The organism is Allobosea massiliensis (assembly GCF_042655245.1).
Lineage (GTDB): Bacteria > Pseudomonadota > Alphaproteobacteria > Rhizobiales > Beijerinckiaceae > Allobosea > Allobosea massiliensis.
The window spans coordinates 1-54,458 of the sequence record NZ_JBHSLU010000015.1; the positions used below are offsets into that span (position 1 = coordinate 1).

Consider the following 54,458-nt stretch of genomic DNA (forward strand, 5'->3'; position numbering starts at 1 on the left):
ATCCTGGTGAAGCGCAGAAGAGGCGCCGCTCAGCGGCGGCGCCGTCTCGATGGGCGGTTTATAGGCGGGGCCCTCACTCACTGTCAACACGGTTTTTGAAGTTTTTTCGACAGCCGCTCTTAGCCTCCCACAACAGGGCCCGCGCGACGTCCTTGGTGACTTCTCTCTACGCGCGCCGCGAGCGGAGACGCCCGACGCCCGCAAACAGCCGCATTCGCACCGCACAGGAGCGCCGCCCGCGCCGCCGGATTGATTCCGGCCGGCGAGACGGGCATGGTTCGCCCCGGCCGCGAGCACAGCCACGGCCGTCCGTTTTTCCGGTATCGTGCCGGCCCCGCGGCGCCGTCCGGCGTCCCCGCTCCGATGTGCTCGGACCTCACGGCCCGGGCCCTTCGCTCCAGGATCGCAGACCGCTCACGATGAACGCCCAGCCCGAGTTCAATCTGCCGGCCGAGCCGCTCGCCCCCGAGGCGGCGGCCCTTCTGGTCGATCTCGGGATCGAACCGCCGATCCGTCCCGACGGCGAGGATCCGCAGCCGCTTGACCGGCGCGGCGTTTCGCTGCGCTGGCTCGCCGCCTGCGCGCTGGTCGGATCCTGCGGCGCCGCTTTGCTGGGCGCCGCGATCCTGGTCGCGATGCGGGGCGACACGGGCGTACCGGAGCAGCCCGAGGCGATGACCGCGCGCGCCGCTTCCACCGCCGGCGACGGCGGCGGCGCCCGCAAAGGCGACAAGCTCGTCGCAGACCAGCCGGTCATGGCGGCGCGCCATTCGATTCGGGCCCCGATGTCGCAGCGCGTCGGCAATCGCGAGGTCATCCGCGTACGCCCCTTCGTGCGACTGGCGTCCAGCCTCTCGCTGACCACGGGCGTCTACGCCACCAACATTCCGCCCTTCAATCCGCTGCGCCTCTTCGCCGAGGGCGGCCAGCCCAATGAGCGCTACGCCGAGCCGATCGTCGACGTGCCCGATGCCGACGTCACCATCGTCAAGCGCGATCTCGCCGATATCGTCATCCCGGCCGGACGCCCGCAGCTCGGTGATGCCGAGGTCATCACCCAGATCGAGGAGGAGCGGGCCAATCTCGCCGCCTCCGGGCGCCAGCGCGCACTGCCGATTCCCCCGCAGCTCATGCTGAGCCGCACGCTCGGCAACGCCGCTGCCCCCGCCAGCACGCTCCTGTCCTATGCGCCGGCGACGGATACGCGGTTCTCCGGCATCGAGGTGCGCGTCGTTCCCGAGAACGTCACCAACGCGCCCAAGACGCCGATCGCCGCCTCGCGCGAGCCTCTGGTCGAGGAAAAGCTGCTGCTCGCCAAGCGCGGCGAGAATTTCGAGCAGGTGATGCGCGGCGCCGGCGCCGCGCCGGACCAGATCCGCTCGATGATGTCGGCCTTCGCCGGCCGGGTCCGCACCGCGCCGCTTCCCGATGGCCAGGTGCTGCAGGCACTCTACGCTCCGGGTCCCAATCCGGGCGACCCGCGCCAGATCGTGCGCGTCTCGCTGCTGACCAACGGCCAGCCGGACGGGACCGTCGCGGTCAATGATCGCGGTGTCTTCGTGCTGGTGACGCTGCCGCGCCAGGAACTCGCAGCGCCTCAGCGGCCCCAGCGCCGCTCGGAGGACAGCGAGGACGAGGATGAGGAGGAGAGCGGCGGCGCCCGTCTCTATGAGAGCATCTACGAGACCGGCATGCGCCACGACCTGCCGCGGCCGCTGATCGATGAGCTCGTCAGAATCTTCTCCTACGATCTCGACTTCCAGCAGCGCGTCCGCGGCGGCGACAATCTCGAGGTGATCTTCACCGAAGAGGACGAAGGCGAGCGCGCGGAGATCCTCTCGGCCTCGCTGACGATCGGCGGCGAGACGCGCCGTGTCTTCCGCTTCCAGGCGCCGGAGGACGGCCTCATCGATTATTTCGACGAGGAGGGGAAGTCGCTGAAGAAGTTCCTGCTGCGCAAGCCGATCGCCGATGGCGAGATGCGCTCGGGCTTCGGCATGCGCTACCACCCGATCATGCGCTATTCGAAGATGCATACCGGCGTCGACTGGGCCAACCGCATCGGCACGCCGATCCTCGCCGCCGGCAACGGCACCGTGATCAAGGCGGAATGGGATTCCGGCTATGGCCGCCGCATCGAGATCCAGCACGCCAACGGCTATGTTACCACCTATTCGCACCAATCGGCCTTCGCCAAGGGCATCGCGCCTGGCGTCAAGGTGCGCCAGGGCCAGGTCATCGGCTATCTCGGCTCGACCGGCCTCTCGACCGGGCCCCATCTCCATTACGAGGTCCTGGTCAATGGCAGCTTCGTCAATCCAATGAAGATCCGCGTGCCGCGCGGCCGCGAGCTGCAGGGCCCGGCGCTGGTCGAATACAAGCGCCAGCGCGACGAGATCCAGGGCCTCATCGAGCGGGCCGGCGGGGCGGTCGCGCAGCTGCGCTGAGCGCATGACGGAGGTTGCCGCCGCGGCGCGATCTGCTTGCGACGCTTGACTTGTCCCGGCTGAACCGACAGGCGCAGGGACAGTTCTCCTCCTGCGCCGGTGTCGCACCATGCTCGCCGCCCTGCTCGTCGTCCTGCCCGTCTTCGGGTTAATCGCCCTCGGCTATCTGGCGCGCTGGACGAAGCTATTGCGCGAGACCACGGGCGAGGGCCTGTCCGACTTCGTCTTCGTGCTGGCCGTGCCCTGCCTGCTCTTCCGCACGCTGGCCAAGGCCGATGTGCCGCAGACCCAGCCCTGGGGTTACTGGATCGCCTACTTCACCGGCCTCGCCATCGTCTGGGCGCTCGCCATGCTGATCGCGAGCCGCGTCTTCGCCCGCAAGGGGCCGGAACTCGTCGTCTCCGGCTTCGCCGCCGCCCAGTCCAACACCGTCTTCGTCGGCGTGCCGATGATCCTGAAGGCCTATGGCGAGGCCGGCGCCGTGCCGCTCGGCCTGCTGCTGGCGATCCACCTGCCGGTCACGATGACGGTCGCGACCTTGCTGGCGGAGGGCCGCACCGCCTCGCCCGCCCTGATGACCCGGCGCCTCTTCACCCATCCGATCATCATCGGCATCATCCTCGGCATGCTGGCCCGCCCCGTGGTCGGCCAGCTACCGACCCCGTTCTGGACGCTGATCGACCTGATCGCGGGCGCCGCCGTGCCCTGCGCCCTGATCAGTCTCGGCATCAGCATGCGCCGCTACGGGCTCGAATCGGGGCTCGGCCTGCCGGTGGCGCTGAGTGCGCTCAAGCTCGGCCTGCATCCGCTGATCGTCTATGTGCTGGCGACGAGGGTCTTCGACATGCCGCCGCACTGGTCGGGTGTGGCGGTTCTGTTCGCCGCCTGCCCCTGCGGGATCAACGCCTATCTCTTCGCCGAACGCTATCGCCAAGGCGTCGCCGACGCCTCCAGCGCGATCACGCTCTCGACCCTGATCTCGCTCTTCACCACGGCGGCCTGGCTGACCTGGCTCGGCGTCGGCTGAAGGACGGCGCTCAGAAGAAGCCGAGCTCGCGCCTGATCTCATGCGCCGTAACGCCCCTGGCTCGCAGATCGGCGAGACTTTCCGATCCGCGGCTTTTGGCGAGCTTGCGCCCCTCCGCATCCGCCAGCAGGTCGTGGAAGAGATAGAGCGGAGTCGGCAGGCGCAGCAGCCGCTGCAGCAGGACATGGATGTCGGTGGCGGCCTCGAGGTCGCGCCCGCGCACCACATGCGTCACGCCCTGCAGCGCATCATCGACCACGACCGAGAGGTGATAGCTCGTCGGCACGTCCTTGCGCGCCAGCACGACATCGCCCCAGCGGCGCGGCTGCGCGACCACGCGGGTCACACCGCCGGAGGCATCGAACACGTCATAGGCGAGCTCCTCCCCCGCGACCGCCAGCGCCCGCTCCAGATCGAGGCGCAACACATGCGGCCTCCCGATCTCGCCAGCCCCCTCGCTCCGGGCGCGCGCGCGACAGCTGCCGGGATAGAGCGGGGCGCCGTCCGGATCCGTCGGCCAAGGCTCACCCGTCTCGGCAGCGTGGACCGCCGCGACCGCCTTCACCTCCTGCCGCGAGCAGAAGCAGGGATAGACCAGCCCGCGCCGATGCAGATCGTCGAGGGCTGCGCGGTAGTCGCCGAAATGCTCGGACTGCCGCCGGACGCCGTCCTCGAAGATGATGCCGAGCCAGGCGAGATCCTCCCGCAGGGCGGTATCCAGCGCCGGCCTGCAGCGCTCGCGATCGATGTCCTCGATCCGCAGCAGCAGCCGTCCGCCCATCGCCTGGGCGAGGCGCTCATTCGTCAGGGCGGACAGCGCATGGCCGAGATGCAGCCGGCCGTTCGGGCTCGGCGCGAAGCGCAGGACCGGTTGTGCGGCGGCGGGAGGCGACGACGGCATTCGTCCTGTCTAGTGTCGCCGGGCGATGCGGCCAAGCGCTGGCCGTTCCGAGCGGGGAGCGGCGAGCGGCGACCTGCTGACAGCGATCGGCAGCAGCGTCCGGCAAATCAGGGGCTATGACCCAGCTCATCACCACGACAGCCGATCTCGAAGAGGGCATGGCGGCGCTTAGCCTGAGCGACCCCCGCTGGCAGCCCATCATCGCCCGCACCGGCATCCCGCCGCTGCGGCGCCGGGAAGGCGGCTTTCCGGGGCTGGCCGCCATCATCGTCTCGCAGCAGCTGTCGGTGGCCAGCGCGCGGGCCGTTTGGGCGCGCGTCGAGACGGTGCTGGCGCCGCTCACTCCCGAACGCATCCTGGTGGCCGACGACGAGGCGATGCGGCTGTCGGGCCTGTCGCGCCCGAAGCAGAAGGCGATGCGTGCGGTCGCGGCGGCGATCGTCGAGGGCCGGCTGCGCTTCGACCATCTGGCGGAGGCGACGGCCGAACAGGTCCACCATCATCTCACGGCGGTTTCCGGCATCGGCCCTTGGACGGCCGACATCTACCTGCTGTTCTGCCTCGGCCATCGCGACGGTTTCGCGCCTGGCGACCTGGCGATCCAGGAGGCGGCCCGGGTCGCCTTCGGCCTGCCGGCGCGGCCGGGAGCCGCCGCGCTCGAGGCGCTGGCCGAGGGCTGGCGGCCCTGGCGCGGCGTCGCCGCACGGCTGCTCTGGGCCTATTACGCCGTGCTGAAGGCCCGCGAAGGCGTGAACGCCTGAGCGATCGTCAGCGCCCCAGCACCGAAAGCGCGCTCTGCGCCGCCCCACGCAGGAAAGCGGTGTCGCTCATCACCGTCACGAGCTTCGCGCCCATCTGGAGGAACGCCTTCGCACGCTCGGCCGACTGCGCGTAGATCGCGACCGGCTTCCCGGCTGCCGAAGCCCGCGCGACGATGTGCCGGATCGCCTCGTCGACCTCGGCGGACAGCGCATTGACCGCCTTGCCGCCCGAGAGCGCGATGGAGAGGTCGGAGGGGCCGACGAAGACCGCGTCGATGCCCTCGAGCGCCAGAATATCGTCGAGGATCGCCATCGCCTCGCGGGTCTCGATCATCGCGAAGGAGAGCGAGAAACGGTTCGCCTCGCGCAGATAGCCGTTCTGATCGAGCCCGGAGGCGCCGAGCCCGCCATAGCTGCCCCAGCTCCGCTCGCCCATCGGCGGATATTTGGAATAGGCCGCGAAGGCGCGGGCGTCCTCCATGGTGTTGATCATCGGCGCGATCACGCCCGAGACGCCCGCATCGAACAACCGCGAGACATTCTGGAACTCGCCGACGGCGATGCGCGCCAGCGCCGGCTTGCCGGCGGCGTTGATCAGCGGGATCGCCCTGATCACCTCAGCCAGCGTGATCGGCCCGTGCTGCATGTCGAGGGTGACGGCATCGAAACCCTCCTTCGCCAGCAGGCCGGCAATGGCGGGATCCTGCAGGCCGCACCAGGCGGAAACGAGGCTGTCTCCCCGGGCGAGACGATCGGCGAGGGAGGACAGGACGGTCTGTGAGGCCATGGCGCATTTCATCCGTTGCAGATCCCGCTCTTGGCTGGGCCGGCGGGTCCGTCAGGTTGGACCGGGCCATGGCCGAAAAGCAAACGGGCGCCCATGCGCCCGTTTCAATCGCGACCTGCGTTTGGAGAGGTCGGCTCGGCCACCGGCCTCAGCGGCCGGCCTGGATCTCGTCCGCGGCGCGCAGCAGCAGCTCGCCCATCACGCGGCGAATCTCGTCCTCGCCGACCGCGACGTTGCCGGCGGCGAAATCGCCCTTCACCTTCCGCAGCACGTCGTCGTCCCCGGCCTCCTCGAAATCGGCCACCACGACGGACTTGGCATAGGCGTCGGCCTCAGTGCCCGACTTGCCGAGCTTTTCCGCCGCCCACAGGCCGAGCAGCTTGTTGCGCCGGGCCGTCGCCTTGAAGCGAAGCTCCTCGTCATGGGCGAACTTGTTCTCGAAGGCATCCTTGCGCTGATCGAAAGTCGACATGCGGTAAAGTCCTTTGCGGGGCATGGCCGGGACGGCTCTGGAAGCACGCCGCAGCCATATAGGGTGCCCCCGCGGAACAGGCCAGTCCGGATTGCGGCGGAAGCGCAGGGCGCACGCGAAAACACGCCGCGGCGGAGCGGTTTGTTGCGTTCGCAGTGCAGAAGCGCCATATAGCGCCGCATGGACGGCCCACTCGCCGTCCGCAAGATGAGCCGGCCGGGAGCGTGTTCCAGACCGATGTCGATTCTCTCGGATTCGACGCGGACGGGGGCCGAACCGGCTGATCAGGGGCCCAGATCCCGCCGCGGGGCCACCCGCGTCCAGAGAAAGGCCGACCTTTGGATTTCCTCAAGCCACGGTATATCCCAATGAATCGCCGCCGTCGCATCTACGAAGGCAAGGCGAAGGTCCTCTATGAGGGACCGGAGCCCGGAACGCTGATCCAGCACTTCAAGGATGACGCCACCGCTTTCAACGCCAAGAAGCACGAAGTCATCGACGGCAAGGGCGTGCTCAACAACCGCATCTGCGAGCACATCTTCTCCAACCTGAACGACATCGGCGTGCCGACGCATTTCATCCGCCGGCTGAACATGCGCGAGCAGCTCATCCGCGAGGTCGAGATCATTCCGCTCGAGGTCGTGGTGCGCAACGTCGCCGCCGGCTCGCTCTCGACCCGTCTCGGGCTCGAGGAGGGCACGCAGCTGCCGCGCTCGATCATCGAGTTCTATTACAAGAACGATGCGCTCAACGACCCGATGGTCTCCGAAGAGCACATCACCGCCTTCGGCTGGGCGACGCCGCAGGAGATCGACGACGTCATGGCGCTCGCCATCCGCGTCAACGACTTCCTCTCCGGCCTCTTCCTCGGCGCCGGCATCCGTCTCGTCGACTTTAAGATGGAATGCGGCCGCCTCTGGGAAGGCGAGATGATGCGCATCGTCGTCGCCGACGAGATCAGCCCCGATTCCTGCCGGCTCTGGGACATCAAGTCCAAGGACAAGCTCGACAAGGACCGGTTCCGCCGCGACATGGGCGGGCTGATCGAGGCCTATTCCGAGGTCGCGCGCCGGCTCGGCATCCTCGGCGAGAACGAGAAGCCCGGCCCCTCCGGCCCGCGGCTCGTCCAGTAAGCGTCGACGCCCCTGATGGCAGTCACCCAGCCGGCACTTCGGCTCATGACACGGGAGCGCCTGCGCTCCCGTTTTCATGTCGCGGGCCTGCTCGCGGCCCTGATGCTCCTGACGGGCTGCGCCGGATCCTTCGGTCGGGGCCTGGCGGAGCTGCCCGCCTCGCAGGGCCGGACGCCCCTCCCCATCGGCGACTGGGTGCTGAACGAGGGCATCGAGGCCCGCACCATGGTGTTCTGCCCGCGCGAGGCCTGCGCGCAGCAGGGCTTCGCCGCCGTGCTTGCCTTCTCCGGCCGCGAGGCCGGGCGAATGGAGCAGGCGCTGAAGGCCGAGCCGGAGCGCCTCGCCCGCCTGTTCTCGAAGCCGCCCCCCGATCCGGCGCGCAAGCCGGCCGCGACCAAGCCCGCCGCCGGCAAGGCGGATGCGCGGCCCGGGAGCACGACGCAGGTGAGTCGTTTCGAGGCCGGAGGCACGAGCGGCCTCGTCGTCGAGATCCGCGCCCGCGGCGACGGCGCCAAAAGCGCGACGACCGCCATCCTGCATGGACGCGAGGGCGGCCGGCTGGTCCTCGCCATCGCCGTCTCGCCCGATTCCGAGAGCGCCCGCCGCGATGCGGTGGCCGCATGGCGCAGCCGCTGATTCACGTGAAACCCGCCCCGGCGGTTGAGCCCGGTGCGATTCACGGTTAAGGCAGCCGCAGACCGCCTCCGGAGATCCCCATGAAAGCCCGCGTCACCGTCACCCTCAAGACCGGCGTGCTCGATCCGCAGGGTAAGGCGATCGAAGGCGCGCTGAAATCCCTCGGAATCGAGGGCGTCGGTTCCGTCCGCCAGGGCAAGGTCTTCGACATCGAGCTGGCGGGCTCCGACAAGACCGCGGCGGAAGCCGCGCTCAAGACCGCCTGCGAGAAGCTGCTCGCCAACACCGTGATCGAAAACTACCGCGTCGAGATCGGGGCCTGATCCGATGAAAGCCGCCGTCATCACCTTCCCCGGCTCCAACCGAGACGGCGACGTCGCCAAGGCGCTGAAGCAGGCCGGGGCCGAGGTGGCTCATATCTGGCACGCCGACACGGAGCTGCCGGCCGGCACCGATCTCGTCGTTCTGCCCGGCGGCTTCTCCTATGGCGATTATCTGCGCACCGGCGCCATTGCCGGTCGCGCCAACGTCATGGACGCGACGAGGGCGCACGCCGCCCGCGGCGGCTATGTGCTGGGCATCTGCAACGGCTTCCAGATCGCCTGCGAGGCGGGGCTCCTGCCCGGCATCCTGATGCGCAACGCCGACCTGAAATTCGTCTGCAGGCGCCAGCACCTCACGGTCGAGCGCGCCGACACGCCCTATACCGCAGCCTATGCGCCGGGTCAGGTCATCGATGTCTGCATCGCCCATGGCGAGGGCAACTACGTCGCCGACGACGAGACGCTGGCGCGGCTCGAGGGCGAGGGGCTCGTCGCCTTCCGCTATGCCGACGCGCAGGGGAAGGTCACGGCGGAGGCCAACCCGAACGGCTCGCTCAACAACATCGCCGGCATCTATTCGCCGGGCTTCAACGTGCTCGGCCTGATGCCGCACCCCGAGAACCTGATCGATTCGCTCACCGGCGGCACCGATGGCCTCGGCCTGTTCGAGAGCCTGATGGGCGGGAAGAAGGCGGCCTAAAGGCGTCACTCTCCTCGGAATCATCCCCGTCATCCCGGGCTTGCCCCGGGATCCATCGCAGGGCTCCGACGCTCGATGATGGATTCCGGACCTCCGCTTCGCTGCATCCGGAATGACGCGTCACGGTCGAGGCTTCGGCGAAGCGATCGGGCTCACTTGCCCGCCACCGCCCGCGCCAGCAGCCGCCCGGCGCTCGCGGCGTCGAGCGGGCCGACATGCTTGTCGAGGATCCGCCCGTCCGGACCGATCACGAAGGTCTCCGGCACGCCATAGACGCCCCATTCGATCGCGGCGCGGCCCGAGGCGTCGACGCCAACGGCGGAATAGGGATTGCCCAGCGCGCCCAGGAAGCGCCGCGCATTCTCCGCCTCGTCCTTGTAGTTGATGCCGACCACCGCGACGCGGCCCGCCTTGACCGGCGGCGCCTCGGCCATCGCCACCAGGAAGGGATGCTCGACCCGGCAGGGTGCGCACCAGCTCGCAAAGACATTGACGATCGTCGCCCGCCCGGCAGCGAGGTCTTTCATGGCGAAGGCCGGGACCGGCCGCCCCTCGCGTTGCAGGCCCTCCAGCGCCGTCAGCGTGATCGGCGGCGCGGGCTTTCCGATCAGCGCGGACGGCACCTTGCTGGCGTCGCCGGCGAACAGCCCGACGAGAAAGACGACCGCGAGCGCGCCGAACAGGATCAGCGGCAGCAGGAAGATCAGGGGCGAGCGCCGCCGCGGCGCGGCCTCGGCCGGGGCTTCGGTCTCGCTCATGACGGCTCCTTCCCGGAGCGGCGGCCGGCGCCGCGACGTTCCAACTCGGCGAGCGCCCGCTTCTGGGAGCGGTGATCGAGCAGGACGGACAGGACGAGCCCGCCCAGAACCACCACGACGGCGGCATAGGAGGCCAGGATGAAGGCGGCATGAGGCCCGAGCGCGCTCGTCATGCGGCCATCCTCACGCGGGAGAGCCGTCGGCGGCGAGCCGGTCGAGCCGCTCGGCCTCGAGGATCGTCAGCGTCCGCACGCGCCGCCGCATGATCTCGGCCCGCATCGCCACCAGATGAAGCGCCAGCGCCATCAGCGTGAAGCCGAGCGCGAGGATCAGCAGCGGCCACAGCATGGAGGCGTGGATCGTCGGCCCGTCTAGCCGCAGCACAGAGGCCGGCTGGTGCAGCGTGTTCCACCAGTCGACCGAGAATTTGATGATCGGCACGTTGACGAAACCGACCAGCGTCAGGATCGCGACCGCTCGTCCCGCCTGGGACGGCTCGTCCAGCGTCCGCCACAGCGCCATGATGCCGAGATAGATCAGGAGAAGCACAAGCATCGAGGTCAGCCGCGCATCCCAGACCCAGTAGGTCCCCCACATCGGCTTGCCCCAGAAGGCGCCCGTGAGCAGGCAGATCAGGGCAAAGGCCGCACCGATCGGGGCCGCCGCCTTCTGCGCGACATCGGCCAGCGGATGCCGCCAGACCAGCGTGCCCAGCGCCGAGAGCGTCATCATCGAATAGAACATCATCGCCAGCCAAGCGGCCGGCACATGCACGAACATGATGCGGATCGTCTCGCCCTGCTGGTAGTCGGGCGGGGCCACGAACCAGGCGAGGTAGAAACCGACGCCGAGCAGCAGCGCCGCCACCCCGGCGAACCAGGGCAGCAGGATGGCGGAGAGGCGCATGAAGCGCGTCGGGTTCGCGAGATCGATCAGGCCGGCCATGTCATCGCATCATGCTCGAAGGCTGCCGCCAGAGCTGCTCCCGCAGCCTTATCAAGGCCTGCCCCCCTCAGCAATCCGCGAGCCACCCATGCGACATCACAGCGTCATGCGCGGCTGCGATCCAGACGATCCGATGCTCACGGCCGGTGCGACGGGTTGCCTTCGGATCCGGCGGAGCGCGCCGCTCAGCGGCGCGGGTGATGACGGCTGCCCGATTGTTCAAATCCTAAGCAATTGGCGATATTGATATATCGGCTTCCGCGGGTTGCCGTCTCCCGGGTCGCTAGCTAGCATGTCGTCACTGTCGAGAGGAGCGGTCATGACGCGGCATCTGCCGGACGAGATCCAGCGTGAGGTCGAGACGACAATCCGCGCCAAGGCCGGCGAATCGCGTGTGGTCGATGTCGATGCGATGGCGCGGGAGATTCTCGGCCGGCATGCCCTGCCGGGCGTCGAGATCGGCACCGTCGCCGCCATCGTGGCCCGCCTCGCCGGCCGCTATGGTTGCGCCGCCGAATTCGGCGGTCGCCGCGAGGAACCCTGCCGGACCGGGACGGCCTGAAGCTAGTTCGACTGTCGCAGCGCCGCCGCAGCCGCCAGCGTTCCGACGACGATCGCCGCCAGCGACAGCGCGCACAGGATCAGGAAGGGCGTGCGGAACGGAATCGTCCCGCCCAATGCTGCATTGGCGGCGGACACGCCGAAGATCAGCACCGGCACCGTCAGCGGCGCCACCAGCACGGGCAGAATCAGACCGCCGCGCCGCAGGCTCGCCGTCAGCGCTGCGGCGCCCGCCCCGATGAAGCTCAGCGCCGGCGTGCCGACCAGCAGCGTCGCCGCCACCGGCAGCATCGCCTCGCCGGGCAGCGCCACAAGCAGGCCGAGCAACGGCGCCGCCAGCGCCAGCAGCAGGCCCGTCGTCAGCCAGTGCGCCAGCCCCTTCGCCACCACCGCGAGTTCCAGCGGCAAGACGCCGCTACGGATGAGATCGAGCGAGCCATCCTCCTCATCCGCCTGAAACAGCCGGTCGAGCCCGATCAGCACCGACAGCAGCGCCCCCAGCCAGAGGATCGCCGGACCGATCCGCGAGAGCAGGTTGAGATCCGGCCCCAGCGCGAAAGGCACCAGCACGACGATCGTCAGGAAAAAGACCAGCGCGAGTTCGCCGCCGCCGCCGGCTCGCGAGGCGAGGGCGAGGTCGCGCCTCAGAATGGCGAGGAAGGCGGCGGTCACAGGCCGATCCTCAGTTCGCGTGCGCCGTCGAGCCCCAGCGGTCCGTGCGTGGCCGCCAGGATGGCGCCGCCGTCCGACAGATGCGCGCGCATCAGCCCCGTCAGCATCGTCTGCGCCGCGACGTCGAGCGCGGCCATCGGCTCGTCCAGCAGCCAGAAGGGCCGGCGCGACACCAGAAGCCGCGCCAGGGCGACCCGTCGACGCTGGCCGGCGGAGAGATAGCCCACCGGCAGGCGCGCGACATGGGGCAGACCGACGGCCGCCAGCGCCTCGCCGGGCGAGAGCGCGGGATCACCCAGCAGCGCCTGGGCGAAGGCGAGGTTCTCCTGAGCCGTCAGCGCCGTCTTCAATCCGTCGCGGTGGCCCACGACATGGCTGAGCTCGACCGGGGCGACATCGGCCGCCCCCGCGATCCGGATCGTGCCGGCCTCCGGCCGCAGCCGCCCGCACAGCATCGCCAGGAGGCTCGACTTGCCGGCCCCGTTGCGGCCGGTGAGCGCGATCGCCTCGCCCGGCCCGAGGCGGAAGGAGAGCTCGGAAAAGATCAGCCTGCCCCCGCGGCGGCAGGCCAGCCGGTCGGCCTCCAGGGTCAGGATCGGGGCGGGCGAGGAGGTCAAGGGAGAGGCATCTTCCGCAGCGTCGGGTTCGCGCGCGAACGCGCTTCGTTCATGTAGCGGGCTTCTTGGAATTGCTCTATAGAGCCCGTGGCTACGCCGCACGCCGATCCGGCGCGGGGCTCGGGCACTCCCGGGGCGGCGCGCGCGACCTGCGCATCAGGCCTTCGAACCGGCGATCCCGCAAGGGGCCTCCGTCGGTTCGCGACCGCAACCCCTTGATCAGGATCAGCCCGCATGGCTTCCCTCGACTCTTTCAAGTGCCGCCAGACGCTCATCGTCGGCGACAAGACCTATGTGTACTACTCCCTGCCGCTCGCCGAGCAGAACGGACTCGCCGGCATCTCGAAGCTGCCCTTCTCGATGAAGGTGCTGCTGGAGAACCTGCTGCGCTTCGAGGACGGCCGCTCGGTCACCAAGACCGACATCGAGGGCTTCGTCGCCTGGCTCGACGACAAGGGCAGCGCCGGCAAGGAGATCGGCTTCCGCCCGGCCCGCGTCCTGATGCAGGACTTTACCGGCGTGCCGGCGGTGGTCGACCTCGCGGCGATGCGTGACGGCGTCAAGGCGCTCGGCGGCGACGCCCAGAAGATCAACCCGCTCGTGCCGGTCGATCTCGTCATCGACCACTCGGTCATCGTCGACGAGTTCGGTTCGCCCAAGGCTTTCGCTCGCAATGTCGAGCTCGAATATGAGCGCAACCAGGAGCGCTACAAGTTCCTGAAATGGGGCCAGCTCGCCTTCGACAATTTCCGCGTCGTCCCGCCCGGCACCGGCATCTGCCACCAGGTCAATCTCGAATACCTCGCCCAGACGGTCTGGACCCGGAAGGAGACGATCGACGGCGCCGAGGTCGAGGTCGCCTATCCGGACACGCTCGTCGGCACCGATTCGCACACCACCATGGTCAACGGCCTCGCCGTGCTCGGCTGGGGTGTCGGCGGCATCGAGGCGGAAGCCGCGATGCTCGGCCAGCCGCAATCGATGCTCCTGCCCGAGGTGATCGGCTTCAAGCTGACCGGCTCGCTCAAGGAAGGCATCACAGCGACCGACCTCGTGCTCACCGTCACGCAGATGCTGCGCAAGAAGGGCGTCGTCGGCAAGTTCGTCGAGTTCTTCGGCCCGGGCCTCTACAATCTGACGCTGGCCGACCGCGCTACCATCGCCAATATGGGCCCGGAATACGGCGCCACCTGCGGCTTCTTCCCGGTCGATACCGAAACGCTCGACTATCTCACGGTGACCGGCCGCAAGGCCGACCGGATCGCGCTGGTCGAGGCCTACAGCAAGGCTCAAGGGCTGTTCGCCACGCCGCAGACGGCCGACCCGGTCTTCACCGACACGCTCGAGCTCGACCTCGGCACGGTGAAGCCCTCCATGGCCGGCCCGAAGCGCCCCGAGGGCCGCGTCGACCTCTCGGCCGTCAAGGCCGGCTTCGCCGCCGCCATGGACAGCGACTATAAGAAGGGCGGCGAACTCTCGCGCCGCGTCCAGGTCGAGGGCGAGGATTTCGATCTCGGCCATGGCGACGTCGTCATCGCCGCGATCACCTCCTGCACCAACACCTCGAACCCCTCGGTGCTGATGGCGGCGGGCCTGCTCGCCCGCAACGCGGTCGCCAAGGGTCTGAAGGTCAAGCCCTGGGTCAAGACCTCGCTGGCGCCCGGTTCGCAGGTCGTCGCCGAATACCTCGCCAAGGCCGGCCTCCAGCCCGATCTCGACAAGCTCGGCTTCAACCTGGTCGGCTTCGGCTGCACCACCTGCATCGGCAATTCCGGCCCGCTGCCGGCGCCGATCTCGAAGACCATCAACGAGAAGGGCCTGATCGCGGGCGCCGTGATCTCCGGAAACCGCAACTTCGAGGGCCGCGTCTCGCCCGACGTGCAGGCGAACTACCTCGCCTCGCCGCCGCTGGTCGTCGCCTATGCGCTGGCCGGATCGGTCCAGATCGACCTGACGACCCAGCCGATCGGCCAGGGCTCCGACGGCAAGGACGTTTATCTGCGTGACATCTGGCCCTCAAACAAGGAGATCCAGGACTTCATCCAGAAGAACGTCACCCGCGCCATCTTCGAGGCGAAATACGCCGACGTCTTCAAGGGTGACGAGCACTGGCAGGCGGTGAACGCCCCCACCTCCGAGACCTATGCCTGGGACGACGAGTCGACCTATGTCCAGAACCCGCCCTATTTCCGCGGGATGGGCAAGCAGCCGGCGCCGATCGGCGACATCAAGGGTGCGCGCATCCTCGGCCTCTTCGGCGACAAGATTACCACCGACCACATCTCCCCGGCCGGTTCGATCAAGGCGGCCTCGCCCGCCGGCGCCTATCTCACCGAGCACGGCGTCGCGGTCGCGGATTTCAACCAGTACGGCACGCGCCGCGGCAATCACGAGGTGATGATGCGCGGCACCTTCGCCAACATCCGCATCCGCAACCATATGCTCGGCCCGAACGGGCGCGAGGGTGGCTACACCATCCACTATCCGAGCAAGGAAGAGCTGCCGATCTATGATGCGGCGATGAAGTACCAGCAGGAGAACGTCCCGCTGGTGATCTTCGCCGGCGTCGAATACGGCAACGGCTCCTCGCGCGACTGGGCGGCGAAGGGCACAAACCTGCTCGGCGTCAAGGCCGTGATCGCGCAGAGCTTCGAGCGCATCCACCGCTCGAACCTGGTCGGCATGGGCGTGGTGCCCTTCACCCTGCAGGAGGGCACGAGCTGGGCCTCGCTCGACCTGAAGGGCGACGAGACGGTCTCCATCAAGGGCCTCGCCACGGTCAAGCCGCGCCAGACGCTCGAAGCCGAGATCACCTATGCCGACGGCTCGGTGAAGAAGGTGCCGATCCTCTGCCGCATCGATACGCTGGACGAGATCGACTACTTCAAGAACGCCGGCATCCTGCACTACGTGCTGCGCGGGCTGGCCGCCTGAGCGACGGAACGGCCGGGCCCAGTCGCGGCCTTCTAGAGAAACACAAAAAAGGGCTGCGGCATCGCGTGATGCCGCAGCCCTTTTGCGTGGAAGGCACGGGATTGACTGTCGTCAGCTCGCCCGGCGCAGGGTGGTGGCAGCCTCCGGACGGTGCATCGGCCGCGCGGAGCTCGTGGTTCGGAACGTGGCGACGAGCGCGTCGAGTTCGGCGATCTTGCGGCCGAGCATGACGGCGGCGGCCGCGCTTTCCTCGGCCAGCGCGGCGTTCTGTTGCGTCATCTCGTCCATCCGCACGACGGTCTGGCTCATCTCGTCGATTCCGTTCGATTGTTCGCCGGAGGCCGCTGCAGCCTCCGTCACCGTACCGGCGACCTGCTGCGTCGCCTCGACGATCTCACCCAGCACCTCGCCCGCGCTGCGTACGAGCTTCACCCCGGCGGCAACCTCCTGCGTGGTATCGTTGATCAGGCCGGAGATGCTCTTGGCCGCGTCCGCAGATTGCTGAGCCAGCGCCCGAACCTCGGACGCCACGACCGCGAAGCCCTTGCCGGCATCCCCGGCCCTCGCCGCCTCCACCGCCGCATTCAGCGCGAGCAGATTGGTCTGGAAGGCGATCCCGTCGATCACGGAGGTGATGTCGGTGATCTTGCCGCTGGCCTGTTCGATGCGGTTCATCGCGCCGATCGCGTCGGTGACGATGGCACCGCCATTGCGGGCGACGCGCGTCGCGTTCTCGGCCAGATGGACAGCCTGCCGCGAAGCATTGGCCGAAGCCTTCACCGATGCCGCCAGTTGTTCGGTGGTGGCGGCAGTCTCCTCCAGAGACGAAGCCTGCTCCTCGGTGCGCAGCGAGAGGTTTTCCGCTCCCGACTTGATCTCCTCGGCGGCTGCGGCGATCTCGCGCGCCGTCTGCTTGATCACCGTCACGGTCAAGGCCAGCTTCTCGACCATCTCGTTGATCGAGCCGCTGACGGATCCAAGCTTGCCGGAGTAGTCCGTCCTGACGGTGCGGGTGAGATCGCCGTCGGCGATGGCCGCCAGCACATCGGCGAAAGTCGTCGTCGCGCCGTCGATCGCGGCGTTGATCTGGTTGATCCCCGTGACGAGCGCCGCCATCTCGCCCTGCTGCGCCCCAGGGTCGACGCGATGGCTGAAATCGCCATGCACGGCGGCATCGACCGCCCGCCTGATCTGGTGCGCGGTCTCGGCGAACGTCGCGGCCTGCCTCTGCGAAGAGAGCACCTCCTCGTCACGCCGCGACTGCTCCTCGGCCGCGCGTCCGGCCAGCACGTCCTGATAGGAGCCGATGGCCCGCGCCATTTCACCGATCTCGTCGCGGCGATCGCGATGCGGGATCAACACGGACCCCGGCTCCGATCCACGCCGACGCATCGTCTCGACGATCTGCGCGATCGGGCGGGCGATGCTGTGCAGGACCGCCGCATAGAGCCCGAGCGCCGTCAGCAGCGCCATGACGAGGCCGGACAGCGCGACGCTCGTGGCGAGACCACGGGCGCTGCCCGCACCCGACTGCGCCGCCATCGCCTCGGCCTCCAGCGCGTCGCCGGCCTCCTTCATCGACCTTTCGAGCGCCTCGAAGCGTTCGTCGAACAGCGCCATGCCCGCGAGAGCGGCCTTGCGGTCCCTGAAGGCGAGTTCGACCAGCGTCACCGCCTGGGCGATATAGCTGTTCAATGGCTCGTCGAGCGCCTGCAGGCGCGCGAGGGTCTCCGGCGAACTGACGATCGTCTTTGTCGCGGCGATGCGCTCCGAAAACTCCTGGGCGTGTGCCCGTGTCTCCGCGATCGTCTCTGTCCCGTCTGCTCCTTGGTCGGACCGGATGAGGGCCGCGTAGACATCGGCGCGCAGCCCGTCATGCAGCATGTCGCCGATGGTGTGGTTGCGGATCGCCGTGGCTGATTGGGCGAGATCGTCGATGGCTGAGCCCATGCGCGACGACGAATGAAGGCCGATTCCCGCGACCGCGCTGGTGATGAGGGCGAGCAGCAGGCACAGCAAGGCAAAGCGCGTTTTCAGCGATACCACGGCCAGTCCCCCGAGCGACTCGAAAGCAACGCAGAATTGCATCGGATCATTAACGTTACGTCACTTCGGCAATTCGGACGAGCTTCTCCCCGCACTTGCGTTCGACGGGCGAGTCCGGCCGCCGGACTCGCCGCAGTTGTCCTCTCACCCCCCGCGGTGTAAGGGGGCGTCACAGTCATCCTTGGCGGGGGGCTTGGGGCAGGCGCAGGACGATCGTCCGCGCCCGGATGTCGTCCGCCTCCATCATCACGACGGGAGCACCCGCATGTCCGCCACCTTCGAGACGGTCGCCGGAATCATTTCGGAGACCTGCGACATTCCGCGCGAGAAGATCACGCCGCAGAGCCACGCGATCGACGATCTCGGCATCGACTCGCTCGCCTTCCTCGACATCGCCTTCGCGATCGACAAGGCCTTCGGCATCAAGCTGCCGCTCGAGCAGTGGACGCAGGAGGTCAACGAGGGCAAGGCGCCGGCCGAGCAGTATTTCGTGCTCGAGAACCTCTGCAAGCGCATCGACGATCTCGTCGCCGCCAAGGCGGCCTGAGTTCCGCCACCTCCGTGATCACGGCCCTCATCCCGGGGCGCGGACGCGTTGTCCGCGGCGCCCCGGCATGGGGGCCGTCCTGCTTTGGCGGGCGCCGGCTTGAGCCCTGCCGGCTCAGCGTTTAGAGCAGAGCCGCGTCGGAGCCGGCTTCGACGCCCCGTGACCGACGATCGGAAGCGCATGCGCCTCGAATATTTCGACATGATCGACCGCGTGGTCGCCTTCGAACCGGGCGAGAAGCGGATCGCGACCCGCTCGACCGTGCCGGCGGCCGACGCCAGCCCCGTCTTCGAGGGTCATTTCCCCGGCCATCCGCTCGTCCCCGGCGTGCTGCTGACCGAAACCATGGCGCAGGCTTCCGGCTATCTGCTGCTCGCGCTCAACGGGCTGACGCAGATGCCCTTCCTGATGACCGTCGACAAGGCGCGCTTCCGCACCTTCGTCGAGCCGGATGCCGTGCTCGACATCGCCGCCGAACTCGTCATCGAGGGCTCGGGCTATGCGGCGACCAAGGCGCGCATCGCCATCGACGGCAAAGCGATCTGCGATGCGGAATTGCGCTTCCGCCTGATGCCCTTCCCCGCCGACATGCGCAGCCTGATGGAGGCACGCCTGGCCGCCATCGGCCTCGCCCCGGAGCAGGCCCGATCATGAAGCACGGCGTCGTCATCACCGGCATCGGCCTCGCCTCCAGCCTCGGCGAAGGCATCGACACCCATGCGGACGCGCTGGCGGCCATGGCCGCGCCCGTCGTCGACACGACGAGCTTCGCACCCTATCCGGTTCACCCGCTGAAACCGCTCGAACTCGACCGGCAGATCCCCAAGAAGTCCGACCAGCGCCAGATGGAGCCGTGGCAGCGCCTCGGCGTCTATGCGGCCGGGCTCGCACTCGACGGGGCGGGGCTGAAGGACGATGCCGAGGCCAAGGCGATGCTGCAGGTCATCGTCGCCGCCGGCGGCGGCGAGCGCGACCATGCCGTCGACAGCGCCATCCTGACCGGGCTGCGCGGCGCCAACGCGCCCGGCACCTTCCTGAACGAGCGGCTGATGGGCGATCTGCGCCCCACCCTGTTCCTGGCCCAGCTGTCCAACCTGCTCGCCGGCAATATCGGCATCGTCCACGGCATCACCGGCGCCTCGCGCACCTTCATGGGCGAGGAGCAGGCCGGCGTCGACGCCATCCGCACCGCCCATGCCCGCATCGCCGCCGGCCAGGCGGAGGTCATGCTGGTCGGTGGCTCCTACAATGCCGAGCGGCAGGACATGCTGCTGCTGTTCGAGCTGGGCGGCTTCCTGCGAAAGGGCGATTTCGCCCCCGTCTTCGAGCGCGAGACTGCGCCCGGCCTGATCACGGGCAGCGCCTCGGCCTTCCTCGTGCTGGAGTCGGCCGAACGCGCAGCCGCCCGCGGCGCCACCATCCTGGCCCGGCTCGACGCCGTCGTCGCGACCCGCTCGAAACGCCAGCCCGGCGCGGTCGAGGCGGCGCTGCGCGGCCTGCTCGCCGATCTCGGCCCCGTCGCCCCCGGCGCGCTCGCCGTCTCGGCCGCCACCGGCGTCGCCGGCGTCACCGCCGAGGAAGCGGCTGCGCTGGCGACCTTGCCGCAGGCGCGCCGCGTCGCGACCGGCGATCTGCTCGGCCATGCGGTTGAGGCCGCCTTCCCCGTCTCGGTCGCGCTCGCCGCCGCCGCCTTGTCGAAGGGCCAGGCCCGCGAGGCCGTCGTCACCGGCGCCGGTCACTGGCGCGGCGAGGGTGCGGCCCACCTGGTGGCCCCGTGAGGAGCGTGCGATGAGCGAAACCACCCCCTCCAAACCGTCTCCCGCCGTCGGCCGCCGCGATTCCCGGGGCAGGCCCGTCGTCGCCGTGACCGGACTCGGCATCGTCACCTCGCTCGGCCAGGGCAAGGCGGCGAACTGGGAGGCGCTCACCGCCGGCCGCTCCGGCATCCACGCCATCGAGCGCTTCCCGACGCAGGGCCTGCGCACCACCATCGGCGGAACCGTCGATTTCCTGTTCGACGGCCCCTTCACCGCCCCGCAGCTCTCCGAGAAGCTCGCGATGCTCGCGGCCGAGGAGGCTGTCGGCCAGAGCGGCATCGGCCAGCCGGGCGATTTTCCGGGCGAGCTCTTCATGGCGGTCCCCCCCGTCGAGATGGAATGGCCGCAGAAGCAGGAGCTCGCCGCCTCACTGGACGGCGAGGTCGACTATCGCGGCCTGCTCAGCGCCGCAGCCTCGCAGCGCTTCAAGGCGATGCACGAGATGTTCCTGTTCGGCACCGTCGCCGATCATGTCGCCGACGCCTTCGGCACCAAGGGCTCGCCGATCTCGCTCTCGACCGCCTGCTCATCTGGCGCCACCGCGATCCAGATGGGCGTCGAGGCGATCCGCCGCGGCGAGACGAAAGCCGCGCTCTGCATCGGCACCGACGGCTCGATCCATGCCGAGGCGCTGATCCGCTTCTCGCTGCTCTCGGCGCTCTCGACCCAGAACGACCCGCCGGAAGCCGCCGCCAAGCCCTTCTCGAAGAACCGCGACGGCTTCGTCATGGGCGAGGGCGCGGGCGCGCTGGTGCTGGAGGATTACGACCATGCCCTGGCGCGCGGGGCGACCATCCTCGGCATCGTCGCCGGCTGCGGCGAGCGCGGCGACGGCTTCCACCGCACCCGCTCCAGCCCGGACGGCAAGCCCGCCATCCTCGCCATGCAGGATGCGCTGGCCGATGCCGGCCTCAGCCCCGACGATGTCGACTACATCAACGCCCACGGCACCTCGACGCCGGAGAACGACAAGATGGAGGCGATGAGCTGCGCCGCCGTCTTCGGCGAGCGCATGGCGCGCCTGCCGATGTCCTCCAACAAGTCGATGATCGGCCATACCCTGACCGCGGCCGGCGCGGTCGAGGCGGTGATCTCGTTCCTCACCATCGCGCATGGTCGCATTCCGCCGACGATCAACTACGTCACGCCCGACCCTGCGATCGCGCTCGATGTCGTCCCCAATGTCGCCCGCGACGCCAAGGTGCGGACGGTCCTGTCCAACTCCTTCGGCTTCGGTGGGCAGAACACCAGCCTCGTCCTGACCGCGGAGCCGACCCGCTCATGACCAAGGTTCTCGTCACCGGCGGCGCCAAGGGCGTCGGCGCGGCCATCGTCCGGGCGCTGGCCGCGGCCGGCCACGATGTCGATTTCACCTATCGCTCCTCGGGCGAGCAGGCCCTGGCGCTGGCCGCCGAGATCGCCGCCGCACATCCCGGCCGCGCCATCCAGGCCCTGCCGCTCGACCTCGCCGACAAGGCGGCGCTCGACGCCTTCTGCGAGGACCGCGAAAGCGAGAGCTATTTCGGCCTCGTCCACAATGCCGGCCAGCCCTATGACTCGCTGGCCGCGATGATGGCGCAGGACAAGGCGGAAGCGGCCATGCAGGTCAATTTCTGGGCCTTCACCCGCCTCGCCAAGAGCCTGATGCGGTCCATGATCCGCGCCCGGGCCGGCCGGATCGTCGCCATCGGTTCGGTCGCGGCGCTGCGCGGCAACCCCGGCAATGCGGCTTACGCCGCCTCCAAGGGCGCGCTGATCTCCTATGCGAAGACGCTCGCGGTCGAGACCGGCAAGCGCGGCGTCACCGTCAACGTCATCGCGCCCGGCTTCGTCGATACCGACATGATGGCGCCCTACGCCGCCTATCGCGACAAGATGCAGGGGCAGATTCCCGCCGGCCGCTTTGCCAGGCCAGAGGAGGTCGGCGGCCTCGCCGCCTTCCTGATGAGCGAGCCCGCCGCCTACATCACCGGCACCGTCATCCCGATCGACGGCGGCGTGACCGCGCAGCTCGGCGTCCACCGCTGAGATGACCCGCATCCGTCGTTGCGGGGAGCGTGTCTACGGCGCAATCTAGTCGCCTCCGGCCGCGAAGTGATGGCTGCGCTCTGCTCGGAATGGCGACATGAGGAGTCGTGCTATGGACATAACAATCGAGCTGGAACCTCAGATCGCTGCCATCGTAAAAGAACTGGCTGCTCAAACGGATCGTTCGCCGGAATGGATTATTGCAACCGCGATCGAAAATTACGTCGATGCGGTTCACCACAAGAGCCCAGAGCAGCCCGCCTTGCCGCATGGCACAGCGACGAACAGTCACTGAGCCGCTGATCAGACCCCTTGTCGCGCCGTCGCAACAACAGATTGCCTTGAACTGTGATGGACCGGCGGCACCCCGCGCCGCGCTGCAGCGACTGAAAAAGAGACTCCGTCTTCCCATGCGTTCACTTCAACTTCACGGCGACCGCGACCTCCGTCTCGAGGAGATCGACCCGCCGCCGCCTCCCGCCGCCGGCGAGGTCCAGATTCGCATCCGTGCCGTCGCGCTGAACTATCTCGACGTCTGGGGCTTCCGCGGCATGGCCTTCGCCAAGCGCAAGATGCCGCAGGCGGCGGGCGTCGAGGCCTCGGGCGAGATCGTCTGCGTCGGCGAGGGCGTCACCGGCCTCGCCGTCGGCGACACCGTCACCGCCTATGGCGCCGAGACCTGCGGCCACTGCAAGGCCTGCCGCGAGGGCCGCGACAATCTCTGCGAGAACGTCGCCGGCATCATGGGCTTCCATATCGACGGCTTCGCTCGCGAATTCCTGAACAAGGCGGCAAGGCTCGTGGTCAAAGCACCCGCCGGCGTCTCCTTCGAGGACGCGGCCTGCGCGCCGATCGGCTTCGGCACGGTCCAGCACATGCTGTTCGACAACGCCAGGCTCGAGCCCGGAGAGTCGGTCCTGGTCCATGCCGGCGGCTCCGGCATCGGCACGGCCGCGATCCTGATGGCCAAGGCGATCGGCTGCACGGTCTTCACCACGGTCGGCGACGACGAGAAGGGTCGCAAGGCCGCCGAACTCGGCGCCGACCACGTCATCAACTACAAGACCGAGCGCTTCGAGGGCGAGGTCCGCCGCCTCACCAAGCGAAAGGGCGTCGATGTCGTCTTCGAGCATGTCGGCGCCGACACCTGGAACGGCTCGCTGCTCTGCCTCAAGCGCGGTGGCCGTCTCGTCACCTGCGGCGCGACATCCGGCCCCTCGGCCACGATCAACCTGATGCAGCTGTTCCAGCAGCAGTACCGCATCACCGGCTCCTTCGGCTGCCGCATCGAGAACATCCGCCAGTCCCTCGACAAGATGGCGGCCGGCATGAAACCGGTCATCGATTCCGTCTTTCCGCTGGAGGATTTCGAGAAGGGGCTCGCGCGTCTCGAGGGCCGGCAGGTCTTCGGAAAGGTCGTCGTGACCTTCTGAGGACGCTGCGGAACGCGCTGCCGCAAGCGGATGGCCGCCGCTGAAAACTTGACGAAAGCGCCGTCCTGCCGCAAGTCGCGCCGTCAGCCCGGCCGCGACGGCCAGAGGGGCGCGAGAGGACCGGGCCGATCTTGAGACGCTTGAAAACAATCGCCGCACGCGCAGGCGCGGCGGTGATGATCGGCCTGATCCGGGCCCTCTTCGGCTTCCTGCGCCTGCTCGGACCGGAGCGGTCGAGCGATCTCGGCGGCTGGCTGCTGCGCACGGCGAGCCCGCTGATTCCGGTCAACCGCGTCGCGCTCGCCAATATCCGCGCGGCCTTTCCGGGGATGGACGAGGCCGAGGTGCGCCGCATCGCGCGAGGCGCCTGGGAGAATCTGGGCCGCACCGCCGCCGAATACGCCCATCTCGCCACCTTGTTCGACTACGACTACCTCAACCCCGACGCGCCCTCCCGCGTCGAGGTCGAGGGCATCGAGCATTTCATCGCGCTGAAGGACGATGCCAGGCCCGGCCTGATCTTCTCGGCGCATCTCGCCAATTGGGAACTGCCGGCGATCTGCGCGCAGGCCTACGATCTCGAAACGACGGCCGTGTTCCGGGCGCCCAACGACCCGGCGATCGCCGCCGTCGTCCACGAGATCCGCTCCGGCGCGATGGGCGGGCTCGCCGCGGCGAAGCAGGGCGCCGCCTTCGCCATGCAGGGCGTGCTCGAGCGCGACGGCCATCTCGGCATGCTGATCGACCAGCACTTCACCCGCGGCGTCGTGGTGCCCTTCATGGGCCGCCCGGCCCTGACCAACCCGATCCTCGGCAAATTCGCCCGCCGCTTCGAATGCCCGGTGCATGGCGTGCGCGTCATCCGCCTGCCGAACCAGCGCTTCCGGCTGCAGCTGACGCCGCCGCTCGACCTGCCCCGCGACGCGGCCGGCGAGATCGACGTCCAGGGCGCCATGGCGATGATGACCGCCGTGGTCGAGGGCTGGGTCCGCGAACATCCCGAGCAATGGCTCTGGATGCATCGCCGCTGGCGCCCGAACATGATCTCGGCCGCCGCCGCCGAGGCACCAGCCGTTGCACCCTCCCCTGTTTTCAAGGCAACGTGATTTTGAAGTGAGACGAATGGGGCGCTTTGGTAACGCCTGAGATGCAAGATCTCGCCGAGTTCAGGCCATGAAACGTTCCGCGCCCCTCCTCTCCGCCGCTGCCGCCCTGCTCCTGCTGGGCGCAGACGCGGCGCGCGCTCAGGTGCCGGACCTCCAGCCCCGGGCGGTGGTGGAGCTCTTCACCAGCCAGGGCTGCTCTTCCTGCCCGCCGGCCGACGCCCTCTTCGTCGACCTCGCCAAGCAGCGGGACATCATCACCCTGACGCTGCCGGTGACCTACTGGGATTATCTCGGCTGGAAGGACACGCTCGGCAAGGACAGCTTCGCCAAGCGCCAGAAGTATTATGCCAAGGCGCGCGGGGACGGACAGGTCTACACGCCCCAGGCCGTGATCAACGGTGCAGCGCATGTCGTCGGATCGGATCGAGGCGAGATCGAACGCGCCTCGAAAGCCCCCCCGGGCGGCGGCTTCGTCGCGAAGCTGGCCGTGAAGGAAGCCGATGGGCAGCTCGTGGTGACATTGGTCCCGGTTGGTGATGTGCAGGAGCGCACCGCTGGCGTCTGGGTCGCGACCACGACAAAGATGGTCACGGTGCCGATCGCCCGCGGCGAGAACCAGGGCAAGACGGTGGCCTATGCCAATGTCGTACGCGGCATGACCCGCATCGGCGATTGGGACGGCCGGCCTGCGACTGTCACGGCTCCGCTCGGCGTCACGCAAGGCCCCGAAGTCGACAGCTACGTTGTCCTGATCCAGGCCGAGCGGCAGGGAAAATCCGGCGTCATGCCGTCCACGGTGCTTGCGGCGGCGCGCGGCGTCGACCGTTGATCACGGATCCACCGCTGCAGCGCGGGGTGGTTGCAAGGCGCGTCACGCTGCGGCAGAAGCTCCGGCGTCTCGATCGAACGTCCAGAGGGCGGCCGTGGAACCTACCCCCTCGCTAAAGCCGGCATGACAACGTCCGCTCTACGTTGCTCTCGGCTGCCTCTGTGTCGCCATCGGCGTCGTTGCGCTGGTCGTGCCGCTGGTTCCCGGGATCGTCTTTCTCGTCCTCGCCACGGCCTGCTTCTCGCGGTCCTCGCCGCGGATGGAGACGTGGCTGACGACGCATCCGCGTTTCGGCAAGCTGATTCGCAACTGGCAGACCTCGGGCGCCGTCTCGCGCCCCGTAAAATGGATCGTCACGTTCAGCATGCTGGCAAGCTTCTCGCTGATCTTCCTCGAGACCGCTTCCCGCCAGCTTCAGGCCGTCGTAGCGGCGGGGATGATCGGCGTTCTCATCTATGTCTGGCGACGGCCGGAACCGGCGGACGTCTCCGCCTGACGCCCGCTCCCGCGCTCGGGGTACTCAGAGCAGGATGACGCTGTTCGGCAGCTCGTCGATGTCGTCGGGCGAGCGCGGCGTATGGTTCGCCAGGACGGCGCCGATCGCCCGCACCGCGGTGACGACCCCTTCGCGAAGCCGGTCGTCACGTCCCGCGATGACGACCGCCTCGACGATCTCGTCCCACACTGCCTGCTCGACCCGGCCGTCGATGCCGCTGTCGGCGATGATCTCGGCATAGCGCTCCTGGATCGCGATGTAGAGCAGCACGCCCGTGCGCTGCCGCGTGCGGCTCAGCCCCCGCGCCGTGAACTCGCGCAGCGCCACCTCGTGCGCCCGCCTGCGCTTGATGAAGCCGGGCACGAAGCGCCCGCCGCGGCCATACCAGAGCAGCGTCGCGAGCAGCAGCACGGCACAGATCAGCTGGATCAGGAAGATGCGCGGCGCGCTCGTCTCCGTCATCGCGAGCAGCGGCCAGGGCACCAGCAGCGCGAGCGTCAGCGCCATCACCACCGGTATCGTCCGATAGCTCCCCGCAGCGCGGTCGATCATGACCACGATCTCGCCCGCTGTCTGGCCCTCGGCCTCGCGCACGGCGTCGGCGATCGCCTGCCGGTCCTGCTCGTCCATCACCAGTCTCCCGAAGCCCCGCCGCCGCCCGACGATCCGCCCCCCCCGGAGAAGCCGCCGCTCGAACTCGACCCGCCACCGGATCCCGAACTCCAGCTTCCGCCCGACCCCGTGCTCCAGCCGGAGCTTTGCGGCAGCGTCACCCAGCGCCCGTTGCGCAGGCGGTGCCGACGCGACGCATCGGTACCGCCGAATTCCCGGATGAAGGCCGCGACGATGATCAGGACCAGCGCGATCATGACCACCATCGCGATGATGTCGACCGTGGATGTCTCGTCGCTGCGCACGCTCGCGCGCCGCTGCCACTCCTCGGCGTCGCCGGCGAGGATGCTCAGGATGGCGTCGACACCGCCCTCGATGCCGCCGGCGAAGTCGCCCGCCTTGAACTTGGGCGCCACCGCCGTCGTGATGATGACCTTGGAGAGCGCGTCAGTGAGCGCCCCCTCCAGCCCATAGCCCACCTCGATGCGGACCTTGCGCTCGGTCGGCGCGACCAGCAGCAGGACGCCGTTATTGGTCTTGGCCTGGCCGAGCTTCCAGAACCGGAACAGGCCGTTGGCGTAGTCCTCGATACTCAGCCCCTGCAGGGACGGCACCGTCGCGACCACGATCTGGTCCGAGGTCTTGTCCTCATGGGCCTTGAGCTTGCCCTCGATCCGCTGGCGCGGCTCCGCCGCGATCAGCTTGGCGCCATCGACGATGCGGCCGGAGAGGGCCGGGTAGGAGGGATCGGCGGCCAGCGCGAGCGAACCAATCAGGGTCGTCAGCAGAGCGAGGCACACAGCCGCCATTCTCGGGCGCAGCGAAGCGAGGACCCGAGAATCTCTTCCAAAAGATGCTCGGGTCGAGCCCGAGCATGACGGAGAGGTCAGCAGCATGGCCCTGCCCCGTCGAGCGCCCTCAGAACTTCACAGCCGGCGGCCGCTCGGCCCCCGCCGTCGCCGCGAAGCTCTCCATCGGCTTCGCGCCCCAGAACAGCCGGGCCCAGATGACGCCCGGAAAGGTGCGGATCTCGGTGTTGAAGGCCTGGACAGCCTGGATGTAGTCGCGCCGCGCCACGGCGACGCGGTTCTCTGTGCCTTCGAGCTGGGACTGGAGCGCCAGGAAGTTCTGGTTGGATTTCAGCTCCGGATAGCGCTCGACCGTGACCAGCAGCCGGCCCAGCGCCCCGCTGAGCTGGTTCTGCGCCTCCTGATATTCCTTGAATTTGGCCGGATCGGTGATCGTCGAGGCGTCGACCTTGACCTGGCTCGCCTTGGCGCGCGCCTCGATGACCGCGGTCAGCACCTCGCGCTCCTGCGCGGCGAAGCCCTTCACCGTTTCGACCAGGTTCGGGATCAGGTCGGCCCGCCGCTGATACTGGTTCTGCACCTCGCCCCAGCTCGCCTTAGCCTTTTCCTCCAGCGTCGGGACATTGTTGACGCCGCAGCCGGCGAGGGCGAGGCCCAGCAGGGCGGCCATCAGCACCGCGAACGGATGGCGGGTTTTCGAGACGGACGAAAGCGACATGCCGGGCCCCCTTGGCACGATCGGACGACGAAGACGAACGCGACCTTAGACGCCGCATGGGATCGCTCCAAGCGGCACGGGGTGATGGCGCGCTCGCCGGCTTGCGCTAGGCTGGCGGCAGGACCCGCCAGCGGACCATCGCCATGCCCCTGATTCCCGGCCACCGCCCCCGCATCCTCGCCTGCGCCCTGCTCCTGCTGATGGCGGCGCCGGCCAAGGCCCAGCCGCTTGCCCCGGCGCCCGAGGCCGCGACGGGTCGGACCGCGAAAGCCACCGCCACCGCCCAGCGCTTCATGGTCGCCGCCGCCAATCCGCTCGCCGCCGCCGCGGGGCGCGACATCCTGCGCGCCGGCGGCAGCGCGGTCGATGCCGCCATCGCCGTCCAGCTCGTGCTGAACCTGGTCGAGCCGCAGAGCTCGGGCCTCGGCGGCGGCGCCTTCCTGGTCCATTGGGACGAGGCGGCCCGGCGGGTGATCACGCTCGACGGCCGCGAGACGGCGCCCGCCGCGGCGAAACCCGACCGCTTCATCGGACAGGACGGCAAGCCGATGCGATTCGTCGACGCGGTCGTCGGTGGGCGGTCGGTCGGGGTTCCCGGCACGCCGAGGCTGCTGGAGGAGGCGCATCGCCGCTGGGGGAAACTGCCCTGGCCACAGGTGCTCGCTCCGGCGATCAGACTGGCGGAAGACGGCTTTGCCATCTCCCCGCGCCTGAACGGGCTTTTGTCCGGCGAAAGGAACCTGGCGAAGGACGCCCGTGCCGCGGCCTATTTCTACGAGGCCGACGGCCGGGCGAAAGCGGTCGGCACGATCCTTCGCAACCCCGCCTTCGCCGCGACGCTGCGCGCTCTGGCCGAGCACGGCGCGGGCGCCTTCTACGAGGGCGAGATCGCGCGCGACATCGTCGCGACCGTGACCGGCCACGCGACCAATCCCGGCGACATGACGATGGCAGATCTCGCCGCCTACCGCGTCGAGGAGCGCGAGCCGGTCTGCGGCGCCTACCGGGTCTGGCGCCTCTGCGGCATGGGCCCGCCGAGTTCGGGCGCGGTCGCCGTGCAGCAGATGCTCGGCATGCTCGAAACGCGCGATCTCCCACGGATGGGTCCCGGCGCGGAGGCCGCGCACTGGTTTTCGGAGGCCGGCCGCCTCGCCTTCGCCGACCGCAACCTCTATCTCGCCGATCCCGCCTTCGTCGGCATTCCCCTGCCCGGCCTGATCGACCGCGACTACATCCGCTCGCGCGCCGGGCTGATCAGCCCCGAACGCTCGATGGGCCGCGCCAAGGCCGGCGAACCGCCCAACAAGCGGGCGGGGTTGCTGGCGCCCTCGGAGGGCATCGAGAACGGAACCAGCCACATCTCGGTCGTCGACGGCGATGGCAACGCCGTCTCGATGACCACCACCATCGAGGACGGCTTCGGCGCAAGGCTGATGACGGCGGGCGGTTTCCTGCTCAACAACGAGCTGACCGATTTCTCCTTCGTGCCGGAGGAGGACGGCAAGCCGGTCGCCAACCGCGTCGAGCCGGGCAAGCGCCCGCGCTCCTCGATGGCGCCGACGCTGGTCTTCGACGCCTTCGGCCGGCTTTATGCCGTGGTCGGCTCGCCCGGCGGCAGCCAGATCATCGGCTATGTCGCCAAGACGCTCGTCGCCCTGCTCGACTGGAAGATGGACCCGCAGGCCGCCGTCGATCTCGGCAATTTCGGCAGCCGCAACGGCCCGACCGAGCTGGAGAAGGGCACCGAGGCAGAAGGGTGGAAGGCGGCGCTGGAGACGAAGGGCCACGAAATCCGCCTGCTCGAGATGACATCGGGCATCCAGGCGATCGTCAAGACGCCGGAAGGCTTCGTCGGCGGAGCGGATGGGCGCCGGGAGGGTGTTGCGATCGGGGATTAGCAAGGGGCTGCGAACGCGCGTGCTAATGGCCAAAGCCGAACTGAGATCAGGGATGGCCGCAGATTTTGGCTGGAAAACCAGCGTGTTGGCGCGGCGGTAGCACTGGGTCATACCCAGCCGAACCCGGTCGAACCCCTGCCGGTCAGACCGGCTCGCGCCGCTCGCCGCCGGCGCTGCGCCCCGCGATCAGCCAGTAGACGAAGCCCGTCGCCGCGCCGACCAGCACGAGCCCGCCGAGGACCTGCACCTCGGCTCCCGTCGGGGCACGCGCCAACCCGAGCATGCCGAGCGGCAGCAGCGCCGCGAGCAGGCCGGTGAGCCCGCTCTGGATGAGGCCGCTGCGCAGCGAGAACAGCTCGCAGCCGACCGCAACCAGCACGACCGGCGCGACGATGATCGCAAAGCCCAGCCGGCCGAGCAGCACGAAGGCGGCCTCCGCGGTCGGCCCCGGATCGATGCCCAGGTCAGCCAGTCCGAACAGCGCGTCGAGCAGACGCTCGAAGCCGCCGCCGATCAGCAGCGCGAGGCCCGGCGAGACGACGCTGGCGACCATCATCGCGACGAGGCCGGCAGCCATCGCCATCACCAGTGCGAACGGAATCAGCAGGAGCCAGCGCAGCATCGGGTCAGCCGGCGTTCGCCGCGGCCGCTTCCTCCTGGTCCAGCATCAGCCGGGCCCGGGCGGAGAGCTTCTCGGTCTCGCTCTTGAGCTGTCCGCAGGCGGCGAGGATGTCGCGCCCCCGCGGCGTGCGCACCGGCGAGGCATAGCCGGCGCGGAAGACGATCTCGGAGAAGCGCTCGATCCGGTCCCAGTCTGAGCATTCGTATTTCGTGCCGGGCCAGGGATTGAACGGGATCAGGTTGATCTTGGCCGGGATGCCCTTGAGCAGCCGCACCAGCTCGCGCGCCTCGGCATCGCTGTCGTTGACGCCCTTGAGCATGACATACTCAAACGTGATGCGCTTGGCGTTCGAGACGCCGGGATAGGTCCGGCAGGCCTCGAGCAGTTCGGCGATCGGGTACTTCTTGTTCAGCGGCACGAGTTCGTTGCGCAGATCGTCGCGGACCGCATGCAGCGAGATCGCCAGCATCGTGCCCATCTCGTCGCCGAGCGGGCCGATCTGGGGCACGACGCCCGAGGTCGACACCGTGATGCGACGGCGCCCGAGGGACAGCCCCTCATTGTCGGAGATGACGTCGATCGCGTCGCGCACGCCGTCGAAATTGTAGAGCGGCTCGCCCATGCCCATGAAGACGATGTTGGAGACGAAGCGCCCGCCATCCTTCGGCACGAAGGCGCCGCCGGGGGCCTCGCGGTTCGGGAAATCGCCGAGCCGGTCGCGCGCCACCATCAGCTGCGCCACGATCTCCTCGGTGGTGAGGTTGCGCACCAGGCGCTGCGTGCCGGTGTGGCAGAAGGTGCAGGTCAGCGTACAGCCGACTTGGCTCGAGACGCAGAGCGTGCCGCGATCGACCTCGGGGATGTAGACGCATTCGATCTCGGCGCCGCGGTCGCGCGGGCCGGTCGGCGCCATCCGCATCAGCCATTTGCGGGTGCCGTCGGTCGAGATCTGCTCGGCGGTAACCTCCGGCAGATCGAGCGTGAAGCGCTCGGCCAGGGCGCCGCGCAGCCCCTTGCCGATCGTGGTCATCGCCGCGAAGTCGCGCACGCCGTAATGATAGATCCAGTTCCAGAGCTGGCCGACGCGCATGCGCCGTTCCTTCTCCGGAACGCCGATCTCGGCCAGCGCGGCGGCGAGGCCGGCGCGCGTGCGCCCGACCAGCGAAGGCCGCTGCAAAACGGGTTCGGCCGCCGGGGCGGCGGGTTCAAGGACGGTCACGGTCATCGGAACTCTGGCTCGGGGCGGACGGTCGCGGCCCGCATTGGGGCGGGCTCATAGCACGAGAACGCGCGCCAGAGAAATCGCAGGCCTATTTGCAGGCGTCTTCAGCGCGCTTCACCGTCTGGCTCATGCCTGCGAGCGAATACTTGTCCGAGGTCGGATTGCCGCGCTTCGAGGTGCCCTTGATCTCGAGCCCCGAGCCTCTGCGCAGCGAATCCAGCATGCGCGGCTCCTCGGCCGGGTTCTTCAGCCACATGTTCTGGCCCTTGGCGACCAGCGCGAAACGCTCCGAACCGATGATCGCCTGATGCTCGACATCTTCCTTGAGATCGAAATTCATCACGAAGCTGATCTCGTTGCGCACGCCCTCGGCCGGGCGTGTCGCGACGAAGAGCAGCCCCTCGACGTCCTTGAGATTCGCAGGCAACCGCGTCTCGGCCTTGGAAAGGGCGTAGCATACTTTGGAGCGGCCCTGCTGCGAGGTGAAGGCCTGCCATTTGCCGGCGGTCTCCAGCAGCATCGCCTGGCCCTGGCCAGCGGCGGCGGGCGCTGCTGCGGCGGCCGCAGGGCGTCCACGCTGCTGCTGCTGGGCCTGCGCGGCCGAGGCAAGGAGCGCGACGCCGAGGCAGCCTGCGAGCAACGTCGGCAGAAGGGGGACGCGGCGCGAGGCGGGAACGCCGGGACGAAGAATCGAGCTGATCATGGCCGCCATCAATCATTAAAAATCTTAACACTGCCTTTACCACCCGTTGACGGGCGCGATGGCTGAGGCAGGCGGATAGAGTGCCATGATCCTGGCGAAAATGCGAATGCCGGCGCGGTCTCCGCCACGTTTCGCAGGCGCCGCCGCCATGGCACAGTCGCACCCGAAACGGGTGAAGCCGGCGGCGGCGAGGGAGATGTGACGATGAAGGCGCTGCTCTGCGAACGCCACGGCCCGGCCGAGATGCTGGCCCTGCGCGACCTTCCCGAGCCGCAACCCGGCCCCGGCGAGATCGCGATCGCGGTCAAGGCGGCGGCGCTCAACTTCTTCGACACGCTTATCATCGAGAACCGCTACCAGACCAAGCCCGACCTGCCGTTCTCGCCGAGCGCGGAATGCGCCGGCACGGTCGTGGCGCTGGGCGAGGGCGTCTCCGGCTGGCGCATCGGCGAGCGCGTCGCCGCCTGGCTCGGCTATGGCGCCGCCCGCGAGCGCGTCGTCGTCCCGGCCGAAAATGTCATTCCCATTCCCGATGGCCTCTCGGATGCACAGGCGGCGGGGCTTTTCGTCACCTATGGCACGGCCCTGCACGGGCTGATCCAGCGCGCGCAACTCCAGCCCGGCGAAACGCTGGCGGTGCTCGGCGCCTCCGGCGGTGCCGGCCTCGCCGCCGTCGAGATCGGCGCTCTGCTCGGCGCCCGCGTCATCGCCTGCGCGTCCTCGGCGGAAAAGATCGCCCTCGCCCGCGAGCACGGCGCCATTGAAGCCATTGATTACGGAAGCGAGGATCTGCGCGCCGCGCTGCGCCGCCTCACCGAGGGCCACGGCGTCGACGTGCTCTACGACACGGTCGGCGGCGATCTCGCCGAGCCGGCGCTCCGCTCGATGGGCTGGGAAGGGCGCTATCTCGTCGTCGGCTTCGCCGGTGGCGGCATTCCGAAAATCCCGCTCAACCTGCTGCTGCTGAAGGGCTGCGACCTTCGCGGCGTCTTCTGGGGCGACTTCGTCAAGCGCCAGCCGGGCGCCCAGCGCGCCAATATGGAGCGGCTGCTGGGCTGGGTCGCGGAGGGTCGAATCCGCGCCCATGTCCATGCCGAGATCCCGCTCGAGCGCTGGACGGAAGCCTATGCGCTGATCGGCGACCGCAAGGCGCGAGGCAAGATCGTGCTGACGCTGTGAGCCTTCACAGCTCCGCCATGGCCCGCTTGGCCTTCTCGCGATGCTCGGGCGTGATCGAACCGGCGACAGCCGCGACGGCGGCCGCGATGACCGCCGCATCGTCGGTAAAGCCGAGCAACGGCATGATGTCGGGCAGCGCGTCGAGCGGCAGCACGAAATAGCCGAGCGCCGCCAGCAGCGTCATCCGCACGCGTCGCGGCGTCGACGGATCGCGCGCGCAAATCCAGGCGGCCAGCAGATCCTCCGAAAACGGGATGCGCTTCGCGACGCGCTTCAGCCGCGCGAAGAACTCCGACCCGAATCGCGCCTCGTCGCGCAGGCTCTTGCGGATCGCCGCCATTTCCTCCTCGGTGAAGCGGGAGGTGAAACCGTCGCTCATCTGGCCCCTCCTGAGGGCGCGTTGCGGGACATCATCATGACGTCATGAGACGGGGCCCGCCCTGTCGAAAGATGTGGCCCCGCGGATATCCGCTGCAAGAGGTCTGCCCAGCGGGCGGTGCAAGAAACCGCCTTGGAGGACGGAGCCACGGCCACTAAACGCTGAAAGCGTCGCATCAGATCCCGGGACACGCCATGCAGATCGATTCCTCCGTCGCCGCGATCGTCACCGGCGGCGCGTCCGGCCTCGGCGAGGCCACGGCCCGCATGCTCGCCGCGCAGGGCGCCAAGGTCGCGCTGTTCGACCTCAACGCCGAGCGGGGCGAAAAGGTCGCGGCCGAGATCGGCGGCCTCTTCGTTCCCTGCGACGTCACCAGCGAAGCGTCCGTCGACGAGGCTCTGGCCAAGGCGCGGGCGGCCCAGGGCGTGGCGCGAATCCTCGTCAACTGCGCCGGCATCGCGCCCGGCCGCCGCATCGTCTCGAAGAAGCGCGAGACCGGCGAACTCGTCGCCCATGACACGGCCCTGTTCGAGAAGGCGCTCGCCATCAACCTGACCGGCACCTTCCGGATGCTCGCGAAATCGGCGGCGGCGCTGGCCGCCCTCGAGCCCGTCACCGCCGATGGCGGGCGCGGCGTCTTCATCTGCACCGCCTCGATCGCGGCCGAGGACGGCCAGATCGGCCAGGCTGCCTATGCCGCCTCGAAAGCCGGCGTCGCCGGCATGACGCTCCCGATCGCGCGCGAACTCGCCGCCTCCGGCATCCGCGTCATGACGATCATGCCCGGCCTGTTCGAGACGCCGATGTTCGACGGCCTGCCCGAGGAGGCGCGCGCCTCGCTCGCCGTCTCCGTCCCGCACCCCTCGCGTCTGGGCAAGCCGGCGGAATATGCCAGGCTGGTGAAGAGCATCGTCGAGAACGACATGCTCAATGGCAGCGCCATCCGCCTCGACGGCGCCCTGCGCATGGCGCCGAAATAGCCTTACTCGCCCGCCTTCGCCGCCTTGATCTCGTGCTTCAGGATCAGCGGCGTCTGCGCCAAGGCAAAAACCATGGTCAGCGGCATCACGCCCCAGACCTTGAAGGCGACCCAGAAATCCTGGCTCTGCGTGCGCCAGACGATCTCGTTCAGCGCCGCCAGCACGAAGAAGAACAACCCCCAGCGCAGGGTCAGCTTGCGCCAGCCCTCCTCGTCGAGCTGCATCACGGATTCCAGCACCAGCGCCAGCAGCGAGCGGCCGAAATACAGGCCCCCCAGCAGCACGCAGCCGAACAGCGCGTTGACGATGGTCGGCTTCACCTTGATGAAGAAGGCGTCGTCCAGCGCGATGGTCAGCCCGCCGAAGACGGTGACCACGACCGCGTTCACGATCGCCATGCGCGGCAGATAGCCCATCAGGATGCGCGACGCCGCCAGCGCCACCAGCGAGGCGACGATGAAGATGCCGGTGGCGACGAAGATGCGCCGGTCGGAGGCGACGCCGAACAGCCGGTCGCCATAGGAATTGGCGAAGAAGAAGATCGCGAGCGGCCCGAATTCCAACGCCAGCTTGAGCAGCGGGTGGATCGGGCGGCCCTTCGCCGCGGGGGGCTGCGCCATGCTGTCGCTCATCTCGTCCTGCCTGTTCATGTCGCCGGCCGCTCTCACGCCGCCTCGTCCAGCCCCGACACGGCGCGGGCGAAATCACGCGCCGAGAACGGCTCCAGATCCTCGACGCCTTCGCCGACGCCGATGAAATGCACCGGCAGGCCGAACTTCGCCGCCAGCGCCACCAGGATGCCGCCGCGCGCCGTGCCGTCGAGCTTGGTCATCACCAGCCCGGTAACGCCGGCCGTGTCGCCGAAAGCCTCGACCTGACTGAGCGCGTTCTGGCCGACGGTGGCGTCGAGCACGAGCAGCGCCGCATGCGGCGCCTCCGGATCGAGCTTGCGGATGACGCGGACCACCTTGGCGAGTTCGTCCATCAGCCCCGTCTTGTTTTGCAGCCGCCCGGCGGTGTCGACCAGCAGTACGTCTGTGCCGGCCGACTTCGCCTTCTGCAGCGCCTCGAAGGCGAGCCCCGAGGCGTCCGCGCCCTGGTTGCCGGAGACGACCTCCGCCCCCGTGCGCTCGCCCCAGACCTTGAGCTGCTCGATCGCCGCCGCGCGGAAGGTATCGCCTGCCGCCAGCATGACCGACCGGCCCTCGGCCCGGAACTTGGCCGCCAGCTTGCCGATCGTCGTCGTCTTGCCGGAGCCGTTGACGCCGACCATCAGGATCACGAACGGCTTTTTCGTGGCGTCGATCACCAGCGGCTGGGCGACCGGCGACAGGATCGCCTCGACCTCGCGCGCCAGGATCGCCTTGACCTCGGAGGGCTCGATCTGCCGGTCGTAGCGCCCCTCGCCGACCGCCTTGGCGACGCGCGCGGCGGTAGCGAGCCCGAGATCGGCCTGGATCAGGATGTCTTCGAGGTCTTCCAGCGTTCCCGCATCGAGCTTGCGCTTGGTGAAAAGGTCGGTGATGCCGGTCGTCAGGGCCGAGGAGGTCCGCGACAGGCCCTCCGTCAGGCGCCGCCACCAGCTCCGCTTCGGCTCGGGCGCAGGCGCCGGGACGGGAGCGCTCAGGACCGGCGCGGCCTGGACCGGCGCCGGTTCGGGCATGGCGATCGGCAGCGGGCTCGCCGCCTCGGACGCGACCTCGTCTGCCGGACGCGGAGCATCGGCCGGCGCCTCGGGAAGCCTCTCCGCAGCCTCCGGCGTGGCCGGGGCGGGAGCCGCCGGTTCGGGCTCGCTGCCGAACAATCTCGAAAAGAAGCCGCGCTTCTTCGGTTCGTTCTCGCTCATCACTCGTTCCGTCGCCTCTGCCGCGCAGCGGCTCGTGCTTGCGCCCAAGGGAGGCCTTCGCTAGCGCAATGCCATGACCACGCCCGAGCGACCAGAGATTTCGCAGCCGAGCCCGGATCCCGGCCGGCCGGAGCCCGAACTGCCGGTCCCGCTGCTCTACCGCGACGCGATGATGCTGGTCATCGACAAGCCGGCCGGCCTGCCCTCGCATCGCGGGCCCCAGGCCAAGCGCCGGGTCATCCCCGTCCTGACCGACCATCTCGACGCGCTGCGCTTCGGCCTGCCGCGCCGGCCCGAGGCCGCGCACCGCCTCGACAAGGACACCTCGGGCTGCCTGATCCTCGGCCGCCACCCGCGCGCCATGGCCGAGCTCAACCAGATGTTCCGTGACGGAACGATCGACAAGAGCTATTGGGCGATCGTGCAGGGCAGCCCGGCCGCCGAGTCAGGGCTGATCGACCTGCCGCTGGCCAAGCGGGCACCCGATCGCGGCTGGTGGATGAAGGTCGATCCCGACGGCCTGCCCTCGCAGACGCGCTACCGCGTGATGGGGCATGGACAGGGCGAGGCCGGCCCGCTCGCCTGGCTCGAGCTGGAGCCGTTGACCGGCCGCACCCACCAGCTGCGTGTCCATTGCGCGGAATCGGGCTGGCCCATGCTGGGCGACGAGATCTATGGCGATGCCCCGCGCGAGGGCGGCCCGGGCCTGCAGCTTCACGCCCGCTCCGTCACCGTGCCGCTCTATCGAAAGAAACCGCCGATCCGGGTCGAGGCACCGCCGCCGCCGCATATGCTGGCAGCTCTGCGGGCCTGCGGCTGGAGCGGATAGCGCCTCGCGCTATAGGCGCAGCGCATCCATCGCATGGGCGAGGCGGACGTCGAGCTCCGTCAGCCCGCCCGCATCATGCGTGGCCAGCGTCACTTCGACCGTCCGGTAGACATTGAACCATTCGGGGTGGTGGCCCATCGTCTCGGCCACCAGCGCGACCCGCGTCATCCAGCCGAAGGCCTCGCTGAAATCGCGGAAGACATAGCGCTTGGTGATCGCCTCGCGCCCTTCGACGCGTGTCCACCCGGTCAGCGTCGTCAGCGCCTCCTTCAGGGCGTCGGGTCCGAGGCGCTTGGGCATGGTCATCTCCGCTGATGATCCCCCCGCATCGGCCGGTTCGGATAGGACGGGCCGAGCGGATAGGCCGCCTCCAGCACATAGGGCCCGCCGCCGACCGAATCGCGCGACGACATCAGGGCGAGACGCCGCGCCGTGAAGCTGATCGGCCGCACGATCGGGTGCAGGCTGAGAAAATGCGCGACGTCGAGCGGGGAGGTGTCCCGCAGCCGCGCCAGCGTCACATGCGGCACGAATTTGCGGCCCTCCGCCGGCAGGCCGAGGCGCCGCATCAGCCGCTCGAGATCGGCCTGGAGTTCGGTCAGCCGCGGCGTCGGCTGGACCCGCGCATAGACCGCACGCGGCTTGTCCCCGCCGAACGTGCCGAGCGCGTCCAGCGTGACCTCGAAGGGATAGGACTGGATGTCGCCCAGAAAAGCATCGACATCATTGGCCGTGCGCCGGTCGACATCGCCCAGGAAGCGCAGGGTGATGTGGTAATCCGGTGGATCGATCCAGCGCGCCCCGGATAGGCCGCCCCGATGGGGCGTGAGCGCCGCAGCGACCTCGGCGGGAATCTCAAGCGCTGTGAACAGCCTCGGCATGCCGAATCAGTGCCAGTTTTTTGTGACTCTGGCGAGACGAAATGCCGGGCAGGCGCTGCCCGACAGGGCAGCGCCCTTGAGGCGTCTCAGGGGCAGGGATTGCCGACGAGCTGGTGGATCGCGTCGATTCCCGCCTCGAGCTCCGGCGACAGCGTGACGTCGATCGAGGCGATGTCGGTCCTGAGTTGCTCCATCGAGGTCGCGCCGATGATGTTGGCGGTGACGAAGGCACGCGAGTTGACGAAAGCCAGCGCCATCTGCGCCGGATCGAGTCCATGCTCCCGCGCCAGGGCGATGTAACGCTTGATCGCATCCTCCGCGCCCGGCGTCTGGTAGCGCTGGCCGCGGTCGAACAGCGTCGTGCGCGCGCCGGCCGGCCGCGCCCCGTCGAGATACTTTCCGGTCAGGAACCCCTGGCCGAGCGGCGAATAGGCGAGCAGCCCGACATCCTCCCGGATCGCGATCTCGGCCAGCGCCGTCTCGAAGGTGCGGTTGAGCAGGTTGTAGGCATTCTGGATCGACTGCACGCGCGGCCCGCCACGCGTCTCGGCGTCGCGCACGAAGCTCATCGTGCCCCAGGCGCTCTCGTTGGAGAGGCCGAGATGGCGGATCTTGCCCTCCTTCACGATCTCCGCGAAGGCGTCGAGCTGCTCGGCGATCGGCGTCTCATCGGCGGGGCGCTCGAAGGCGGCCTTGGAGAAGCGCGTCGGGTTCGAGCCCCAGGGCATCGGCCGCTCGGGAAAATGGATCTGGTAGAGGTCGATATAGTCCGTCTGCAGCCGCTGCAGGCTCTTCTCGACCGCCTCGCGGATCTGCTTGCGCGTGACACGCGTCGGGCTCTTGTCGTCGCGGAACCAGGTGTTGCCGCCGCGCCCGCAGACCTTGGAGGCGAGGATCACCTTGTCACGGTTGCCGCGCGCCTTGAACCAGTTGCCGATGATGCGCTCGGTGGACCCTTGCGTCTCCGCCTTGGGCGGGATCGAGTAGAGTTCCGCCGTGTCGAAGAAGTTCACGCCCTGGTCGAGCGCGTAGTCCATCTGCGCATGCCCCTCGGCCTCCGTGTTCTGCTCGCCCCAGGTCATGGTTCCGAGGCAGATCACCGAGACCTTGAGATCGGTGCGGCCGAGACGACGATAGTCCATGACGAAGTCACTCCGGAAAGAACGGGCGAAAGGTACAAAAAGAGCGGGGTGCGACGCTCCGGACGGTGAAGACCGCCCGGAAAGATCGGGAGGGGACGATCAGCCTTTGGCCGGCAGCGTCGCGAGGAAGCGCTCGACCGTGGGCAGGATGTTGCGGACGATGACGCGAACGCCCTCGGCCGTGGGGTGGAGCAGGTCGGGCTGGTTGAGCGCGCGGTCGCCGGCGATCCCTTCGAGGAAGAACGGGTACAGCACCAGCCCGTGCGCCTTCGCGAGATCGGGATAGATGCTGTCGAAGCGGGTAGCATACTCCGTGCCGAGATTGCGCGGGGCGTACATGCCCGCGAGCAGCACCGGGATGCCGCGCGCCTTCAGTCGCGTGATGATCGCCTCGAGACCCTTGCGCGTCACCGCCGGATCGAGCCCGCGCAACGCGTCATTGGCACCGAGTTCGAGGATGACGCCGTCGGTGCCATCCGGCACCGACCAGTCGAGCCGATCGAGCCCGCCCTGGACGGTGTCGCCGGAGACGCCGGCGTTCACGATCTCGACAGCATGGCCCTTGGCCCGCAGCGCCTGCTCCAGCACCGGCGGGAAGGCGGCACTGGCCGGCAGATTGTAGCCGGCGGTCAGACTGTCGCCGAGAGCGACCAGTTTCAGCGTGCGCTCCGGAGCGGAACCGGGGCTCGGGGGCGGTGTCTGGGCCATGGTCGCGACCGGCAGCAGGGAGAGACAGAGCAGAAAAGCGGCGCAGAGAGATTGGACAAGCGCGCGGCGGCGCCCATATCGCGGCTCTGGGGCACGGCATGGCGGCTGGCCCTGCTCGGACCGCGTTTGGCTGCGAGCAGGGTCGCTGATGAAGATCGAAGTCAGGATCATGGAATGATGAGCGATACGCGCGTCCCGCCGACGGATCAGCCGGCGATCGAATTGCGGGATGTCGAGCTTAGTTTGGGGCGTGCGGCCGCCCGCGTCCATATCCTCAAGGGTGTTTCTTTGTCACTGGCCGCCGGGCAGGCGACCGGACTCGTCGGCCCCTCCGGCTCCGGCAAGTCGACCCTGCTGATGACGATGGCCGGCCTGGAGCGCCCCGACCGCGGCATGGTCAAGGTCGCGGGGCAGGATCTCGGCGCGCTCGATGAGGACGGCCTCGCCGTGTTCCGCGGCCGCCATATCGGCATCGTCTTCCAGTCCTTCCACCTCGTCCCGACGATGACGGCGCGCGAGAACGTCGCCTTGCCGCTCGAACTCGCCGGCATCGGCGATGCCTTCGCCCGCGCCGAGGCCGAACTGCGCAATGTCGGCCTGGGCGACCGCATGGACCATTACCCTGCCCAGCTCTCCGGCGGCGAGCAGCAGCGCGTCGCCATCGCCCGCGCCGTCGCGCCCGACCCAGCGATCCTGGTTGCGGACGAACCGACCGGCAATCTCGACGAGAGCACCGGCCGCTCGATCGTCGATCTGATCTTCGCGCTGCGCCGCGAGCGCGGCGCGACGCTGGTCCTCGTCACGCATGACCTGTCGCTGGCCGCGCTCTGCGACCGCACGGTGCGCCTGCGGGCGGGACGCATCGAGGCTGCGGCGCAGACCGAAGCCTCCGCCGACATGGCGGCGCGCTGACATGCACGGCACGATCAAGCCCCTTCCCGCCTCTCCGGCCGGCGCACCGCTGGTCGCCCTGGCGCTGCGCCTCGCCTGGCGCGACCTGCGCGGCGGCTTTCGCGGCTTCGGCGTCTTCATCGCCTGCCTCGCGCTCGGCGTGATGACGATCGCCGCCGTCGCCTCGGCCTCGCGCGGCCTGACCGAGGGGCTCTCCCGCGAGGGCCGGCGCATTCTCGGCGGCGACGCGGCCTTCGGGCTGATCCACCGCGAGGCGACGCCACAGGAACTGGCCTTCCTCACCGGGCGCGGCACCGTCTCGACCATCGCCACCATGCGCGGCATGGCCAATGCCGGCGACAAGGGCACGGCGCTCGTCGAGATCAAGGCGGTCGATGCCAGCTATCCGGCCATTGGCGAGCTTGTGACGGAGCCCAGCGCCCCGTTGGCCGACCTGCTCTCGGCGCGTGACGGCGTTTTCGGTGCCGTCGCCGATCCCGTCCTGTTCGGCCGTCTCGAGCTGAAGCCGGGCGACACCATCCTCGTCGGCTCGGCGCGCGTCCAACTTCGCGCCAATCTCGTCTCGGAGCCCGACAAGATCGCGGCGGGCGTCGGCTTCGGCCCGCGGCTCATGATGTCGCAGGACGCGCTGCGCGCCACCGGCCTGCTCCAGCCGGGCAGCCTGGTGCGCTGGACCTACCGCGTCGCCCTGCCGCCGCAGGCTTCGAGCGATGCCGATCTCGCCGCCCTGATCGCCGATGCGGGCACGCAACAGCGCGACGCCGGCTGGGAGATCCGCTCCCGCGCCAACGCGAATCCGGGCTTCCAGCGCAATCTCGAACGCTTCACCCAGTTCCTGACGCTGGTCGGCCTCACCGCCCTGCTGGTCGGCGGCGTCGGCGTCGCCAATGCGGTGCGCCGCTTCGTCGAGGCCAAGAAGCTCGACTTCGCCACCATGAAGGCGGTCGGTGCCACCGGGGGCCGCGTCGTCGCGATCCATCTGACAGAGGTGATGCTGGTCGCGGCGCTCGGCACCGCGATCGGCCTCGTTCTCGGCGCAGCCGCACCCTTCGCGCTCGGCGCCGCGCTGACCTCCGTCCTGCCGGTGCCCTTCGAGCCGACGCTGGCGCCGGGCGAACTCGGCGTCGCCGCCCTCTACGGGCTGCTCACGGCGCTTGTCTTCGCCATCCTGCCGCTCGGCCGGGCCCATGACGTGCCCGTCTCGGCGCTCTTCCGCGATCAGATCCAACCCGATGCGCGCCGCCCGCGCGCGATCTACCTCGCGCTCTGTCTGGCGGCGGTGGCCGGGCTCGTCGCCGTGGCGCTGCTCTTCGCCTATGACCGGCGTATCGCGCTGATCTACATCGCGGTGATGACGGGCATCTTCCTGCTGCTGCGCGGCGTGTCCTGGGGCCTGATGGCCCTGGCCCGGCGGCTGCCGCGGCCGAAGAGCCCGGCACTGCGCATGGCGCTGGCCAACAGCCACCGCCCCGGCGCGCTGACGCCCTCGCTCGTACTCTCGCTCGGGCTGGGCGTCGCCCTGCTCTCGGCGCTCGCCTTCATCGATACGAGCCTGACGCGGCAATTGACGCAGGCTCTGCCCCAGAAGGCGCCGAGCTTCTTCTTCCTGGACATTCCCAATGCCGAATCGGCGCGTTTTGATGCGCTGCTGCGCGAGGAGCGCCCCGGCGCGACCCTCGACCGCGTGCCGATGATGCGGGGTCGCATCGTCTCCATCAACGGCGTCCGCGCCGAGGACATCAAGGCCAGCGAGCAGGCGGCCTGGATTCTCGATGGCGACCGCGGCATCACCTATGCGCAGGATCTGCCCGAGGGCTCGAAACTCGCCGCGGGAGAGTGGTGGCCGGCCGATTACCGCGGCGAGCCGCTGGTCTCGTTCGACGCCCAGATCGCCGCCGGCATCGGCCTCAAGATCGGCGATCGCCTGACCGTCAACGTGCTGGGCCGCAACATCACCGCTCGCGTCGCCAATCTGCGCAGCATCGAATGGCGCTCGCTCGGCATCAATTTCGTGATGCTGTTTTCGCCCAACACCTTCGCCGGCGCGCCTCACACCAATCTCGCGACGATCACACCGGCCGGTGGCGCGGCGGCGGCGGGCGCCTCCTCCGACGCTGCCCTCCTGCGCCGGCTGGCGGTCGAATTTCCCTCGGTCACGGCCGTGCGCGTCAAGGATGCGCTCGAGGCGGTGAACACCATCGTCGCCCAGCTCGCTCTGGCGATTCGCGGCGCCTCCGGCCTCGCCATCGCCGCCAGCCTGCTGGTTCTGGGCGGTGCGCTTGCCGCCGGACAGCGGGCGCGACTCTACGACGCCATGATCCTGAAGACGCTCGGCGCCACCCGCCGCTTCATACTTTCGTCGTACGCCCTCGAATACGCCGCCATCGGCCTCGTCTCGGCGCTCTTCGGCGTTGTCGCGGGCGCTCTCGCCGGCTGGGGCGTCGTCACCCAAGTGATGAAGATCGAATTCGTCAGTGACCCGACCGGCGCATTACTGGCCGCGACTGCCGCCATCGGTGTGACCGTCCTGTTCGGGTTGACGGGCACGCTGCAAATACTGTCGAAAGCGCCGGCTTCTCACCTGCGCAATTTGTGACGACTGGCCGGTGACGACTCTGGCTAAACATGGACGGCCCGCCGTTTTGCATGGCGGCGCCGTCGCGTTTCTATGCGTCGCGCCGTTTAACCATGAGGCCCCCTTGTAAGGGCCGGGCAACCCCCTCATATTCTGCGCATCGCCACTGTTGTGAGCGACGACCGGACCCCGCCCGCGGGGTGTCGGTCCGGACATCAACCTCAGGGGAAACTCGCTCCATGAGCAACTTCGACCGCAATGCTCCAGTCTGGGGTGCCGGCCGCGCACAGCAGACCAGCGCCGTCGAGATGGATCAGGGCCTGCGCTCGTTCATGCTCGGCGTCTACAACAACATGACGATCGGCCTGGCCATCACCGGCCTCGTCGCCATCGGCATCTCGATGCTCGCCATCGCCGGCGTCTCGCCCACGGGCAAGGTCACGGCGCTGACGCCGCTCGGCCAGGCGCTCTATCTCAGCCCGCTGAAGTGGGTCGTGATGCTGGCGCCGCTCGCCTTCATCCTCTTCTTCTCCTTCAAGGCGGAGAGCATGAGCTCCTCGACGGCGCGGGCGATGTTCTTCGCCTTCGCGGCGGTGATGGGCATTTCGCTGTCGTCGATCTTCATCGTCTTCACCGGTGAGTCGATCGCGCGCGTGTTCTTCATCACGGCGGCGGCCTTCGGTGGTCTCAGCCTCTTCGGCTACACCACCAAGAAGTCGCTATCGGGCATGGGCTCGTTCCTGATCATGGGCCTGATCGGCCTGGTGATCGCCTCGCTGGTCAACATCTTCCTGGCCTCGAGCGCGCTCGGTTTCGCGATCTCGGTCATCGGCGTGCTGGTCTTCGCCGGCCTGACCGCCTGGGACACCCAGCGTCTGAAGGAGATGTATCTCTACTCGGATCTGGACGCGGAATCGGCCGCGAAGCTCTCGGTGAACGGCGCGCTGTCGCTCTACCTGAACTTCGTCAACATGTTCCAGATGCTGCTCTCGCTCTTCGGCAGCAGGCAGGAGTGACCAAGCCCGCCTTCGGGCGGCCATGCCAGAATATCGAGCCCCGGCCGCAAGGCCGGGGCTTTTCTTTTGCCGCGGCGCGGCGATGATCGACGCATGACGACGCCTTCGATCCGCCCGGCCGTTGCTGCCGACATCCCCGCCATCACGACGATCTACGCCCATGCCGTCCTGCACGGCACCGCGAGCTGGGAACTCGATCCGCCCGACGAAGCCGAGATGCTGAGGCGCTTCAAGGCGATCGCCGCCGGCGGCTATCCCTATCTCATCGCCGAGGAGGCAGGCCGCCTGCTGGGCTATGCCTATGCCGGCGCCTACCGGCCGCGCCCGGCCTATCGCTCGACCGTCGAGAACTCGATCTACATCGCCCCGGACAGCCAGGGCCGTGGCGTCGGTGGCGCGCTGCTCGACGCGCTGATGCAGGAGTGTACCCGCCGCGGCTTTCGCCAGATGATCGCGGTGATCGGCGACGGCACCGGCGCCTCGCTCGGTTCACGCCGCCTGCATGAACGCGCCGGCTTCCGCCTGATCGGGGTAGCCGAGAAGGTCGGCTTCAAGCACGGCCGCTGGCTCGACCAGATGCTGATGCAGAAGGATCTCGGCGAGGGGGATCGCACCCCGCCCTCGCTCTGAGCGGCGTCCTCAGCCGACGACGCTGAGCTTTTTGTCCAGCACGCGCAGCACGCGCGACAGCTCGGCGCCGCGCTTCAGCACGAGCCCCGTCGCCGCGACGACCGAATAGGCACCCTGGCGCTTGGCGAGCGCCGGATCCTTGACGATCCGATAGAGCGGCACCTCCGAAGAGCGGCGATAGACCGAGAACTGCGCCTGATCCTTGAGAAAGTCGATCGCATAGTCGCGCCATTCGCCGGCCGCCACCATGCGCCCGTAGAGATTGAGCAGTTCGGACAGTTCGCGGCGGTCGAAGGTGACGGTGGCCGGCTTTGCGGGGGCGGGAAAGGGGATCACCCCGTTTCCCGCCTGCGATTGCGGCGTCTCGCTCTCGCTCATGGCGCCTCCCGATTCGCGGCCGCGAGGGCTCGCTTTGAGACTGGGCGGAGGATGATGCGCCCGAGATGCTGTGCTGGCAAGCAATCGCCGCTGCTCCGCCACAAGCCGGGGACGGCCGGTCGGGCCATCACGGCTTCGTCAGAACCGCCGCATTTTCGCCGCGAACGGGTCAAGCGTCCGCCCTGTTGCTTGGGTCAGATGTCGTCGTTGCCTCGACGGCCCGGCTTCGCCGATCTTCGGTTTGTCAGCCCCCCAGCCCCCCGCGGATCGTGCGGGGCCGGGCCAGTTCAGTCGGGGCCAACTCAGCGGCTGGCGTTTCGCGCCGGCCGTTTTTCTTTGGCGTCAGCGCGCCTGCCGGTGATACTCGGCATTGGGCCGCATATCGACCGCGGACGCCATGCGGTTCGACATGTTGAAGAAGGCGGCCACCGCCGACACGTCCCAGATGTCCCGCTCCGAGAAGCCGGCCTCGCGCAGGCCCTTTCGGTCGGCCTCGCCGACGAGGTGCGGCGCCTCCGTCAGCTTGACCGCGAAGTCGAGCATCGCCCGATGGCGAGCCGGCAGATCCGCGGCGCGATGATTCATCGCCATCAATTCGCCGAGCACCGGATCCTGGGAGAGCTGCCGCACCGCCGCGCCATGGGCGGTCAGGCAGTAATAGCAGCGGTTCACGCTCGACACCGCGACCGCGATCATCTCGCGCTCCAGCTTCGACAGCCCCGACGGCGCCAGCATCAGGTCGTTGTAGAAGGCGGCGAAGGCGGAGAGCTTGGCGTCATCATGGGCGTAGGCCACCAGCACATTCGGCACGAAACCCAGCTTTTCCAGGCACTTGTCGAAATAGGCCTGATTCTCGGCCGAGAGCGCGCCCGGCGGCAGGTCGAGCGCCATGGCCGGTTCGTCGAGGCCCTGCCGCGGCGGCGTCTCGCCGGGCTTCGATTTGTCATGATGGGCCGCCATGCTAGGTCCTGTCGTGTCGTCGGGAGGCTGATCCCGGCGCTGCGCCGAGATTGAAAGGCGCCCCAGCCTATGTCATCGCTGCGGCAAAAGAACAGGGGTGGACCATGGGCAAGCGCGTGAACCAGGCGGCGGCGGCCGTTTCCGCCATCGAGGGTGCCGCTTCCGGCCTGTCGGGTTCCATGCCACCGGAATTCCCCCGCTTGCTTTACGGACGCGCCGTCGCCGAGGATCTCGAGGCGCTCCCGCCCGAACTGCTCGCCCGCTCCGCAGCCGCAGCCTTCGAGCATCTGAGCGCACCGCGCCTGCCCGAGGCCATCCATCTGCGTTTCCGGGACGAGGCCTATGCCGAAGAGGGGCGCGAGCGCCAGCTCACGATTCTCGAGGTCGTCAACGAGAACAAGCCCTTCCTGCTCGATTCGACGCTGGCCGAGCTGGCCGAGCAGGGCTACGAGCCGCGCCTCGTCTCGCATCCGATCCTGGCCCTCGCCCGAGCCGCCGACGGCGCCTTCCTCTCGCTCGCCGGCGAGGCCACGGGGCGCGCCCCCGAAGGCACCCGCCGCGAAAGCCTGATCCAGATCGTGCTGGAGCGCATCGATTCGCCCGAGGCGCGCGACCGTCTGCGCCTCGGGCTGGAACGCGTCTATGCCGATGTCGGCCTGGCGGTGGAGGACTGGGCCGCGATGCGCGGCCGCATCACCGAGGTGATCCAGGCCTATCGCGCCAACCCGCCGCCGCTGCCTGAGGACGAGGTCTCCGAGGCGCTGCAGTTCCTCGAATGGATCGCCGGCGACAACTTCACCCTGCTCGGCATCCGCGCCTACCGCTTCCCCAACGGCGATGCGGCGGCCGATCCGATCGAAGGCTCGGGCCTCGGCATCCTGCGCGATCCTGCGGTCAAGGTGCTGCGCAAGAACCGCGAGATGGTCACCGTCACGCCGGAGATTCGCGCCTTCCTGGCCAAGCCGCAGGCGCTCATCATCACCAAGGCCAACGTCAAGAGCCGGGTCCACCGCCGCGTCCATCTCGACTATGTCGGCGTCAAGCTGTTCACGCCCGACGGGCGGCTCGACGGCGAATTGCGCATCGTCGGCCTGCTGACCTCGAACGCCTATACCGGCAGCGCGCTCGCCATCCCCTATCTGCGCCTCAAGGTCGCCCGCGTCGCCAAGAACATCGGGTTCGATCCGGCGAGCTATTCCGGCCGCGCCCTCTACAACGTGCTCGACGCCTATCCGCGCGACGAGCTCTTCCAGATCGACGCCGCGACGCTGGAGAGCTTCGCGCTCGCCATCCTCCAGCTCACCGAACGGCCGCGCATCCGTGCGCTGGCGCGCGTCGACGAGTTCGACCGCTTCGTCTCGATCCTCGTCTTCATTCCGAAGGACCGCTACGACACCCGCGTGCGCCGTCGTGTCGGCGAGTTCCTGGCGGGCATCTATCAGGGCCGGATCTCGGCCGCCTATCCGGCCTATCCGGAGGGCCCGCTCGCGCGGACGCACTACATCATCGGCCGCGACGAGGGGAAAACACCCCGCATCGACCGCCCGACGCTGGAAGCCGGCATCACGGCGATCGTGCGGACCTGGAGCGACGGGCTGAAGGACGTGCTCGACGCGCAGCGCTCGGGCCCCGCCGCTCGCGCGCTGGCGGAGCGTTATGCCGAGGCCTTCGGCGCCGCCTATCGCGACCGCTTCTCGCCCGCCGAGACGCTGGCCGACATCGACGTCTTGCAGCGCATGAGCGCCGAGCGGCCGCGCTCGGTCGATCTCTACCGTCGCGAGGGCGACCCGGCGACGCGCGCCAACCTCAAGGTCTTCTCCCGCGGCACGGCGATCTCGCTCTCGGCCCGCGTGCCCGTGCTCGAGAATATGGGCTTCCGCGTCGTCAACGAGCGGACCTACAACATCACGCCGCAGCCGGCCGCCGGCGAAGCCGCCGACAGCACCCGCGTCTGGCTCCATGACATGACGCTGGAGCGCGCCGACGACGGCGAGATCGACGTCGCCCGCCTCGGGCCCGCGCTCGAAGCGGCGATGATGGCGCAGTTCCGGGGGCTCGCCGAGTCGGACCGCTTCGACCAGCTCGTGCTGGCGGCAGGGCTGGCCTGGCGCGAGGCCTCGCTGCTGCGGGCGCTCGGCCGCTATCTGCGCCAGGTCGGCGCGCCCTACGCCCAGGGCTACATCGCCGACGCGCTGGCGCGCCATCCGGCGATCGCCGCCGGGCTGGTTGCGCTGTTCATCGCGAAATTCGATCCCCGCCTCGGCGAGGGCGATCGCGGGCAGAAGATGGAGGCCGAACGCAAGGCGATCGAGACGGCCCTCGACGCCGTCAGCAGCCTCGACGAGGACCGCATCCTGCGCCGCCTCGTCAACCTGATCGACGCCGCGTTGCGCACCAATTTCTTCCAAATCGGCCCCGACGGGCAGCCGCGCGGCACGATCTCGATCAAATACGACTGCGCGAAGGTCGATTCGCTGCCGCTGCCGCGTCCGCTCTACGAGATCTTCGTCTATTCGCCGCGCGTCGAAGGCATCCATCTGCGCTTCGGCAAGGTCGCGCGCGGCGGCCTGCGCTGGTCCGACCGGCCGCAGGATTTCCGCACCGAGGTGCTCGGCCTCGTCAAGGCGCAGCAGGTCAAGAACGCGGTCATCGTGCCCGTCGGCGCCAAGGGCGGCTTCGTGCCCAAGCACCTGCCGCCGGCCTCGGACCGCGCCGCCTGGTTCGCCGAAGGCACCGAGAGCTACCGCATCTTCGTGCGCACCCTGCTCGAACTCACCGACAATCTCGACGGCGAGACGGTGATTCCGCCGCCCGACACGGTGCGCCATGACGGCGACGACCCCTATCTCGTCGTCGCCGCCGACAAGGGCACGGCGACCTTCTCCGACACCGCCAACGCGCTCTCGCTCGAAAAGCACCACTGGCTCGGCGACGCCTTCGCCTCCGGCGGCTCGCAGGGCTACGACCACAAGAAGATGGGCATCACCGCCCGCGGCGCCTGGGAGGCGGTGAAGCGCCATTTCCGCGAGATCGACATCGACATCCAGACCACGCCCTTCACGGTCGCGGGCGTCGGCGACATGTCGGGCGACGTCTTCGGCAACGGCATGCTGCTATCCCCGGCGATCAAGCTGGTCGCGGCCTTCGACCACCGCGACATCTTCCTCGATCCCGATCCCGACCCCGCGAAGTCGCTGGCCGAGCGCCAGCGCCTGTTCGACCTGCCGCGCTCCTCCTGGCAGGACTACGACAAGAGCCTGATCTCGCCCGGTGGCGGCGTCTTCTCGCGCCAGGCCAAGAGCATCCCGCTCTCGCCGGCGGTGCAGGCTCTGCTCGGCCTGTCCAGGGCTGAGGTGTCCCCGCCCGAACTGATGACCGCGATCCTGAAAGCGCGCGTCGATCTGCTCTGGTTCGGCGGCATCGGCACCTATATCCGCGCCTCCGACGAGAGCGACGCGCAGGTCGGCGACCGCGCCAACGACCCGATCCGCATCACGGGCGGCGAGGTCGGCGCCCGTGTCATCGGCGAGGGCGCCAATCTCGGCGTCACCCAGCGCGGCCGCATCGAGGCCGCCCGCGCCGGCATTCGTCTCAATACCGACGCGATCGACAACTCCGCCGGCGTCAACACCTCGGACGTCGAGGTCAACATCAAGATCGCCCTCGCCGGACCGGTCAAGGACGGCCGCCTGCCGGAAGAGGCCCGCAACGCGCTGCTGGCGGAGATGACCGACGAGGTCGGCCAGCTCGTCCTGCGCAACAACTATCTGCAGACGCTGGCGCTCTCCCTCACCGAGGCCCGCGGCACCGGCGCGACGCCGGGGCTGCGCTATCTGATGCAGACGCTGGAGGCGCAGGGCCGGCTCGATCGCACGGTCGAGTACCTGCCGAGCGACGCCGTGCTGGCCGAGCGCGAGAAGCGCGGCGAGGCGCTGACACGGCCCGAACTCGCGGTGCTGCTGGCCTATGCCAAGCTCGCCCTGCACGATGCGCTGCTGGAATCCGAGGTTCCGGACGACCTCTATCTCAACAGCGAACTCGTCCGGTACTTCCCGCAGGCGCTGCGCGAGCGCTATGCCGGCGACATCGCCGGCCACAAGCTGCGGCGCGAGATCGTCGCGACGCAGCTCGCCAATGCCATCGTCAACCGGGGCGGACCGACGCTCGTACCGGTGCTCTCGGCGCTCACCCATGCCGAAATCCCCGCCATCGCTGCCGCTTATGCCGTGGCGCGCGACGCCTTCGACCTGATCTCGCTCAACGGCGCGATCGACGCACTCGACGCGAAGCTCTCCGGCAAGGTCCAGCTCGCGCTCTACGGCGCCGTTCAGGACCTGCTGCGCGACCGCATGGGCTGGTTCCTGCGCCGGGGTGCGGCCAGGCCCGGTACGATCGAGGCGACGGTCTCGCATTACCGCGCCGGCGTCACCGCCCTGGCCGGGACGCTCGAGACGCTGTTGCCGGAGGTGCAGGCCCAGGCCCGGCAGGCGCGCATCGCCGTGCTGACCGCGGAGGGCGTCCCCGCCGACCTCGCCGCGCGGATCGCCAGCCTGCCGACACTGGCCCAGGCGACCGAAATCGTCGACATCGCCGGCCAGACAGGCGGCGACATCGCCTCCGTCGCCGCGATCCATTTCGGCGTCGATTCGATCTTCGGCCTGTCGCCTCTCGCGGCGGCCGCGGCCGCGGTACCGGCGACGGATGATTACGAGCGCCTCGCCCGCGAGCGGGCGATCGAGACGCTGTTCGATGCTCAGGCCGGCCTGACCCGTGAGATCGCCGCCGGCGGCATGGGGCTCGACGCCTGGCAGGAGGCGCGCCGGGCGGATGTCGAGCGCAGCCGCTCGACCGTGCAGGCCATCGCGGCGTCGGGCCTCTCCCTGCCGAAACTCATGGTCGCCGCCGGCATGCTGGCCGATTTGCCCCGCAAGGGCGCCTGAGCGCCCGCCCAACCGAAAGTCCCGCAATGACCGAGTCCGTCACCGAAACCGCCAACCGGATCGACCCGAAGCTGCTGGAAATTCTCGTCTGCCCGCTGACCAAGGCGACGCTGGAATACGACGCTGCGAAGCAGGAACTGATCAGCCGCGCGGCGAAGCTCGCCTACCCGATCCGCGACGGGATCCCGATCATGCTGCCCGAGGAAGCGCGCCCGCTGGACGAGTAACGAGCGGCGTCATTCTCGGGCGGAGCGCAGCGGAGACCCGAGAATGACGCCGATCACGTCCGGAAAGAGATGGTCGGATCGAGCCCGACCATGACGTACCCCTTCACAGCGCCTCGCCACGGAGCAGCCGGGGCGGCGCGCCGGCGACGCCGGCCGCCTCGCGGATGAAGAAGCGCTTCAGCCCCGGCAGCCGGTCGACCAGCCCGAGCCCCAGATCGCGTGCCAGCCGCAACGGCGTCGCGTCGTTGGAGAACAGCCGGTTGAGCCCGTCGGTGACGGCTCCCATCGCCACCGTGTCGAAGCGCCGGGCCCGCTCATAGCCCTCCAGCACGTCGGCGGTTCCGGGATCGAGCCCGAGACGCGCGGCATCGACGATGACCTCGGCCAGCGCCGCGACATCCTTGAGCCCGAGATTGAGACCCTGGCCGGCGATGGGGTGGATGAGATGGGCGGCGTCGCCGAGCAGGGCCAGGCGCTCGCCGACGAAGCGGCGCGCCACGCCGAAGCCGAGCGGATGCGCGCTCACCGGGCTCTCCAGCGCGATCTCGCCGAGTTCGAGCCCGAAGCGCCGCTCGATCTCCGCGAGCATGCCCTCTTCATCCAGTGAAAGCAGCGCCGGCACATTCTCGCTGCGCTCGGTCCAGACCATCGAGGAACGATGGCCGAGCCGCCCGCCATCGCTCAGCGGCAGGATCGCGAAGGGGCCCGACGGCAGGAAATGCTCGACCGCCCGCCCGCCATGCGGCCGCTCATGGCCGATCGTCGCCACCAGCCCCGACTGGCCGTAATCCCAGCCGACCCAGCCGATGCCGGCCTGCTCGCGCAACCGGGACCGGGCGCCGTCGGCGGCGACCAGCAGACGGGCCCGCAGCGTCTCGCCGCCCGCTAACACGACACCAACGCCGGCATCGCCGCTGTCGAAGCGCGTAACGCCCTCGCCCCGCAACGCGACCCCCGCCGCGCGGCAGGCGGCGGTCAGCGCCTCGATCAGCGCTCCGCTGCCGACCATATGGGCGAAGGGCTGCCCGGGCTCGACCTCGCCGTCGAAGGTCAGGAACACCGGGCGGATCGCATCGCCGCTGCGGCTGTCGGAGACGACCATCTCGGTCATGGCCTGCGCACCGTCCGCGATCCGCTCCCAGATGCCGAGCGAGGCGAGCATCGCCTGCGCCGCGGCCGCGACCGCATAGGCACGGGTGTCCGGGCGGGCCTCTCGGGCGAAGGCTGGGTCGGCGACGATCACCGCAAAAGCCGCCCCGAGCGCCTGTTTCAGCGCCAGCGCCAGCGAAAGCCCGGCAATGCCGCCGCCAGCGATGACGATCGCCTCGCCCGGCCGTGTCTGCCCGCTCATCTCACTCTCCTCGGCGCCGCGGGGGAACCACCCTCCCGCCTTGACGATCCGGGACGGGTCGGTGCTGATGCGGCGAAACCGGCGGCTGCTGTGCGCGCAAGCCGGCTTCACCGTCAACCCGCCCGCCGCCAGAGCCTGTTCCATGTCCCAGATCAGCGACTCCCTGATGTCGATCCTCGACCTCGAGCCGCTCGAGCGCAATCTGTTCCGGGGTCGCAGCCCCCGCGTCGGGTGGCCGCGCGTCTTCGGCGGGCAGGTCATCGCGCAGTCGCTCTACGCCGCCTGCAAGACGGTGGAGGGCCGCCAGCCGCATTCGCTGCACGCCTATTTCCTGCTCGGCGGCGATCCCGAAATCCCGATCATCTACGAGGTAGACCGCCTGCGCGACGGCCGCTCCTTCACGACAAGGCGCGTGCTGGCGATCCAGAAGGGCGAGGCGATCTTCGCCATGTCCGCCTCCTTTCAGATCGAGGAGCCGGGCTACGACCACCAGATGCCGATGCCGGACGTCCCTCCGCCGGAGGCCCTGCCCGATCGCGACGCGATGAGCCGCGATATCCTGCCCAACATGCCCAAGGCGGTGCGCGCCTATTACCAGCGCGAGCGGCCGATCGAGATCCGGCCGGTCGAGCTGCGCCGCTATGCGGGCACCGGCGAAGCGATGGAGCCGCGCTTCCATGTCTGGATCCGGGCGATGCAGCCGCTTCCCGACGATCCGGCCACCCACCAAGCGGTGCTGGCCTATGCCTCGGACCTGATGCTGCTCGATTCGAGCCTGATCGCTCACGGCACCACCGTCTTCGACCCGCAGGTCCAGGCCGCGAGCCTCGACCATGCGCTCTGGTTCCATCGTCCCTTCCGCGCCGACGACTGGCTGCTCTACGCGCAGGACAGCCCCTCGGCCTCGGGCGCGCGCGGTTTTTCGCGCGGGCTGGTGTTCGACCGGCAGGGCCGGCTCGTCGCCT

The 54,458-nt window shown here is 69.0% G+C and carries 54 protein-coding genes and 1 pseudogene (1 of these 55 running past the window's edge); 30 read left to right on the top strand and 25 right to left on the bottom strand.

The window, feature by feature from the left end; all coding sequences use genetic code 11:
* The first annotated feature begins 419 nt into the window (after positions 1-419).
* Both ACFPN9_RS08085 and ACFPN9_RS08090 read left to right on the top strand, forming a co-directional pair.
* Positions 420-2,447, top strand: coding sequence for a M23 family metallopeptidase (locus tag ACFPN9_RS08085; RefSeq protein ID WP_066734174.1), 2,028 nt, complete (start codon positions 420-422; stop codon positions 2,445-2,447).
* 109 nt (positions 2,448-2,556) lie between these two features.
* The gene (locus ACFPN9_RS08090; RefSeq protein WP_066734178.1) at positions 2,557-3,474 is read left to right on the top strand and encodes an AEC family transporter; all 918 of its coding nucleotides are present in this window, start codon (positions 2,557-2,559) and stop codon (positions 3,472-3,474) included.
* 10 nt (positions 3,475-3,484) lie between these two features.
* Here ACFPN9_RS08090 and gluQRS read toward each other — a convergent pair whose 3' ends face one another.
* A complete protein-coding gene (gluQRS, locus tag ACFPN9_RS08095; protein WP_066734182.1) occupies positions 3,485-4,375 on the bottom strand; it encodes a tRNA glutamyl-Q(34) synthetase GluQRS in 891 nt (296 codons plus the stop codon).
* Positions 4,376-4,491: 116 nt separating this feature from the next.
* Between gluQRS and ACFPN9_RS08100 the strand changes: the two genes are divergently transcribed.
* Entirely contained in the window at positions 4,492-5,136 is a 645-nt protein-coding gene (locus ACFPN9_RS08100) for a DNA-3-methyladenine glycosylase family protein (RefSeq protein WP_066734184.1), read from the top strand.
* Between the two features lie 7 nt (positions 5,137-5,143).
* Here the strand turns inward: ACFPN9_RS08100 and ACFPN9_RS08105 are convergent, their stop codons facing one another.
* Both ACFPN9_RS08105 and ACFPN9_RS08110 read right to left on the bottom strand, forming a co-directional pair.
* Positions 5,144-5,923 (bottom strand): HpcH/HpaI aldolase family protein, encoded by a 780-nt coding sequence (locus ACFPN9_RS08105; RefSeq protein WP_066734186.1) that lies wholly within the window; start codon positions 5,921-5,923, stop codon positions 5,144-5,146.
* Between the two features lie 148 nt (positions 5,924-6,071).
* Positions 6,072-6,395, bottom strand: a complete 324-nt coding sequence (locus ACFPN9_RS08110; protein WP_066734189.1) for a DUF1476 domain-containing protein — start codon at positions 6,393-6,395, stop codon at positions 6,072-6,074.
* 338 nt (positions 6,396-6,733) lie between these two features.
* Between ACFPN9_RS08110 and purC the strand changes: the two genes are divergently transcribed.
* The 4 genes from purC to purQ all read left to right on the top strand — a co-directional run bounded on the left by purC (position 6,734) and on the right by purQ (position 9,187).
* Complete coding sequence (purC, locus tag ACFPN9_RS08115; protein WP_082733052.1) at positions 6,734-7,528, top strand: phosphoribosylaminoimidazolesuccinocarboxamide synthase; 795 nt, start codon at positions 6,734-6,736, stop codon at positions 7,526-7,528.
* A gap of 15 nt (positions 7,529-7,543) precedes the next feature.
* A complete protein-coding gene (locus ACFPN9_RS08120) occupies positions 7,544-8,164 on the top strand; it encodes a hypothetical protein (protein ID WP_377816346.1) in 621 nt (206 codons plus the stop codon).
* An 80-nt stretch (positions 8,165-8,244) separates the two neighbouring features.
* On the top strand, positions 8,245-8,487 hold the full coding sequence (gene purS, locus ACFPN9_RS08125; RefSeq protein ID WP_066734199.1) for a phosphoribosylformylglycinamidine synthase subunit PurS: 243 nt from the start codon (positions 8,245-8,247) through the stop codon (positions 8,485-8,487).
* A 4-nt stretch (positions 8,488-8,491) separates the two neighbouring features.
* A complete protein-coding gene (purQ, locus tag ACFPN9_RS08130) occupies positions 8,492-9,187 on the top strand; it encodes a phosphoribosylformylglycinamidine synthase subunit PurQ (RefSeq protein ID WP_066734202.1) in 696 nt (231 codons plus the stop codon).
* A 152-nt stretch (positions 9,188-9,339) separates the two neighbouring features.
* Here purQ and ACFPN9_RS08135 read toward each other — a convergent pair whose 3' ends face one another.
* From ACFPN9_RS08135 to ACFPN9_RS08145, 3 genes are read right to left on the bottom strand one after another with little or no spacing between them, the layout of a single operon-like run.
* Positions 9,340-9,945 carry a DsbE family thiol:disulfide interchange protein gene (locus ACFPN9_RS08135; protein WP_066734205.1) on the bottom strand — a complete coding sequence of 202 codons (606 nt, stop codon included), beginning with the start codon at positions 9,943-9,945 and terminating at the stop codon, positions 9,340-9,342.
* Entirely contained in the window at positions 9,942-10,118 is a 177-nt protein-coding gene (gene ccmD, locus ACFPN9_RS08140) for a heme exporter protein CcmD (RefSeq protein ID WP_082735321.1), read from the bottom strand. The genes ACFPN9_RS08135 and ccmD overlap by 4 nt, the downstream gene beginning before the upstream one ends.
* Before the next feature lie 10 nt (positions 10,119-10,128).
* Positions 10,129-10,890, bottom strand: a complete 762-nt coding sequence (locus tag ACFPN9_RS08145; protein ID WP_066734208.1) for a heme ABC transporter permease — start codon at positions 10,888-10,890, stop codon at positions 10,129-10,131.
* Between the two features lie 319 nt (positions 10,891-11,209).
* On the opposite strand from ACFPN9_RS08145, the gene ACFPN9_RS08150 reads away from it, so the two are divergent.
* Complete coding sequence (locus ACFPN9_RS08150; protein WP_066734210.1) at positions 11,210-11,452, top strand: hypothetical protein; 243 nt, start codon at positions 11,210-11,212, stop codon at positions 11,450-11,452.
* Between the two features lie 2 nt (positions 11,453-11,454).
* Here ACFPN9_RS08150 and ccmB read toward each other — a convergent pair whose 3' ends face one another.
* Positions 11,455-12,123, bottom strand: a complete 669-nt coding sequence (gene ccmB / locus ACFPN9_RS08155; RefSeq protein WP_377816349.1) for a heme exporter protein CcmB — start codon at positions 12,121-12,123, stop codon at positions 11,455-11,457.
* On the bottom strand, positions 12,120-12,716 hold the full coding sequence (gene ccmA, locus ACFPN9_RS08160) for a heme ABC exporter ATP-binding protein CcmA (protein ID WP_066734241.1): 597 nt from the start codon (positions 12,714-12,716) through the stop codon (positions 12,120-12,122). The genes ccmB and ccmA overlap by 4 nt, the downstream gene beginning before the upstream one ends.
* A gap of 258 nt (positions 12,717-12,974) precedes the next feature.
* Between ccmA and acnA the strand changes: the two genes are divergently transcribed.
* Positions 12,975-15,674, top strand: a complete 2,700-nt coding sequence (gene acnA / locus ACFPN9_RS08165; RefSeq protein WP_066734214.1) for an aconitate hydratase AcnA — start codon at positions 12,975-12,977, stop codon at positions 15,672-15,674.
* Between the two features lie 111 nt (positions 15,675-15,785).
* Here acnA and ACFPN9_RS08170 read toward each other — a convergent pair whose 3' ends face one another.
* Positions 15,786-17,720, bottom strand: a complete 1,935-nt coding sequence (locus ACFPN9_RS08170; RefSeq protein ID WP_280939921.1) for a methyl-accepting chemotaxis protein — start codon at positions 17,718-17,720, stop codon at positions 15,786-15,788.
* Positions 17,721-17,985: 265 nt separating this feature from the next.
* On the opposite strand from ACFPN9_RS08170, the gene ACFPN9_RS08175 reads away from it, so the two are divergent.
* The 10 genes and pseudogenes from ACFPN9_RS08175 to ACFPN9_RS08220 all read left to right on the top strand — a co-directional run.
* Positions 17,986-18,267 carry an acyl carrier protein gene (locus tag ACFPN9_RS08175; protein WP_066473700.1) on the top strand — a complete coding sequence of 94 codons (282 nt, stop codon included), beginning with the start codon at positions 17,986-17,988 and terminating at the stop codon, positions 18,265-18,267.
* Positions 18,268-18,447: 180 nt separating this feature from the next.
* Positions 18,448-18,921 carry a 3-hydroxyacyl-ACP dehydratase FabZ family protein gene (locus ACFPN9_RS08180; protein WP_066734220.1) on the top strand — a complete coding sequence of 158 codons (474 nt, stop codon included), beginning with the start codon at positions 18,448-18,450 and terminating at the stop codon, positions 18,919-18,921.
* Complete coding sequence (locus ACFPN9_RS08185; protein WP_066734223.1) at positions 18,918-20,045, top strand: beta-ketoacyl-ACP synthase; 1,128 nt, start codon at positions 18,918-18,920, stop codon at positions 20,043-20,045. Before ACFPN9_RS08180 ends, ACFPN9_RS08185 begins: the two co-directional genes overlap by 4 nt.
* A gap of 10 nt (positions 20,046-20,055) precedes the next feature.
* Positions 20,056-21,369 (top strand): beta-ketoacyl-ACP synthase, encoded by a 1,314-nt coding sequence (locus ACFPN9_RS08190; RefSeq protein ID WP_066734225.1) that lies wholly within the window; start codon positions 20,056-20,058, stop codon positions 21,367-21,369.
* Complete coding sequence (locus tag ACFPN9_RS08195) at positions 21,366-22,112, top strand: SDR family oxidoreductase (RefSeq protein ID WP_066734228.1); 747 nt, start codon at positions 21,366-21,368, stop codon at positions 22,110-22,112. Before ACFPN9_RS08190 ends, ACFPN9_RS08195 begins: the two co-directional genes overlap by 4 nt.
* A 112-nt stretch (positions 22,113-22,224) precedes the next feature.
* The gene (locus ACFPN9_RS08200; protein ID WP_197431921.1) at positions 22,225-22,407 is read left to right on the top strand and encodes a CopG family ribbon-helix-helix protein; all 183 of its coding nucleotides are present in this window, start codon (positions 22,225-22,227) and stop codon (positions 22,405-22,407) included.
* A gap of 115 nt (positions 22,408-22,522) precedes the next feature.
* Positions 22,523-23,545 (top strand): zinc-binding dehydrogenase, encoded by a 1,023-nt coding sequence (locus ACFPN9_RS08205; protein WP_066734231.1) that lies wholly within the window; start codon positions 22,523-22,525, stop codon positions 23,543-23,545.
* Between the two features lie 128 nt (positions 23,546-23,673).
* On the top strand, positions 23,674-24,651 hold the full coding sequence (locus tag ACFPN9_RS08210; RefSeq protein WP_066734233.1) for a lipid A biosynthesis lauroyl acyltransferase: 978 nt from the start codon (positions 23,674-23,676) through the stop codon (positions 24,649-24,651).
* 67 nt (positions 24,652-24,718) lie between these two features.
* Positions 24,719-25,480, top strand: a complete 762-nt coding sequence (locus ACFPN9_RS08215; protein ID WP_066734234.1) for a DUF1223 domain-containing protein — start codon at positions 24,719-24,721, stop codon at positions 25,478-25,480.
* 142 nt (positions 25,481-25,622) lie between these two features.
* A pseudogene (locus ACFPN9_RS08220) lies at positions 25,623-25,976 on the top strand (YbaN family protein); the annotation flags it as partial.
* 24 nt (positions 25,977-26,000) lie between these two features.
* Here ACFPN9_RS08220 and ACFPN9_RS08225 read toward each other — a convergent pair.
* The 3 genes from ACFPN9_RS08225 to ACFPN9_RS08235 form a co-directional block, all read right to left on the bottom strand.
* The gene (locus ACFPN9_RS08225) at positions 26,001-26,606 is read right to left on the bottom strand and encodes a TPM domain-containing protein (protein WP_066734238.1); all 606 of its coding nucleotides are present in this window, start codon (positions 26,604-26,606) and stop codon (positions 26,001-26,003) included.
* Positions 26,606-27,397 carry a TPM domain-containing protein gene (locus tag ACFPN9_RS08230; RefSeq protein WP_067255029.1) on the bottom strand — a complete coding sequence of 264 codons (792 nt, stop codon included), beginning with the start codon at positions 27,395-27,397 and terminating at the stop codon, positions 26,606-26,608. The genes ACFPN9_RS08225 and ACFPN9_RS08230 overlap by 1 nt, the downstream gene beginning before the upstream one ends.
* 109 nt (positions 27,398-27,506) lie before the next feature.
* Positions 27,507-28,067: a LemA family protein gene (locus ACFPN9_RS08235; RefSeq protein WP_245282501.1), complete on the bottom strand. Its 561-nt coding sequence runs from the start codon at positions 28,065-28,067 to the stop codon at positions 27,507-27,509.
* 191 nt (positions 28,068-28,258) lie between these two features.
* Here ACFPN9_RS08235 and ggt point away from each other — a divergent pair, with 191 nt between their 5' ends.
* The gene (gene ggt, locus ACFPN9_RS08240) at positions 28,259-30,013 is read left to right on the top strand and encodes a gamma-glutamyltransferase (protein ID WP_066735229.1); all 1,755 of its coding nucleotides are present in this window, start codon (positions 28,259-28,261) and stop codon (positions 30,011-30,013) included.
* A 142-nt stretch (positions 30,014-30,155) separates the two neighbouring features.
* On the opposite strand, the gene ACFPN9_RS08245 is transcribed toward ggt, so the two are convergent.
* From ACFPN9_RS08245 to ACFPN9_RS08255, 3 genes are all read right to left on the bottom strand, one after another.
* A complete protein-coding gene (locus ACFPN9_RS08245) occupies positions 30,156-30,635 on the bottom strand; it encodes a hypothetical protein (protein WP_066735227.1) in 480 nt (159 codons plus the stop codon).
* A 4-nt stretch (positions 30,636-30,639) separates the two neighbouring features.
* Positions 30,640-31,860, bottom strand: coding sequence for a dual-specificity RNA methyltransferase RlmN (rlmN, locus tag ACFPN9_RS08250; protein WP_066735225.1), 1,221 nt, complete (start codon positions 31,858-31,860; stop codon positions 30,640-30,642).
* 85 nt (positions 31,861-31,945) lie between these two features.
* Positions 31,946-32,560: a hypothetical protein gene (locus ACFPN9_RS08255; RefSeq protein WP_197431975.1), complete on the bottom strand. Its 615-nt coding sequence runs from the start codon at positions 32,558-32,560 to the stop codon at positions 31,946-31,948.
* 204 nt (positions 32,561-32,764) lie between these two features.
* Between ACFPN9_RS08255 and ACFPN9_RS08260 the strand changes: the two genes are divergently transcribed.
* A complete protein-coding gene (locus ACFPN9_RS08260; protein ID WP_066735223.1) occupies positions 32,765-33,739 on the top strand; it encodes an NADPH:quinone oxidoreductase family protein in 975 nt (324 codons plus the stop codon).
* A 4-nt stretch (positions 33,740-33,743) separates the two neighbouring features.
* Here the strand turns inward: ACFPN9_RS08260 and ACFPN9_RS08265 are convergent, their stop codons facing one another.
* A complete protein-coding gene (locus ACFPN9_RS08265; RefSeq protein WP_082735120.1) occupies positions 33,744-34,118 on the bottom strand; it encodes a YkvA family protein in 375 nt (124 codons plus the stop codon).
* A 194-nt stretch (positions 34,119-34,312) separates the two neighbouring features.
* Here ACFPN9_RS08265 and ACFPN9_RS08270 point away from each other — a divergent pair, with 194 nt between their 5' ends.
* A complete protein-coding gene (locus ACFPN9_RS08270) occupies positions 34,313-35,098 on the top strand; it encodes an SDR family NAD(P)-dependent oxidoreductase (protein WP_066735220.1) in 786 nt (261 codons plus the stop codon).
* Positions 35,099-35,100: 2 nt separating this feature from the next.
* On the opposite strand, the gene ACFPN9_RS08275 is transcribed toward ACFPN9_RS08270, so the two are convergent.
* Positions 35,101-35,718, bottom strand: coding sequence for a septation protein A (locus ACFPN9_RS08275; RefSeq protein ID WP_066735243.1), 618 nt, complete (start codon positions 35,716-35,718; stop codon positions 35,101-35,103).
* A 44-nt stretch (positions 35,719-35,762) separates the two neighbouring features.
* A complete protein-coding gene (gene ftsY, locus ACFPN9_RS08280; RefSeq protein WP_066735217.1) occupies positions 35,763-36,944 on the bottom strand; it encodes a signal recognition particle-docking protein FtsY in 1,182 nt (393 codons plus the stop codon).
* A gap of 73 nt (positions 36,945-37,017) precedes the next feature.
* Between ftsY and ACFPN9_RS08285 the strand changes: the two genes are divergently transcribed.
* Positions 37,018-37,773, top strand: a complete 756-nt coding sequence (locus ACFPN9_RS08285) for an RluA family pseudouridine synthase (RefSeq protein WP_156449896.1) — start codon at positions 37,018-37,020, stop codon at positions 37,771-37,773.
* A gap of 9 nt (positions 37,774-37,782) precedes the next feature.
* On the opposite strand, the gene ACFPN9_RS08290 is transcribed toward ACFPN9_RS08285, so the two are convergent.
* The 4 genes from ACFPN9_RS08290 to ACFPN9_RS08305 all read right to left on the bottom strand — a co-directional run bounded on the left by ACFPN9_RS08290 (position 37,783) and on the right by ACFPN9_RS08305 (position 40,504).
* Positions 37,783-38,073, bottom strand: coding sequence for a 4a-hydroxytetrahydrobiopterin dehydratase (locus ACFPN9_RS08290; RefSeq protein WP_066735214.1), 291 nt, complete (start codon positions 38,071-38,073; stop codon positions 37,783-37,785).
* Positions 38,074-38,075: 2 nt separating this feature from the next.
* Positions 38,076-38,654 (bottom strand): RNA 2',3'-cyclic phosphodiesterase, encoded by a 579-nt coding sequence (gene thpR, locus ACFPN9_RS08295; protein ID WP_066735211.1) that lies wholly within the window; start codon positions 38,652-38,654, stop codon positions 38,076-38,078.
* An 86-nt stretch (positions 38,655-38,740) separates the two neighbouring features.
* On the bottom strand, positions 38,741-39,796 hold the full coding sequence (locus ACFPN9_RS08300) for an aldo/keto reductase (RefSeq protein ID WP_066735208.1): 1,056 nt from the start codon (positions 39,794-39,796) through the stop codon (positions 38,741-38,743).
* 99 nt (positions 39,797-39,895) lie between these two features.
* Complete coding sequence (locus ACFPN9_RS08305) at positions 39,896-40,504, bottom strand: arylesterase (protein WP_066735237.1); 609 nt, start codon at positions 40,502-40,504, stop codon at positions 39,896-39,898.
* A 177-nt stretch (positions 40,505-40,681) separates the two neighbouring features.
* Between ACFPN9_RS08305 and ACFPN9_RS08310 the strand changes: the two genes are divergently transcribed.
* The 4 genes from ACFPN9_RS08310 (at position 40,682) to ACFPN9_RS08325 (ending at position 45,637) form a co-directional block, all read left to right on the top strand.
* A complete protein-coding gene (locus tag ACFPN9_RS08310; RefSeq protein ID WP_156449895.1) occupies positions 40,682-41,416 on the top strand; it encodes an ABC transporter ATP-binding protein in 735 nt (244 codons plus the stop codon).
* A 1-nt stretch (position 41,417) separates the two neighbouring features.
* Positions 41,418-44,012, top strand: a complete 2,595-nt coding sequence (locus ACFPN9_RS08315; protein WP_377816361.1) for an ABC transporter permease — start codon at positions 41,418-41,420, stop codon at positions 44,010-44,012.
* Positions 44,013-44,230: 218 nt separating this feature from the next.
* A complete protein-coding gene (locus tag ACFPN9_RS08320) occupies positions 44,231-45,007 on the top strand; it encodes a Bax inhibitor-1/YccA family protein (RefSeq protein ID WP_066735200.1) in 777 nt (258 codons plus the stop codon).
* A gap of 93 nt (positions 45,008-45,100) precedes the next feature.
* Positions 45,101-45,637: a GNAT family N-acetyltransferase gene (locus ACFPN9_RS08325; protein WP_066735198.1), complete on the top strand. Its 537-nt coding sequence runs from the start codon at positions 45,101-45,103 to the stop codon at positions 45,635-45,637.
* Positions 45,638-45,646: 9 nt separating this feature from the next.
* Here ACFPN9_RS08325 and ACFPN9_RS08330 read toward each other — a convergent pair whose 3' ends face one another.
* Together ACFPN9_RS08330 and ACFPN9_RS08335 are read right to left on the bottom strand one after the other, a co-directional pair.
* Entirely contained in the window at positions 45,647-46,015 is a 369-nt protein-coding gene (locus ACFPN9_RS08330) for a DUF2794 domain-containing protein (protein ID WP_066735197.1), read from the bottom strand.
* Positions 46,016-46,357: 342 nt separating this feature from the next.
* A complete protein-coding gene (locus ACFPN9_RS08335) occupies positions 46,358-46,906 on the bottom strand; it encodes a peroxidase-related enzyme (protein WP_082735121.1) in 549 nt (182 codons plus the stop codon).
* A gap of 173 nt (positions 46,907-47,079) precedes the next feature.
* On the opposite strand from ACFPN9_RS08335, the gene ACFPN9_RS08340 reads away from it, so the two are divergent.
* A complete protein-coding gene (locus ACFPN9_RS08340) occupies positions 47,080-51,915 on the top strand; it encodes an NAD-glutamate dehydrogenase (protein ID WP_067255032.1) in 4,836 nt (1,611 codons plus the stop codon).
* A 26-nt stretch (positions 51,916-51,941) separates the two neighbouring features.
* On the top strand, positions 51,942-52,142 hold the full coding sequence (locus tag ACFPN9_RS08345) for a Trm112 family protein (RefSeq protein ID WP_066734022.1): 201 nt from the start codon (positions 51,942-51,944) through the stop codon (positions 52,140-52,142).
* A gap of 103 nt (positions 52,143-52,245) precedes the next feature.
* On the opposite strand, the gene ACFPN9_RS08350 is transcribed toward ACFPN9_RS08345, so the two are convergent.
* The gene (locus ACFPN9_RS08350; RefSeq protein WP_066734020.1) at positions 52,246-53,493 is read right to left on the bottom strand and encodes a ubiquinone biosynthesis hydroxylase; all 1,248 of its coding nucleotides are present in this window, start codon (positions 53,491-53,493) and stop codon (positions 52,246-52,248) included.
* Positions 53,494-53,635: 142 nt separating this feature from the next.
* On the opposite strand from ACFPN9_RS08350, the gene tesB reads away from it, so the two are divergent.
* Positions 53,636-54,458 carry the 5' portion of an acyl-CoA thioesterase II gene (gene tesB / locus ACFPN9_RS08355; RefSeq protein ID WP_066734026.1) on the top strand. Its footprint extends 47 nt past the window's final position, so 823 of the gene's 870 nt are visible here — the first part of the coding sequence; its start codon is at positions 53,636-53,638; its stop codon lies off the right edge, out of view.

Bases quoted from the DNA above. Each gene is read 5' to 3' on its own strand.
- ACFPN9_RS08320 (WP_066735200.1), top strand. From the start codon at position 44,231: ATGAGCAACTTCGACCGCAATGCTCCAGTCTGGGGTGCCGGCCGCGCA.
- ACFPN9_RS08330 (WP_066735197.1), bottom strand. From the start codon at position 46,015: ATGAGCGAGAGCGAGACGCCGCAATCGCAGGCGGGAAACGGGGTGATC.
- ACFPN9_RS08265 (WP_082735120.1), bottom strand. From the start codon at position 34,118: ATGAGCGACGGTTTCACCTCCCGCTTCACCGAGGAGGAAATGGCGGCG.
- ACFPN9_RS08260 (WP_066735223.1), top strand. From the start codon at position 32,765: ATGAAGGCGCTGCTCTGCGAACGCCACGGCCCGGCCGAGATGCTGGCC.
- ACFPN9_RS08270 (WP_066735220.1), top strand. From the start codon at position 34,313: ATGCAGATCGATTCCTCCGTCGCCGCGATCGTCACCGGCGGCGCGTCC.
- ACFPN9_RS08340 (WP_067255032.1), top strand. From the start codon at position 47,080: ATGGGCAAGCGCGTGAACCAGGCGGCGGCGGCCGTTTCCGCCATCGAG.
- ACFPN9_RS08325 (WP_066735198.1), top strand. From the start codon at position 45,101: ATGACGACGCCTTCGATCCGCCCGGCCGTTGCTGCCGACATCCCCGCC.
- ACFPN9_RS08190 (WP_066734225.1), top strand. From the start codon at position 20,056: ATGAGCGAAACCACCCCCTCCAAACCGTCTCCCGCCGTCGGCCGCCGC.
- ACFPN9_RS08100 (WP_066734184.1), top strand. From the start codon at position 4,492: ATGACCCAGCTCATCACCACGACAGCCGATCTCGAAGAGGGCATGGCG.
- ACFPN9_RS08290 (WP_066735214.1), bottom strand. From the start codon at position 38,073: ATGCCCAAGCGCCTCGGACCCGACGCCCTGAAGGAGGCGCTGACGACG.
- ACFPN9_RS08255 (WP_197431975.1), bottom strand. From the start codon at position 32,560: ATGATCAGCTCGATTCTTCGTCCCGGCGTTCCCGCCTCGCGCCGCGTC.
- ACFPN9_RS08230 (WP_067255029.1), bottom strand. From the start codon at position 27,397: ATGGCGGCTGTGTGCCTCGCTCTGCTGACGACCCTGATTGGTTCGCTC.
- ACFPN9_RS08085 (WP_066734174.1), top strand. From the start codon at position 420: ATGAACGCCCAGCCCGAGTTCAATCTGCCGGCCGAGCCGCTCGCCCCC.
- ACFPN9_RS08310 (WP_156449895.1), top strand. From the start codon at position 40,682: ATGAGCGATACGCGCGTCCCGCCGACGGATCAGCCGGCGATCGAATTG.
- ACFPN9_RS08185 (WP_066734223.1), top strand. From the start codon at position 18,918: ATGAAGCACGGCGTCGTCATCACCGGCATCGGCCTCGCCTCCAGCCTC.
- purS (WP_066734199.1), top strand. From the start codon at position 8,245: ATGAAAGCCCGCGTCACCGTCACCCTCAAGACCGGCGTGCTCGATCCG.
- acnA (WP_066734214.1), top strand. From the start codon at position 12,975: ATGGCTTCCCTCGACTCTTTCAAGTGCCGCCAGACGCTCATCGTCGGC.
- ACFPN9_RS08315 (WP_377816361.1), top strand. From the start codon at position 41,418: ATGCACGGCACGATCAAGCCCCTTCCCGCCTCTCCGGCCGGCGCACCG.
- thpR (WP_066735211.1), bottom strand. From the start codon at position 38,654: ATGCCGAGGCTGTTCACAGCGCTTGAGATTCCCGCCGAGGTCGCTGCG.
- ACFPN9_RS08195 (WP_066734228.1), top strand. From the start codon at position 21,366: ATGACCAAGGTTCTCGTCACCGGCGGCGCCAAGGGCGTCGGCGCGGCC.
- ACFPN9_RS08150 (WP_066734210.1), top strand. From the start codon at position 11,210: ATGACGCGGCATCTGCCGGACGAGATCCAGCGTGAGGTCGAGACGACA.
- ACFPN9_RS08275 (WP_066735243.1), bottom strand. From the start codon at position 35,718: ATGGCGCAGCCCCCCGCGGCGAAGGGCCGCCCGATCCACCCGCTGCTC.
- ACFPN9_RS08090 (WP_066734178.1), top strand. From the start codon at position 2,557: ATGCTCGCCGCCCTGCTCGTCGTCCTGCCCGTCTTCGGGTTAATCGCC.
- ACFPN9_RS08105 (WP_066734186.1), bottom strand. From the start codon at position 5,923: ATGGCCTCACAGACCGTCCTGTCCTCCCTCGCCGATCGTCTCGCCCGG.
- rlmN (WP_066735225.1), bottom strand. From the start codon at position 31,860: ATGACCGTGACCGTCCTTGAACCCGCCGCCCCGGCGGCCGAACCCGTT.
- ACFPN9_RS08205 (WP_066734231.1), top strand. From the start codon at position 22,523: ATGCGTTCACTTCAACTTCACGGCGACCGCGACCTCCGTCTCGAGGAG.
- gluQRS (WP_066734182.1), bottom strand. From the start codon at position 4,375: ATGCCGTCGTCGCCTCCCGCCGCCGCACAACCGGTCCTGCGCTTCGCG.
- ftsY (WP_066735217.1), bottom strand. From the start codon at position 36,944: ATGAGCGAGAACGAACCGAAGAAGCGCGGCTTCTTTTCGAGATTGTTC.
- ACFPN9_RS08300 (WP_066735208.1), bottom strand. From the start codon at position 39,796: ATGGACTATCGTCGTCTCGGCCGCACCGATCTCAAGGTCTCGGTGATC.
- ACFPN9_RS08135 (WP_066734205.1), bottom strand. From the start codon at position 9,945: ATGAGCGAGACCGAAGCCCCGGCCGAGGCCGCGCCGCGGCGGCGCTCG.
- ACFPN9_RS08175 (WP_066473700.1), top strand. From the start codon at position 17,986: ATGTCCGCCACCTTCGAGACGGTCGCCGGAATCATTTCGGAGACCTGC.
- ACFPN9_RS08345 (WP_066734022.1), top strand. From the start codon at position 51,942: ATGACCGAGTCCGTCACCGAAACCGCCAACCGGATCGACCCGAAGCTG.
- ACFPN9_RS08235 (WP_245282501.1), bottom strand. From the start codon at position 28,067: ATGGCCGCCCTGCTGGGCCTCGCCCTCGCCGGCTGCGGCGTCAACAAT.
- ACFPN9_RS08285 (WP_156449896.1), top strand. From the start codon at position 37,018: ATGACCACGCCCGAGCGACCAGAGATTTCGCAGCCGAGCCCGGATCCC.
- ACFPN9_RS08110 (WP_066734189.1), bottom strand. From the start codon at position 6,395: ATGTCGACTTTCGATCAGCGCAAGGATGCCTTCGAGAACAAGTTCGCC.
- ACFPN9_RS08335 (WP_082735121.1), bottom strand. From the start codon at position 46,906: ATGGCGCTCGACCTGCCGCCGGGCGCGCTCTCGGCCGAGAATCAGGCC.
- ACFPN9_RS08350 (WP_066734020.1), bottom strand. From the start codon at position 53,493: ATGAGCGGGCAGACACGGCCGGGCGAGGCGATCGTCATCGCTGGCGGC.
- ACFPN9_RS08225 (WP_066734238.1), bottom strand. From the start codon at position 26,606: ATGGACGAGCAGGACCGGCAGGCGATCGCCGACGCCGTGCGCGAGGCC.
- ACFPN9_RS08215 (WP_066734234.1), top strand. From the start codon at position 24,719: ATGAAACGTTCCGCGCCCCTCCTCTCCGCCGCTGCCGCCCTGCTCCTG.
- ACFPN9_RS08180 (WP_066734220.1), top strand. From the start codon at position 18,448: ATGCGCCTCGAATATTTCGACATGATCGACCGCGTGGTCGCCTTCGAA.
- ccmD (WP_082735321.1), bottom strand. From the start codon at position 10,118: ATGACGAGCGCGCTCGGGCCTCATGCCGCCTTCATCCTGGCCTCCTAT.
- ACFPN9_RS08120 (WP_377816346.1), top strand. From the start codon at position 7,544: ATGGCAGTCACCCAGCCGGCACTTCGGCTCATGACACGGGAGCGCCTG.
- ACFPN9_RS08200 (WP_197431921.1), top strand. From the start codon at position 22,225: ATGGACATAACAATCGAGCTGGAACCTCAGATCGCTGCCATCGTAAAA.
- ggt (WP_066735229.1), top strand. From the start codon at position 28,259: ATGCCCCTGATTCCCGGCCACCGCCCCCGCATCCTCGCCTGCGCCCTG.
- purQ (WP_066734202.1), top strand. From the start codon at position 8,492: ATGAAAGCCGCCGTCATCACCTTCCCCGGCTCCAACCGAGACGGCGAC.
- ACFPN9_RS08145 (WP_066734208.1), bottom strand. From the start codon at position 10,890: ATGGCCGGCCTGATCGATCTCGCGAACCCGACGCGCTTCATGCGCCTC.
- ACFPN9_RS08305 (WP_066735237.1), bottom strand. From the start codon at position 40,504: ATGGCCCAGACACCGCCCCCGAGCCCCGGTTCCGCTCCGGAGCGCACG.
- ACFPN9_RS08245 (WP_066735227.1), bottom strand. From the start codon at position 30,635: ATGCTGCGCTGGCTCCTGCTGATTCCGTTCGCACTGGTGATGGCGATG.